This window comes from Micromonospora yasonensis (assembly GCF_026013475.1).
Lineage (GTDB): Bacteria > Actinomycetota > Actinomycetes > Mycobacteriales > Micromonosporaceae > Micromonospora > Micromonospora yasonensis.
This window is the reverse complement of sequence record NZ_JAPDPH010000001.1, coordinates 55666-104985: the sequence shown is the minus strand read 5'-3', so window position 1 is coordinate 104985 and position 49320 is coordinate 55666. Positions and strand designations below refer to the sequence as shown.

The 49320-nt window shown below is 69.5% G+C and carries 48 protein-coding genes, 3 tRNA genes, 1 pseudogene and 1 riboswitch (1 of these 53 only partly in view); of the genes and pseudogenes, 43 read left to right on the top strand and 9 right to left on the bottom strand.

Annotated elements, in window-relative coordinates; translation table 11 throughout:
* The coding region (locus ONA70_RS00580) for a tetratricopeptide repeat protein (protein ID WP_265004291.1) at positions 1 to 990 on the bottom strand (990 nt) is incomplete at its 3' end.
* A 233-nt stretch (positions 991 to 1223) separates the two neighbouring features.
* On the opposite strand from ONA70_RS00580, the gene ONA70_RS00575 reads away from it, so the two are divergent.
* From ONA70_RS00575 to ONA70_RS00545, 7 genes are all read left to right on the top strand, one after another.
* Positions 1224 to 1310: transfer RNA gene (locus tag ONA70_RS00575), tRNA-Leu, on the top strand.
* Between the two features lie 257 nt (positions 1311 to 1567).
* Positions 1568 to 2800: a tyrosine-type recombinase/integrase gene (locus ONA70_RS00570; protein ID WP_265004290.1), complete on the top strand. Its 1233-nt coding sequence runs from the start codon at positions 1568 to 1570 to the stop codon at positions 2798 to 2800.
* Positions 2801 to 2945: 145 nt separating this feature from the next.
* Complete coding sequence (locus tag ONA70_RS00565) at positions 2946 to 3638, top strand: hypothetical protein (protein ID WP_265004289.1); 693 nt, start codon at positions 2946 to 2948, stop codon at positions 3636 to 3638.
* A 47-nt stretch (positions 3639 to 3685) separates the two neighbouring features.
* Entirely contained in the window at positions 3686 to 4483 is a 798-nt protein-coding gene (locus tag ONA70_RS00560; protein ID WP_265004288.1) for an AbiV family abortive infection protein, read from the top strand.
* A gap of 38 nt (positions 4484 to 4521) precedes the next feature.
* Positions 4522 to 4592: transfer RNA gene (locus ONA70_RS00555), tRNA-Phe, on the top strand.
* 324 nt (positions 4593 to 4916) lie between these two features.
* Positions 4917 to 5675: a YcnI family protein gene (locus tag ONA70_RS00550; protein WP_265004294.1), complete on the top strand. Its 759-nt coding sequence runs from the start codon at positions 4917 to 4919 to the stop codon at positions 5673 to 5675.
* A 327-nt stretch (positions 5676 to 6002) separates the two neighbouring features.
* Positions 6003 to 6521 (top strand): SUKH-4 family immunity protein, encoded by a 519-nt coding sequence (locus ONA70_RS00545; protein WP_265004287.1) that lies wholly within the window; start codon positions 6003 to 6005, stop codon positions 6519 to 6521.
* A 182-nt stretch (positions 6522 to 6703) separates the two neighbouring features.
* Here ONA70_RS00545 and ONA70_RS00540 read toward each other — a convergent pair whose 3' ends face one another.
* Positions 6704 to 6886 carry a helix-turn-helix domain-containing protein gene (locus ONA70_RS00540; RefSeq protein ID WP_265004286.1) on the bottom strand — a complete coding sequence of 61 codons (183 nt, stop codon included), beginning with the start codon at positions 6884 to 6886 and terminating at the stop codon, positions 6704 to 6706.
* Between the two features lie 174 nt (positions 6887 to 7060).
* Between ONA70_RS00540 and ONA70_RS00535 the strand changes: the two genes are divergently transcribed.
* The 4 genes from ONA70_RS00535 (at position 7061) to ONA70_RS00520 (ending at position 9883) form a co-directional block, all read left to right on the top strand.
* Positions 7061 to 7133: transfer RNA gene (locus ONA70_RS00535), tRNA-Gly, on the top strand.
* A 25-nt stretch (positions 7134 to 7158) separates the two neighbouring features.
* Positions 7159 to 8511, top strand: a complete 1353-nt coding sequence (locus ONA70_RS00530) for a putative antirestriction adenine methyltransferase (protein WP_265004285.1) — start codon at positions 7159 to 7161, stop codon at positions 8509 to 8511.
* Entirely contained in the window at positions 8508 to 8963 is a 456-nt protein-coding gene (locus ONA70_RS00525; RefSeq protein ID WP_265004284.1) for a hypothetical protein, read from the top strand. The genes ONA70_RS00530 and ONA70_RS00525 overlap by 4 nt, the downstream gene beginning before the upstream one ends.
* Entirely contained in the window at positions 8960 to 9883 is a 924-nt protein-coding gene (locus ONA70_RS00520) for a ParB N-terminal domain-containing protein (RefSeq protein ID WP_265004283.1), read from the top strand. The genes ONA70_RS00525 and ONA70_RS00520 overlap by 4 nt, the downstream gene beginning before the upstream one ends.
* 59 nt (positions 9884 to 9942) lie before the next feature.
* Here ONA70_RS00520 and ONA70_RS00515 read toward each other — a convergent pair whose 3' ends face one another.
* Complete coding sequence (locus tag ONA70_RS00515) at positions 9943 to 10503, bottom strand: hypothetical protein (RefSeq protein WP_265004282.1); 561 nt, start codon at positions 10501 to 10503, stop codon at positions 9943 to 9945.
* Positions 10504 to 10816: 313 nt separating this feature from the next.
* Between ONA70_RS00515 and ONA70_RS00510 the strand changes: the two genes are divergently transcribed.
* From ONA70_RS00510 to ONA70_RS00465, 10 genes are all read left to right on the top strand, one after another.
* Positions 10817 to 11101 carry an Acb2/Tad1 domain-containing protein gene (locus ONA70_RS00510; protein ID WP_265004281.1) on the top strand — a complete coding sequence of 95 codons (285 nt, stop codon included), beginning with the start codon at positions 10817 to 10819 and terminating at the stop codon, positions 11099 to 11101.
* A gap of 62 nt (positions 11102 to 11163) precedes the next feature.
* Positions 11164 to 11778 carry a hypothetical protein gene (locus tag ONA70_RS00505; protein WP_265004280.1) on the top strand — a complete coding sequence of 205 codons (615 nt, stop codon included), beginning with the start codon at positions 11164 to 11166 and terminating at the stop codon, positions 11776 to 11778.
* Positions 11756 to 11911: a hypothetical protein gene (locus ONA70_RS00500; protein ID WP_265004279.1), complete on the top strand. Its 156-nt coding sequence runs from the start codon at positions 11756 to 11758 to the stop codon at positions 11909 to 11911. Before ONA70_RS00505 ends, ONA70_RS00500 begins: the two co-directional genes overlap by 23 nt.
* Positions 11908 to 12288 carry a hypothetical protein gene (locus tag ONA70_RS00495; protein WP_265004278.1) on the top strand — a complete coding sequence of 127 codons (381 nt, stop codon included), beginning with the start codon at positions 11908 to 11910 and terminating at the stop codon, positions 12286 to 12288. Before ONA70_RS00500 ends, ONA70_RS00495 begins: the two co-directional genes overlap by 4 nt.
* Positions 12289 to 12291: 3 nt before the next feature.
* Positions 12292 to 13686: a terminase large subunit domain-containing protein gene (locus tag ONA70_RS00490; RefSeq protein ID WP_265004277.1), complete on the top strand. Its 1395-nt coding sequence runs from the start codon at positions 12292 to 12294 to the stop codon at positions 13684 to 13686.
* Positions 13687 to 13774: 88 nt separating this feature from the next.
* Positions 13775 to 15373 carry a ParB/RepB/Spo0J family partition protein gene (locus ONA70_RS00485; RefSeq protein WP_265004276.1) on the top strand — a complete coding sequence of 533 codons (1599 nt, stop codon included), beginning with the start codon at positions 13775 to 13777 and terminating at the stop codon, positions 15371 to 15373.
* A complete protein-coding gene (locus ONA70_RS00480; protein ID WP_265004275.1) occupies positions 15370 to 16116 on the top strand; it encodes a recombinase family protein in 747 nt (248 codons plus the stop codon). The genes ONA70_RS00485 and ONA70_RS00480 overlap by 4 nt, the downstream gene beginning before the upstream one ends.
* Positions 16113 to 16421: a hypothetical protein gene (locus ONA70_RS00475; RefSeq protein ID WP_265004274.1), complete on the top strand. Its 309-nt coding sequence runs from the start codon at positions 16113 to 16115 to the stop codon at positions 16419 to 16421. Before ONA70_RS00480 ends, ONA70_RS00475 begins: the two co-directional genes overlap by 4 nt.
* A 117-nt stretch (positions 16422 to 16538) precedes the next feature.
* Entirely contained in the window at positions 16539 to 18158 is a 1620-nt protein-coding gene (locus ONA70_RS00470) for an IS1634 family transposase (protein ID WP_265004273.1), read from the top strand.
* Positions 18159 to 18353: 195 nt separating this feature from the next.
* The gene (locus ONA70_RS00465; protein ID WP_265004272.1) at positions 18354 to 18677 is read left to right on the top strand and encodes an STAS domain-containing protein; all 324 of its coding nucleotides are present in this window, start codon (positions 18354 to 18356) and stop codon (positions 18675 to 18677) included.
* 86 nt (positions 18678 to 18763) lie between these two features.
* Here ONA70_RS00465 and ONA70_RS00460 read toward each other — a convergent pair whose 3' ends face one another.
* The 4 genes from ONA70_RS00460 to ONA70_RS00445 form a co-directional block, all read right to left on the bottom strand.
* The gene (locus ONA70_RS00460; RefSeq protein WP_265004271.1) at positions 18764 to 19114 is read right to left on the bottom strand and encodes a hypothetical protein; all 351 of its coding nucleotides are present in this window, start codon (positions 19112 to 19114) and stop codon (positions 18764 to 18766) included.
* 114 nt (positions 19115 to 19228) lie between these two features.
* Positions 19229 to 20542, bottom strand: a complete 1314-nt coding sequence (locus tag ONA70_RS00455; RefSeq protein WP_265004270.1) for a WXG100 family type VII secretion target — start codon at positions 20540 to 20542, stop codon at positions 19229 to 19231.
* Complete coding sequence (locus tag ONA70_RS00450) at positions 20539 to 20844, bottom strand: surface-adhesin E family protein (protein ID WP_265004269.1); 306 nt, start codon at positions 20842 to 20844, stop codon at positions 20539 to 20541. The genes ONA70_RS00455 and ONA70_RS00450 overlap by 4 nt, the downstream gene beginning before the upstream one ends.
* A gap of 8 nt (positions 20845 to 20852) precedes the next feature.
* Complete coding sequence (locus tag ONA70_RS00445; RefSeq protein ID WP_265004268.1) at positions 20853 to 21410, bottom strand: hypothetical protein; 558 nt, start codon at positions 21408 to 21410, stop codon at positions 20853 to 20855.
* Between the two features lie 672 nt (positions 21411 to 22082).
* On the opposite strand from ONA70_RS00445, the gene ONA70_RS00440 reads away from it, so the two are divergent.
* From ONA70_RS00440 to ONA70_RS00420, 5 genes are all read left to right on the top strand, one after another.
* A complete protein-coding gene (locus tag ONA70_RS00440; RefSeq protein WP_265004267.1) occupies positions 22083 to 23114 on the top strand; it encodes an ATP-dependent DNA ligase in 1032 nt (343 codons plus the stop codon).
* Between the two features lie 532 nt (positions 23115 to 23646).
* Positions 23647 to 26652, top strand: coding sequence for a DUF499 domain-containing protein (locus tag ONA70_RS00435; RefSeq protein WP_265004266.1), 3006 nt, complete (start codon positions 23647 to 23649; stop codon positions 26650 to 26652).
* A complete protein-coding gene (locus ONA70_RS00430; RefSeq protein WP_265004265.1) occupies positions 26649 to 27062 on the top strand; it encodes a DUF7680 family protein in 414 nt (137 codons plus the stop codon). The genes ONA70_RS00435 and ONA70_RS00430 overlap by 4 nt, the downstream gene beginning before the upstream one ends.
* Before the next feature lie 2 nt (positions 27063 to 27064).
* Positions 27065 to 29989 carry a DUF1156 domain-containing protein gene (locus ONA70_RS00425; RefSeq protein WP_265004293.1) on the top strand — a complete coding sequence of 975 codons (2925 nt, stop codon included), beginning with the start codon at positions 27065 to 27067 and terminating at the stop codon, positions 29987 to 29989.
* A gap of 23 nt (positions 29990 to 30012) precedes the next feature.
* Positions 30013 to 33567, top strand: a complete 3555-nt coding sequence (locus tag ONA70_RS00420; protein WP_265004264.1) for a DEAD/DEAH box helicase — start codon at positions 30013 to 30015, stop codon at positions 33565 to 33567.
* A 52-nt stretch (positions 33568 to 33619) separates the two neighbouring features.
* Here ONA70_RS00420 and ONA70_RS00415 read toward each other — a convergent pair.
* Positions 33620 to 34002, bottom strand: a pseudogene (locus tag ONA70_RS00415) (GNAT family N-acetyltransferase); the annotation flags it as partial.
* Between the two features lie 210 nt (positions 34003 to 34212).
* Between ONA70_RS00415 and ONA70_RS00410 the strand changes: the two are divergent.
* The 6 genes from ONA70_RS00410 to ONA70_RS00385 all read left to right on the top strand — a co-directional run bounded on the left by ONA70_RS00410 (position 34213) and on the right by ONA70_RS00385 (position 39762).
* A complete protein-coding gene (locus ONA70_RS00410; RefSeq protein ID WP_265004263.1) occupies positions 34213 to 34416 on the top strand; it encodes a cold-shock protein in 204 nt (67 codons plus the stop codon).
* 495 nt (positions 34417 to 34911) lie between these two features.
* A complete protein-coding gene (locus ONA70_RS00405) occupies positions 34912 to 35226 on the top strand; it encodes a DUF1360 domain-containing protein (protein ID WP_265004262.1) in 315 nt (104 codons plus the stop codon).
* A 3-nt stretch (positions 35227 to 35229) separates the two neighbouring features.
* Positions 35230 to 37110: a hypothetical protein gene (locus ONA70_RS00400; protein ID WP_265004261.1), complete on the top strand. Its 1881-nt coding sequence runs from the start codon at positions 35230 to 35232 to the stop codon at positions 37108 to 37110.
* The gene (locus tag ONA70_RS00395) at positions 37107 to 37337 is read left to right on the top strand and encodes a hypothetical protein (RefSeq protein WP_265004260.1); all 231 of its coding nucleotides are present in this window, start codon (positions 37107 to 37109) and stop codon (positions 37335 to 37337) included. Before ONA70_RS00400 ends, ONA70_RS00395 begins: the two co-directional genes overlap by 4 nt.
* Positions 37330 to 37557, top strand: a complete 228-nt coding sequence (locus ONA70_RS00390) for a hypothetical protein (protein WP_265004259.1) — start codon at positions 37330 to 37332, stop codon at positions 37555 to 37557. The genes ONA70_RS00395 and ONA70_RS00390 overlap by 8 nt, the downstream gene beginning before the upstream one ends.
* A 3-nt stretch (positions 37558 to 37560) precedes the next feature.
* Positions 37561 to 39762: a phage head morphogenesis protein gene (locus ONA70_RS00385; protein WP_265004258.1), complete on the top strand. Its 2202-nt coding sequence runs from the start codon at positions 37561 to 37563 to the stop codon at positions 39760 to 39762.
* Between the two features lie 342 nt (positions 39763 to 40104).
* Here the strand turns inward: ONA70_RS00385 and ONA70_RS00380 are convergent, their stop codons facing one another.
* Positions 40105 to 41130: a hypothetical protein gene (locus ONA70_RS00380; protein WP_265004257.1), complete on the bottom strand. Its 1026-nt coding sequence runs from the start codon at positions 41128 to 41130 to the stop codon at positions 40105 to 40107.
* Positions 41131 to 41163: 33 nt separating this feature from the next.
* A riboswitch (ZMP/ZTP riboswitch) is annotated at positions 41164 to 41247 on the bottom strand.
* 276 nt (positions 41248 to 41523) lie between these two features.
* Here ONA70_RS00380 and ONA70_RS00375 point away from each other — a divergent pair.
* The 11 genes from ONA70_RS00375 to ONA70_RS00325 all read left to right on the top strand — a co-directional run.
* Positions 41524 to 42261 carry a GNAT family N-acetyltransferase gene (locus tag ONA70_RS00375; RefSeq protein WP_265004256.1) on the top strand — a complete coding sequence of 246 codons (738 nt, stop codon included), beginning with the start codon at positions 41524 to 41526 and terminating at the stop codon, positions 42259 to 42261.
* Between the two features lie 390 nt (positions 42262 to 42651).
* A complete protein-coding gene (locus ONA70_RS00370; RefSeq protein ID WP_265004255.1) occupies positions 42652 to 44346 on the top strand; it encodes a major capsid protein in 1695 nt (564 codons plus the stop codon).
* Between the two features lie 62 nt (positions 44347 to 44408).
* Positions 44409 to 45236, top strand: a complete 828-nt coding sequence (locus ONA70_RS00365) for a hypothetical protein (RefSeq protein WP_265004254.1) — start codon at positions 44409 to 44411, stop codon at positions 45234 to 45236.
* 9 nt (positions 45237 to 45245) lie between these two features.
* Positions 45246 to 45581, top strand: a complete 336-nt coding sequence (locus ONA70_RS00360; RefSeq protein ID WP_265004253.1) for a hypothetical protein — start codon at positions 45246 to 45248, stop codon at positions 45579 to 45581.
* Positions 45582 to 45762: 181 nt separating this feature from the next.
* Positions 45763 to 46089 (top strand): hypothetical protein, encoded by a 327-nt coding sequence (locus tag ONA70_RS00355; protein WP_265004252.1) that lies wholly within the window; start codon positions 45763 to 45765, stop codon positions 46087 to 46089.
* Between the two features lie 66 nt (positions 46090 to 46155).
* Positions 46156 to 46455 (top strand): hypothetical protein, encoded by a 300-nt coding sequence (locus ONA70_RS00350; RefSeq protein ID WP_265004251.1) that lies wholly within the window; start codon positions 46156 to 46158, stop codon positions 46453 to 46455.
* 165 nt (positions 46456 to 46620) lie between these two features.
* Positions 46621 to 46959 (top strand): sulfotransferase family protein, encoded by a 339-nt coding sequence (locus tag ONA70_RS00345; RefSeq protein ID WP_265004250.1) that lies wholly within the window; start codon positions 46621 to 46623, stop codon positions 46957 to 46959.
* 30 nt (positions 46960 to 46989) lie between these two features.
* Positions 46990 to 47271, top strand: a complete 282-nt coding sequence (locus ONA70_RS00340; protein WP_265004249.1) for a hypothetical protein — start codon at positions 46990 to 46992, stop codon at positions 47269 to 47271.
* Positions 47272 to 47365: 94 nt separating this feature from the next.
* Positions 47366 to 48370 (top strand): SAM-dependent methyltransferase, encoded by a 1005-nt coding sequence (locus tag ONA70_RS00335; RefSeq protein ID WP_265004248.1) that lies wholly within the window; start codon positions 47366 to 47368, stop codon positions 48368 to 48370.
* A gap of 115 nt (positions 48371 to 48485) precedes the next feature.
* Positions 48486 to 48902 carry a hypothetical protein gene (locus ONA70_RS00330; RefSeq protein ID WP_091331428.1) on the top strand — a complete coding sequence of 139 codons (417 nt, stop codon included), beginning with the start codon at positions 48486 to 48488 and terminating at the stop codon, positions 48900 to 48902.
* Between the two features lie 147 nt (positions 48903 to 49049).
* Positions 49050 to 49320, top strand: the start of a protein-coding gene (locus tag ONA70_RS00325; protein ID WP_265004247.1) for a hypothetical protein. 278 nt of this gene lie beyond the right edge of the window; the window shows 271 of its 549 coding nt (coding positions 1–271); it begins with the start codon at positions 49050 to 49052; its stop codon lies beyond the right edge, outside the window.

Genomic DNA, 49320 nt, shown 5'->3' with positions numbered 1-49320 from the left:
GACGGGTGGCACCGGCCTCGCCGACTGCGGGGGGTGGACCGGCCCGGCCTGGTACGTCGAGGCCGGCCCTGGCGCCCCGGCGGCCCGCGGCGGCATGGCGGCGGCCTGCGGCACGGCGGCCGGTGATGGGCCGGCGGCGGTGTGCGGCGCCGGAGCGGGCGGCTGCGCGACGGGCGGACCCGGAGGCACCGGGCCGGAGGCCGGCATGGCGGTGCGCGGGGCCAGGATGACCGGGGGTGGCGGCAGGGGCGCGACAGGGGCAGCCGCGCTGGGCCGGGACGGCCCGGGCCCGGTGGGCGGTGGAGGCAGCGGGTGTCCCGCAGCGGTGCCCGACGACGCCCAGGGAGACGCCTGCACCGGCGCGGGAACCGCTCCGGCCTGCGGCGTCCACTCCGCGCCGGCCACCGGCGGCCCGGCGTGCGGGGCGGGGGCAACAGGTGACGCCGGGCGGGGCGGGGCCGGGGTGGCGGGTGCCGGCGGCTGGCGTGGGTGGCCCATGACCGGCATCGAAACCGTCGGGGCGGCCAAGGCGGTCGGCGCGGGCTGCGGGGCGGGAGCGGCGGCGGAGCCGCCGAGGTACTGGCGTGCCGCGCGTACCGCAGGGTGGTCCGGACCGAGCACCGCGGGCCCGGCGGTGGCCACGCGGGTGTAGTTGCGGCGGGCCTCGTGCCGGTTGCCGAGTTCCTCCGCGACGCCCGCCAGGTCGAAGCTGAGCGCGAGCATCAGCGGGTCGGCCTCGCCGCGGCGACGCTCGCCGGCCGCGTACGCCTCCTCCAACGCCCGCCGGGCGGCGGCCGGGTCGTCGGCCTCGCGGTGCAGCCGAGCCAGCATGTGGCCGGTGGCCAGCACGTCGGGGTGGTCCTCCCCGTACGCCGGCCGGGCCGCCGCGATCGCTTCGGCGAGCAGGCGGCGGGCGGTGGCCAGGTCGCCCGCGGAACGCAGGGCGAGGGCCTGGTGTTGAGCGGCGGCCAAGGGGGAGGGGTGTGACACGGGAGCAATGCTGCCCGGAATGGGTGCCCGGACGCTACCCGGGCCGGCCTATCCCAAATCCGCTGGCTCGCGGAGCCGATGAGACATCCCTGCTGACCTGCGGATACGCCGTGCACGGGTGGCGATGTGCATGATCCATCTGGGCCGTGTACAGTAATGCCCCGTGCGGCCCACCGGGGCGGCCGAACCGGTGAAAAGATCACCTCGGCCGACAGGGTAGGCTGGACGAGTAAGTCCGGGTGGCGGAATGGCAGACGCGCTAGCTTGAGGTGCTAGTGCCCGTATAGGGCGTGGGGGTTCAAGTCCCCCCTCGGACACCAGTACGAACGACACAGGCTTTGGGCCGCTGACCTGGCAGAACTCAGGTTAGCGGCCTTGATCGTTTCTCGGGCTGTTTGCCGCCAGGGGATCACCACGGGATCACGGGCCCTGAACCGTGCCGTCCGCCGCAGCGGCTGGCGCGATCTTGTGTCCGGCGAGCGATCCGGTTACGGTCCCACCATTACGCATATAGGTGCGTCGGCGGCGGAGCCCGCAGGACACCGGGTCGAGGCCGCCGCGTTCACGTGGAGGAACGGTGGCGCAGATCGAGAAGAGGCAGTACGAGGGCGGCAAGGTCACCCGCTGGCGGGTGAAGTGGCGCATCGGCGGCACGGGCAAGTGGGACGGCCAGCAGTTCGACTACCAGGTCGACGCGAAGCGCTTCAAGGCGCTGGTCGACGCCAACGGCAACCACCGGCCGACGCCGGAGCAGCTGGCCGAGCACGGGTTCGCGCACCTGGTGCCCGCCGGCGTGGCCGCCCCGGCGCCGGAGCCGGCCGAGGGCGTGCTGACGTTCCGGGCGTACGCCGAGGAGTGGCTGGGCCAGCTGGTGAAGCCGCACCCGGAGACGGTGCGCAAGTACCGGGAGCGCCTGGAGAAGCACGTCTTCCCGCGGCTGGGCGACCGGCCGATCGCCGACATCACCCGGCGGGAGATGCGCGAGTGGCAGCAGGGCCTGCGCGACGCCGGCCTCTCGGCGAAGACGATCGCCAACATCCGGGGCGAGACGGTGGTGCCGATCTTCAAGGCGGCGTGCCGGCCAGGCGAGGACGGCGAGCCCGCCGTGCGGACGTCGAACCCGATGGACGGCCTGCCGCTGCCCGAGGGCCCGCGCGCCGAGCGGGACATCCTGGAGAGCCCGGACGAGGCCCGGCTGTTCATCGAGGCGGCGTACGCGGTCGACCCGGAGGCGGCGGACCTGCTGCTGTGCAAGCTGTCGACGGGGCTGCGCTGGGGCGAGGTGTCGGCGCTGCCGCCCCGGGCCGTCAGCGTCGCGCGGGGCACGGTGTCCATCGTGCAGGTCCTGCGGAAGGTGAACCGGCGGTGGGTGGTCGAGCCCAAGCCGAAGACGAAGCAGGGCTACCGGGAGGTGCCGCTGACCGCCGCGGTGGCGCGGATGGTCGCCGAGCGGTGCGCGGCTGCCAGCCGCGAGCCGGGCCGGCAGTTCGTGTTCGTGGCGCCGCGCGGCAACCACTGGCGGTACGAGGACTTCTACACGGACCGGTGGGTGAAGATCCGCGACCTGGCCCGCGAGAAGGGTCTGCCGCGCCGGATGACGATGCACGGGCTGCGGCACTCGCTGCTGACGCTGCTGGCCACGGAGGGCGTCGACCTGGCGGCGCTGCGGACGATGGCCGGGCACGCCAGCGTGACCACGACGATGAACGTCTACGTGCACGCGACCCGCCGGCACCACGAGCCGGTGCGCCAGATCGTCGGGGACTTCCTCGGCGTCGATGCATTGACCGCGGGCTCAGCGGTCGGGTAGCGAGGCCCACCCGACAGCGAGCGGGCGGCGGGTCACCAGCCGCCCGCTCGGGCGCCATCGGCCAGCGTGCTGCAGTGGCATCGGGCAGGCAAACGAGCGCCCACGTTCCGGCCCAAGGTTGCGGCAGTGGGGCATCATGCCCAGCGTGGAACCGTACCCCGAGGACAGCGACCGAAGGCAAGGGCTCGCAAAGTCCGCCGAGATGGCCATTTCGTTCGTGCCCGTCGCGGGCAGCGCCCTCCAGGTCGCCTTCAACGAACTCGCTGGCCGGCGCCTTGCCGACCGGCGCACCCGCTGGCTGAACGACCTTGCTGCGAAGGTGCACGAGCTCGAAGATCAGGTCGGTGACTTCGCGAAGCTCACCAGCGAGGACGCGTTCATGGACGCGCTGACCACCGCCGCGCAAATCGCTGACCGCACCTCACGCGCCGAGAAGCTCGAGGTGCTGCGCAACGCGGTCGTCAACTCTGTGATGCCCGACGCGCCGGACGTCGATACGCAGCAGCTCTTCTTCGACACGATCGACCGGTTCACCCCGACCCACGTGCGAATGCTGAAGCTACTCTCCGATCCGCCTGGCTGGTTCGACCGCCACGGAATGCCTCGGCCGGACATCTCCATGGGCCCGAAGACCGCCATCATCGAGGCCGGTATGCCTGAGCTTGCCGGCCGCCGCGATCTGATTGACCGGTACGCCGGGGCGCTTACCACCGCTGGCCTGATCAACCAGTCACTCAGCGGGATCATGTCGGCTGGCGGATTGTGGGTGCCGGCGACGACTCCGCTCGGCATCGAGTTCCTAGCGTTCATCGCGGATCCCGAGAGCAAGGTCGACTAGGGCGAGTCATGCCTGTACGGAAGCTACCGAACCTGTCACCGACCCAGGTGGTCGAACTACAGGACGCTCTCCTGGCCAACGCCGACCGGCTCCTGACGTCCGCGCTTGCTGTACTGGACCTCGGCAACGTCGGTCTCGCGCGGTCGCTGGCCATCCTCGCCATGGAGGAATCGGGGAAGGCCATCGCCCTCCACGAACGGCGCGTGGAAATGGCATACGCACCAGAGGGTGAGCCGTTCGTGAACACCCGACTGGAGAACCTGTGGGCAAGCCACCAGGAGAAGCTGGAGCTGGTCCACACCTTCCTTGCCGAGGAGCGGTACTGGTTCGGCACCGAGCCCGCAGACCCAGAGAGGAACCTCGCCTACCTGGGAACCATCAAACGGTGGACTCGGCGGCACGACAGGCTCAAGCAGCGGGGCTTCTACGTAGACATCGACCGAGCTGGGGGCGTACTTGAACCCACAGGGGTCTCCGATCGAGAGTCGCTGATCGACGTCATCAGCCATGTCCACCAGATCGGCTGGCAGCTTCGGCTAGGTGAGCACATCGAGGCCAAACGACAGCTTGAAGAAGCGCGGGGCGTTCCGCCGACGACCGAGGCCGAGATCGAGAAGATGCGTCAAATGTTCTCCCACCTTCCCGGCCTGGCTCCAGACGAGGAGCTTTACGACTCCATGCGGCAGGGGTGTGAAGGCCGAAAGTTGAACAACGACGGCTACCGCCTTCACTTGCCAGAACCCGGGACCAGCCCCTTCGAGAACCTCGGCAAGCCGGGCTACGAAGCCGAAACGCGGGAGCTGAGGCGGTTGGCCGAGGAGTTGGACCGGCGGGAGAGCCGGTGAGCACGGAAGCCCTGGCCATCACCGGAGCCCTGACTGGCGTGGTCGGCCACCGGAGCGGAGCGTCCGACTGAAAATCGGAAGGTCGGCGGTTCGACCCCGCTCTGGCACATGGCCTTTCGCCGGGCCCGTAGAGCGCCGACCAGCGGTAACGCCGGTCGGCGCTCTACGTTGCGCCCTGGGATCACGTCTGTCCGGTCTGACCGCCGTTGACCCCGGAATCCCGCTGATCGCCGGCCCTTATCGCACGCAGATCGCACGGACCACGCTTGGGTGCAACCGGCCTGGGGCACTCTCCGCTGGCGAACAGTCGCCTGACGCGCTCAATCTCCGGGAACTCGGCCGACCTGAGATACGACCAATGTGTGGTGGCCATTCGGCCACCTCGTGCGGGCGGCGCGGCCGGCTGGCGCGGATTTGTGGATCAAGGAGCCTGTTGATGCGTGCACGATCGGTGGCCAGGCTGGCCGCCGCAACCCTGGCCGGAACGCTTGCCGCTGTAACCATCGGAGTCGGCGTGTCGTCTGCGCATGTGAGCGTCAACCCGCGTGAGGCGACCCAGGGCGGCTACGCCAAGCTTGCTTTCCGGGTGCCGAACGAGCGGGACAACGCCGGCACGACCAAGGTCGAAGTTGCCTTGCCGGCCGACGCGCCGTTGGCGTCGGTGTCGGTGCGGCCGATGCCGGGATGGACGGTGCAGGTCGAGAAGACCACGCTCGCGAAGCCGATCGAGATGCACGGCAGCCAGGTGACGGAGGCTCCGTCGAAGATCACGTGGACGGCCGAGGGTGGCAACGCCAACATGATCAAGCCGGGCCAGTTCCAGGAGTTCGAAATCTCCGCCGGTCCGTTGCCCGAGGTCGACACGATGATCTTCAAGGCGCTGCAGACCTACTCCAACGGCGAGGTCGTGCGGTGGATCGAGGAACCCAGCGCTGACGGCTCCGAGCCCGAGCACCCTGCCCCGGTCCTCAAGCTCGCCAAGGCCCCGGCCAAGGATGCGGCCGCCACGCCGGCGGCCGGCTCGAACAACATCGCCACCGTGAGCGCCAGCGACACCACCAACACCGACGACGGCCGCACCGGCTGGGCGCTCACCTTCGGCATCGCCGGGCTGGTCGCCGGCCTTGCCGGCCTGGGCTTCGGCCTCCTGGCCTGGCGGCGTCGACCCGCCGCTGGCAGCGTGGCGAAGTAGCTGCGCCCGAGTGGGCCGACCGCCAGCCGCCGACGGCCGGCCCACTCGGAATGTCTCGCCCGCCGGATGAGTTGCCGCCCATGGCCTGGTGGCCCCGGACATCAACGAGGTTCGGGTGAGCCACCCGCATTCATGGAGCTTCTGACCGCTACGGGTACGCACCGCCAGTTGGAAGAGCGCGCTCAACCGGCTGTGATGCCCGAAACGCCTGCTCCCAGCGGCCCTGCCGCTCGCCTCTCGTGCCCGCTCGTGACCATTGCGCCCCGGGGCGACTGGCCCGTGGATGGCTCGTACGCCTCCGAAGGCAACGGTGTCATCATCAGCAGCATGAGTGAGGAGCTACACCGCCTGCCGGCGGTAGAGCTGGCGAGGCTCGACCTTCCGGACGCCGCCAAAGCGGTGCTCGCCCGGGGACTTCCTATCGAGGTGGCAATCAGCGACTTGATGCCGACCGTCTTCTCCTCGGCTCTGGGCGACGGCGCGGTTCGCGCCACCTCAACGGACGCCTCCGCCGGAGGCTACGTGATCGGCTCGATCAAGGACACGTTCGAACCAAGAGTCGACTTGGCCACCTTCGTGCTTGAACGTGGTACAGGGCATGTGCTCCTTCTTGATCAGAGTGCGGATAGGGAGGCGGGGTTCGTCAACTCGGACATTGGCAGTTTCTTGAGTTGCCTGGACGAGTTGCTGGACATCATGGCTGAAGCCCGTCGCTTCCCCGGCGACGATGAGGCAGGTGAACGGCTTTCGGCCGCTCTGAGGTCCCGCATTGCCTCGGTCGATCCCCTGGCCATTCAGAAGGACGGCTACTGGGGTATGTGGGTTGATGACCTGCTCGTCGGCTAAGAGCGGATCTCCTCGTCGGACAGTCGTAGACCGTCCAGCCTCCCCGGACGGGGACAGGGTGGAGCGCCCTACCGGACGAGACGATCTTGATAAGTGGGACGTGGAGCGGGCGGCGAGCCGGTTGGGCTCGCCGCCCGCTAGGCATGCACCCTCCTAGGACGCTCTAGAGGGCGTGCCTTACGTCAACGGCGCCGGGCCAGCGCTGGCGATGCCTGGTAGGCAGCTTCTAGGTCTGCGTCGGTGAAGCGGACCTTGCGGCCGAGCCGGTGGCAGGGGATGCGGCCCTTGGACACCCAGCGCCGGAGGGTGGTTTCCGCGATGCGAAGCTTCGCCGCGGCCTCGGCGTAGGTGTAGTCCCTGGCCACCTCGTCCTCCTCCTGCCCCCCGGCGCTGGATGTGGGGCCACTGTAGACCATTGCGGCCGGAGAGGTCTACGGTGGGCTACGCCAGGCCACAGCGAGATCAGAATCTGCCAGCACCTCTCGCCGGTCGTCAGATGTACGGCTACGATCTGGCACTGCGCGTGCATGGCACGCGGTGCGCTGGAAGTGCTGTTGGCTGGCACGCCGCCGTTCCACGGTGGAGGCCCAGGTTCGAGTCCTGGCCGGCGCTCGACGCCCGGCCACGGGGGAAGGTGGTGAGCGGCGTGTTCCACGGCAGCATCCCCGCTGACCTGCGCTCGATCATCTACGAGCACGCGGAGAGCTGGCCGGACACCGACCTGTACGTCGGCTGCTCGGGGAACTTCACGATCGAGCGGACGCTGCACAGCCGGCCCGGTGAGCGGCGCGCGATCCACGGCAACGACGTCCAGGCGTACAGCTCGGCGCTCGGCTGGTGGCTCGCCGGCCGGGAGCTGGACTACCGGCTGAAGGAGGAGCACCGCGAGGAGTTGGCGTGGCTGGAGCCGTACCTGGTCACATCGACGGACACTCTGGCCACGCTGATGCTCGGCACCCGGTTCCTCCAGTACGTCGGCCGGCAGGGCGTCTACTACGAGCGGATGGTCCGGGCGACCGTCGGGCAGTTCCCGACGATGCACGCCAAGACGGTGGCGAAGCTGTCGGCGCTGACGCTGCGCCTGGCCGACTACTACTGCGGGGACGTGCGGGACTACCTGCGCGACGTGGTGCCGGCCGACGCGCCGGTGGCGATGTTCCCGCCGTTCTACGCGGGCGACTACGAGGCGCAGTTCGCCGGCATTGACGAGTTCTTCGACTGGCCGGCGCCGAGCTACGAGCTGCTGGACGAGGACGGCAAGGAGGAGATCATCGGGGCGGTGCTCGACCGGCCGCACTGGATCCTCGGCCTGCACATCGCCCGTGACGAGCTGCGCCCTTGGCTGCGCGGCGTCGTGCAGACGTCCAACCGCGGCATGCCGATCTACGTGTACGCCAGTTCGGGCGCGCGGCGGGTCGTCGCCCCCGCGCAGCAGGTCGCGCCGATCCTGCTGCCGAAGATCGGCCCAGACGAGGACCTCGGCGACCGCATGGCGCTGCACGTGCTGACCGGCGGGCAGTTCTCGGCGGTGCGCAGCCAGTTCATGAGCAAGACGATCCTGCCCGGGTCGCCGCTGCTCGCCTGCGGCGTCAGCGTCGACGGGAAGCTGATCGGGGCGTTCGCGTACCTGCCGCCGAAGTTCGACCCGAGCACCGCGTACCTGATGAGCGACTTCCCGGTGTCGTGGACCCGGTACCGGCGGCTGGCGAAGCTGATCGTGATGGCGGCCGCCAGCCGCGAGGCGCAGCTGCTGTTGCAGCGGTCCCTGTCAAAGCGGCTGACCGGCTGGTCGACCACGGCGTTCACCGACCGGCCGAACAGCGCCAAGTACGGCCGGGGCATCCCCGGCGTGAAGCTGCAGAAGCGCAGCGAGCCGGCCGCCGACGGCATCCACCGCTACCAGCTCCAGTACGGCGGCCCCCTGGGTGACTGGACCTTGCAAGAGGCGCTGGCGGAGTGGAAGCGCCGCCACGGGAAGGACGAGCGATGAGCGACGAGCACCGCGGCGGCGAGCCGCCCGCCGCCGAGCAGACCGGCTGCCCGAAGACGCTGTGGGACGGGACGACGCCCTACCAGTGCGACCAGGGCGCGGAGACGGGCGTGTGCCCGACGCACGGGAAGTTCCGGCACGAGCCGGCCGACCCGGACAAGCCGTGCGGGCACCCCGACATGCACCTGGACGCCGACGTGCAGCGGCTGACCGCCTCCGACGACGACCCCACGGTGGTGGCGTACATCGTGGAGCTCTCGATCCGCTGCCTCGGGTGCCAGGAGCGGTTCCGGTGGACGGGCGTGCCCGCCGGGCTGATGCCGAACCGGCCCGCCTGCACCCCGGACGAGTTCGTGTTGCACGCGCCGATCCGGCCGGCGAGCGCCGACCCGGACTTCGGGCTCGGCATCCCCGGGTTCGCCATCCAGTACCGCGAGGGAGGCGGGCGGTGAGCGACGTCGACGAGCTGCCCCTGGACCCGCGGCTGATGACCGTCCGGCCGCAGGACCTGACGCTGCTGGAGGTCAACGCGCGGTACATGCGCAAGGAGCAGTACGACCGGCTGGTGGCGAACATCAGGCGGGACGGCTGCCTGACGAGCGTGCCGCTGGTGTGGCACGACGTCGACGGCGACCGGAAGGTGGTGCTGTCCGGCAACCACCGGGTCATGGCATCCATCGACGCGGGCCTGGCCGAGATCACGGTGATGGTGGTGCAGCAGAAGCTGTCCCGGGCTCGGCAGGTCGCATTGCAGCTGTCGCACAACGCGATCGCCGGCGAGGACGACCCGGCCACGTTGAAGCAGCTGTACGAGGAGTTGGACGACGTGGACTGGCGGGCCTACTCGGGCCTGGACGACAAGCAGCTCGACCTGCTCGCGCAGGTCGACCTGGAGGGCCTGTCCGAGGCGAACCTGGACTTTGCCACGGTGCAGCTGGTGTTCCTGCCGCACGAGCTGGACGCCGCCCGGGCCTCGTTCGAGGAGGCGCGCAAGCTGGTGCAGGCCGACAGCCGCTGGCTGGCCGGGTACGCCGACTACGAGGCGACGCTGGACGCGCTGGCGACCGCGCACGGCGCCCACAACGTCGGGAACGTGGCCACTGCCCTTGGACTGATCCTGGCGGTGTTCGAGCGGCACCTGGGCGAGCTGCGGGACGGCGTGTGGTTCGACCCAGAGTCCGGCGAGGCGATCGGCGCAGCGGGCCGTCTGGTGCCGATCGAGACAGTGCTGGAGACTCGTTCGATGCCGGCCGACGCCGCCGCTGTGCTGGCCCGTGCCGTGGACAAGCTGGTGCGCTCGGGCGAGGTGCCTGCCGACCAGCGGTGGCGGGCACTGGAGCTCCTGGCCGCTGACTGTCTCGCGGGCCTGTGATGGCGATGAGCAGGGCGTCCGCCGCGATGCGCGGCGGACGCCCGATGCCCTGCCGGTGCCTAGTTGTGCGGGTTGATCGGCACCAGCTCGGACGCGCCCGCGCGCGTCAGGTCCAGGTAGTCCACCCCAGGCCGGTAAACGACGTGCCAGTGCAGCCGCACCCGCCTGTGGAAGCTCACCTGGGCGTCACCGTCGACGTCGGGGTCAACGACCACCAGCTCGGGGTGACCCTTCACCGCGGCCAGCTTGCCGTACCCGGTGAAGGTCACCTCGGCCTCCACCTCGGCGTGGCCCACCGAATCCCCGTCGGGGAACTCCTCAGTCTGGCTCCACGTGACCGTGCCGAGATCGGGCTCGGCCTTCTCGACCTCGATGTCCGCCAGGACGTCGTAGGGCAACTCAACGTCGCCGAACGACAGCCCCGCACGCCAGTTCGCTCCGAGCCGGCGCCCGATCTCGTGACCGGCCATCGCCTCACAGTCGCTGGCGATCGCACCCGGCAGCAGCGACTCCACCGACGGGAAGGCCGGCTGGTACGCCCGGCGCACCTGGCGCAGCGCGGCGGCGTAGGAAATCCCCTGCTGAGAGGCGAGCTGCTTCGCGACCTTGTTTCTGGTCATGGCAAACGTCCATTCCTCGACGGCTCCCCACGCAGCCGCCGTTGGATAGACGTGCCGCATCGGTCGCGCGGGCGCGCGACCGTACCTGCGCGAGCTTTCGGCCCTTGTCCCTCTGTGCCAACCCTCGCCGGGCGTGGGGCCACCGGCAGTCGGCAGGAGAAACCGGTGACGCAGGGCCACCGTCGAGTCCACTTTAGCCGCCCCGAGCCACAACCGTCCACGTGACGTGACATCCCGTCACGACGTCGCTCCATCAGCGGCGACGCCCATGCGGTCGCAGTAGATAACCGCGACCGGACACTAGGAGGAAGAAATGCCCGACTCCACCCCCGGCGAAGTGTATGCCGGACTCGACGAGCGGCAGAGCTACGAGCTGGACCGGCGCTGCGACTACCACCCGCCGAAGAACCTGGAGACGGCCGAGGCGCACGCCGCGTGGCGGAAAACGATCAAGGGCGTGATGGCGGAAGCCATGCGCAGCCTGCCCGCCGGCCGCGAGACGTCAATGGTGCTGACCGCATTGGACGACGCCCTGATGTACGGCAACGCGGCGATCGCCCGGCCGCCCATGAGCGGAGGACGCAAGGTCGGGCACTGAGACGTGGGCGGCCCGGCGCAGCACCCGCCGGGCCGCCCGCCTAGCAGCACGAGGAGGTGACCATGAGCGAGCCGGAGGTACTGCCCTGGGACCGGCAGCGCAGCGAGCCCGAGCGGGCGTACGGGTACTTCGCCCTGTACCGCGACCTGGGCCGCACCCGCACCGTCGCGAAGGTCGCCGAGCAGGTCCACAAATCCCGGGACTACCTCCACAAGCTCGCGACGAAGTGGCGATGGGTGCAGCGGGCGCAGGCGTGGGACCGGGAAGAAGACCGGCTGTACGCCGAGAGCCTGGCCGAGCAGCGGCGCGACATGGCCCGCCGGCACGCCCGGGTGGCGTCGGCGCTGCAAGGGAAGATCGTCGCCCGGTTGCAGACCCTCGACGCGTCGAAGCTCACCCCCGGCGACGTAGCCCGCTGGCTGGAGGTGTCGACCCGGGTCGAGCGGCTGGCCCTGGGCCTGCCTGACTCCACGACGGCGCACACGGGCCCTGACGGCGGGCCGATCCGCGCCGAGGTCGAGCAGATGAGCGAGCAGCAGCGCGCCGACTTCTTCCGCGCGCTGATGGCCGAGGCCGCCGCCCGCGCCGGCCAGGCCAACCTGACCGCCGAGCCGGACGACCCGGGCGGCGACGACGAGGACGAGGAGGAGCCCGGTGGGGCGACGGAACAGGGATGAGGGCGAGGCGTGGATCGCGGTGGAGCTGCGGATGCCCCGGTGGGCGGCGTGGTGCGCGGCCGGCGGGCTGCTGCTAATGGGCGCGGCGGCCCTCGGCGGCGTGACCGTCGTGGCGTGGGCGGTCGCGCGGTGAGGCGCGGCCCCCGCTCGGGCAGGCTGCTGCTCGACCACCGGGCGCCGGTCGCCGCCCGGCCGGCGTACCAGCCGGGCGGGGAGGTGCGCGGATGGGCAGAGCTGGACGCGAAGCCCCCGCCGCCGGTGCGCCTCGCCCCGCCGAGGCGGCTGACCCGGGTGCAGCGGCGAACGCTGCGTTTCCGCGCCTGGACGTGGCGCCTGCTGCTCGGCGCGTGGCTGGCGCTGATCGTGCTGGCGATGTGGGCCGGGCTGCGGTGGGTCGGCCCAGCGGCCCTCGGCTGTCCGGCGCTGATGCTGGCGGCGCTGCTGGTGCTGGCCTGGGTTGCGGCCGTCGACCTGCGTCAGCGCGAAGCCGAGATGCGGGCCGGGGACTGACCGATGCTGCTGGCGTACCCGGACCCGGCGCTGATGACCGACGCCGAGCTGGCCGCGTACCTGCGCGAGGTGTCGGAGGTCCAGGGCCTCGTCCGGTACGACTGGCCGAGGCACGCGAGGCCGGAGCAGATGGAGCCCGCCTGGTACCGGATCTGGATGCTGCTGGCGGGCCGTGGCTTCGGCAAGACCCGCACCGGGGCGGAGACGGTGCGCAAGTGGGCGGGGGCCAGGCCGGGCGGGCACTACGCGGTGGTCGCCAAGACGCACCGGGAGGTGTTCAACGTCTGCTTCACGGCGCGGCGTGCCGGCCTGCTGGCGGTGATCCCGCCGAAGGAGGTGCGGACGTTCAACAAGAGCGAGCCGTACCTGGAGCTGACGAACGGGGCGATCATCCGCGGGTTCGGCGCGCAGGACCCCGACGTGCTGCGCGGCTACGACTTCGACGGCTGCTGGCTCGACGAGTACGCGGCGTGGCCGGTGCAGACGGCGCAGGGCGTGTTCGACATGCTGTGGTTCTGCATGCGCGAGGCGGCGAGCCCGCGCATGGTCATCTCGACCACCCCGAAGCCGCTGCCGCACGTGAAGAAGCTGCTGGCGCGGTCGAAGAAGCAGCGTGCCCGCTCACGCAGGCCCCGGGTGGTGGTGACCCGCGGCCGGACGCTGGACAACGCGGAGAACCTGTCGCCGGAGGCGCTGGAGGAGCTGCTGGAGCAGTACGGCGGCACCCGGCTGGGCCGGCAGGAGCTGGACGCCGAGCTGCTGTCCGACGTCGACGGCGCGCTGTGGAAGTCGGCGTGGATCGAGGCCGGCCGGGTCGACAAGGACGACGTGCCGCCGCTGGTGCGGACCGTCGTGAGCGTCGACCCGGCGGACACGGTGTCGGAGACGAGCGACGAGACGGGCATCGTCGCGGTCGGCCGGGGCGAGGACGGCGAGCACTACGTGCTGGCGGACCGGAGCATGAAGATCGCCGGCATGGCGGCGGCCCGCCGGATCTGGCAGTGCTACCTGGACGTCGACGCGGACGTGGTGGTGTACGAGGGCTCGTCGGCGTGGCTGCGGGACATCCTGGTCGACGCGTGGGTGGCCATGCAGAAGGAGGGCCTGGTCGGCGGCGGTGACCCGCCGATCGACGTGGTGCAGGCCCGCGCGAGCAAGCGGGTGCGCGCCGAGCCGGTGGCCGCCCGGTACGAGGTCGACCCGCCGCGCGTGCACCACGTGGGGACGTTCCCGGCGCTGGAGGACCAGCTGACGACGTGGACGCCGGAGTCCGGCGATTCCCCGGACCGGCTGGACGCCCTGGTGCACGGCGTGACGTACCTGCGGTCGAAGGAGTCCCGGCGGGCGGTGGTGGCGTCGCCGCTGCGCGGCAAAACAGCAGGTCAGGGCGGTTCCTGATTGGACGGTGGATGATCTTGACTGATACAATGTTTATGTACGCTACGCGGCGTATCTCCGTGTTCACGTGGAAGAGGAGAGAACGGAAGTGACAGCACCGACCAAGACGCGGCGCGCGAAGAAGAACGCGCCGTACCTCGCCCAGATCGACCCGCGGGAGCTGGTCGCGCACCCGACCAACCTCCGCACCCAGCTCGGCGACCTGACCGAGCTGCGCGCCTCCATCGCCGCCAGCGGCGTTCTGCAGGCGCTGACCGTCGTCCCCGAGGACGGCGGCATGCGGATCGTCGCCGGGCACCGCCGGGCGGCGGCGGCCGTCGAGGCGATCGAGGCCGGCGACTGGCCGGACGGCACGCCGCACACCGTGCCGTGCCTGGTGCGGCCCGACATGGAGGGGATGGCCCCCTCCCAGGTCGTCGCCATGCTGATCGAGAACGACCAGCGCGCCGACCTGACCGAGAGCGAGCGGGCCGCCGGGTACGCGCAGCTGGAGCTGTTCGGCCTGGACGTCGCCGAGATCGCGCGGCGGACCGGCCGTACGCAGAAGCACGTCAACGCGGCGTTGAAGCTGACGAAGCTCGGAGAGGTGGCGACCGGCGCGGCCGACGCCGGCAAGTTGACCCTGGAGGACGTCGCCGAGCTGGAGCAGTTCGAGGACGACCCGAAGGCGATGGAGCGCATCCTCAAGGGCGTCGAGAGCGGCTGGGGCGTCCGGCACCGCGTGCAGGAGGAGAAGCGCAAGCGGGACGACAAGGCGTCCACCGAGACGCTGACGGCCGAGCTGACCGAGGCCGGCGTCCGGGTGCTGAAGAAGCCGAAGGACTGGCCGTGGAACTGCGCGATGACCAAGGTCGAGGACCTGACCAACGCCGACGACCAGCCGATCGACGTCGAGCAGGTCAAGACGCTGGAGGGGTTCGGCGCGATCATCGAGGGCTCGTACGGGAACATGCGGGCCGTCATCGTGTGCGAGGACCCCGACGCCCACGGGTACAAGCGCACGAAGTGGACGCAGTACAAGAGCCCCGCGCAGAAGGTCGCCGAGGAGCTGGCGAAGCGGGAGGCCGAGGAGCGCAAGCAGAAGCTGCTGGACGCCGGTGAGGTGCGCCGCCGGTTCCTCGTCGAGCGGTGGGGCAGCGCGAAGGCGGCGAAGACGCTGCTGGTCGACGCGATGCGCGCCGCCGTGGTGATGCCGGGCTTCTACGACCGGGCCGAGGAGGAGATGGTCGCGGCCCTCGCCGGCGGTGACCCGCGCGACGGGCAGACCGCCGGGATCGACCGGCTGAACCGGCTGCTGGTCGCCCGGTTCATCGCCGCGCACGAGGCCAACACGTCGACCGTGGCGGCCGGGCGGTACTCCAACCGGAACCACCTGGTGCTGCCGTGGCTGAACCGCCTGGTGGCCGAGGGCTACGAGCTGTCGGAGGCCGAGAAGACCTGGCACGCCGAGCTGGTCGAGGAGGAGGAAGAGCGGCAGCGGGCGCTGGAGCAGGAAGAGGCCGAGGCCGCGGCCGAGCTGGAGTACGACGACGCCGAAGGTTCCGTGGAGGACGCCGAGGGCGTGCGGCCGATCGAGGACGTGCAGCTGCCCGAGGGCGACGCCGAGCCGCAGGCCGAGGCCGACCCGGACCCGTGCCCGGAGGCGGACTTGGACGCGGCCGAGCCGGACGCGAAGGGCGACGAGTGAGCGGGACCCCTGCGGGTTGGCCGGAGGCGCGTACCGAGCTGGTGCGCGCCTCCGGCGCAGGCCCGGCCGACAGCATGGAGGAGCTGCTGCGCGGCACCTGCCCGGCGTGCGAGGTGGCGATCGGCGACGCGCACCGCGACGACTGCGACGTGGCCGAGTGCCTGGCCACCGGCCGGAAGCGCATGTGGTGCCGGACGCAGCCCGATACCGCGGGCCACGACTGCGGCCGGGCCGACTGGACCGGCCGGTGGCCGGCGCACCGGGAGTGCCGCGAGTTCGGCTGGCACGTGCGCTGGGACGTCGAGGCGCGGAAGTTCGTGCGCTGCGGTCCCGACGTGGAGGGCTCCGGGCCTGACCTGTCACGGCTGTACGAGCACGCGCGGTGGGACCAAGCGGCGCGGCGCTGGGCGCGGCGCCGGGCGGCGCTGTTCTCCCGGGCGGTGCGCGGCGGCCGGGCCACCATCGAGGAGCTGACGAAGCTCGCGCGGCGGTACTGCGCGGAGCAGGGCTACGAGGTGGTCGGCGAGCACGTCGGCGCTCGCGGCTGGCGGGAAGCCGTCGCCGACGTCGCCGACGGCAAGGCCGACCTGGTGGTGGTGCCGTCGGTGGAGCGGCTGGGCTCCGGTAAGCAGGTGTTCGAGCGGATCGCGGCGGTGCGCCGGGTGGGTGGCGACGTCGCTGGCCCCGGCGTGCGGATCGACGCGGACGGCAACGTCGTGGCCGGGAGCCAGGAGGAGATGTGAGGGCGTTCCACGTGGAGATCGGGGACCGGGCCATCCTGGCGTGCCCGCCGACGAACATGAACGCGCTGCTCAAGGGCAGCGGCGCTCCAGAGTACGTGCCGAGCGTCGACCACGCGCTGGCGAAGTGCGCGAAGTGCGAGACGGACGTGTGGATCGGGCCGCGCCAGCGGCAGGCCCGCGCGCAGCTCGGCGACGGCGCGGTGGTGCTGTGCATGGAGTGCGCTATCCAGATCCAGCGGGAGCGCGGCGGCGGCATCGTCGGGCACCTCGGCGGCAACGACGGCCGACCGCGGAAGCTGGGCTAGTCCGCTGAGCGGACCAGCGACGCGAGGCTAGTCCCGCATTCCGCACGTCGGCGATCGTGAGTGGGTTTCGGCGCGGCGGGTTGGTGATGAGGGCAGCCGGTGGCAGCGTGCCGGGCTGTGAGAGAGCGTGCGCGGTACGGTTCGGTGCCGTCGGTGGAGAAGGCGTTGGGATCGTTGCCGGTGGTCGCGGCGTTCGCGGCCCGCCTTCGGATTCGTGACATCATCGATGGGTTGTGCCTGGTGGATGACCGGTCGGAACTGACGCATGGTCAGGTCATCGAGGCGCTGGTCGCGAACCGGTTGACCTCGCCGGAACCTCTCGTGCGGGTGCAGGACTGGGCCGGTGGGTACGCGGTGGAGGAGGTGTTCGGGGTCCGGCCGGAGCAGCTCAACGATGACCGGGTCGGCCGGGCGTTGGACGCGATCGCGTCGCAGGTGGACTCGATCGTCGGGTCGGTCGGCGCGGCCGCGATCAACGTGTTCGGCATCGACGTGTCCCGCATTCACTGGGACATGACCTCGATGTCGCTGTACGGCGAGTACGGGCAGGTCGACGAGAAGTACGCGGCGCCGAAGTTCGGGCATCCGAAAGACCGCCGGCCGGACTTGAAGCAGGTCCAGGCCGGGATCGCGGTGGCCGCTGACGGCGGGGTGCCGCTGTTCCACCGGGCATACGACGGCGGCGCGGGCGAGGTCGCCCAGGTCATCCCGATGATGAAAGCGTTACAGCAGATCGCCACGACCCGCCGACTGTTGATCGTCGGTGACTCGAAGCTGGTCTCCTACGACAACCTGACCAAGATGCACGGCGACGAAGTGAGCTTCGTGGCGCCGGCGTCGAAGGTGTACGTGCCGGCCGCGGCGCTGGCCGGTCTGGATCTGGACCGGGCTACCCGGGTCGACTACGTCGCCGCCCGGGACCAGGGCAAAGACCCCGCCAAGCGGGGAACGTGGCACGTGTACGAGGACACCATGACCTTGGCCGGCCCGCGGAAGAAGGATCCGGTGCTGACCCTGCGCCGGGTGTTCGTGCACTCCAGCGCCCGAGCCGGTGCCGCGGCAGCCGCCCGGACCAAGAAACTCGACCGGGCCACCGACGACCTGGCCCGCCTGACCCGCGGCCTCGGTTCTCGCCACTACCCCGACGCCGCCGCGGTCGAGGCACGCTTGGCCGTGATCGCGAAGACCCGCCGAGTCGCCGTCTACCTGCGCACGACGACCGACACCTGCCCGGACACCGGTAAACCCACCCTGACCTGGCACTTCGATCAACAGGTGATCGACGCCGAAGCAGCCACCGACGGCTGGTACGCGCTGCTGACCAACCTGCAGGCCGCCGAGGCCGACGCCGCCCAGGTCCTGCTGCACTACAAAGGTCAGGAAGCCGTCGAACGCCGCTACTGCGCGTTCAAGGGCCCCCTCGCCGTCGCCGCTATCTACCTGAAGAACAACCGCCGGATCACCGCCATGATCACCGTGGTCTGCCTCGCGCTGCTCATCTTCAGTCTGATCGAACGCCAGGTCAGAGGCGCTCTACGCGCACAAGGCCGCGCGACAGTCACCGGTCTCTACGCAGGCCGGCCCGCCGTCCCCACCACCCGGCTGATCTTCCAAGCTCTCACCGGCATGCGACTCATCCCCGCGACCAGCGGAAACCCGCACACCATCCCTCAACCCACACCCCTGCAACTCGAAATCCTCGACCTGCTCGACGTAAATCCGTTGGAATGGTGCTGACGATCGCCGACGTGCGGAATGCGGGGCTAGTCCGCGAGGCGGACCAACCGGGGCGGGTCACTGAGACGTGGCCCGCCCCTTCGTGTCGCAGTCGCCGCCGATCACCGGTGGAGTGCACCTTCAGCGCGACCCCTGGTAGCGACACCTCGACCTGGCCGAACCGCAGCAGACGCTCGCGCAGGATACGATCCGCCCATGCAGGCACCGCTCTGGCAGCACGCGGTCGACCGGGGCGGAGACTTCAGCACTGTCACGCTGTTTGGGGAGCTGGACCTGTCTGCCGACCGAGACGTGAAGACGCTGCTGGCCAGCGAGCTGGGCCGGCCCGGACTCACCCGGCTGCTCGTCGACATGTCAGCCGTGACCTTCATCGACTCGACCGTGCTCGGCACGCTCGTCTACGCCCACAACGTCGCTCACGAGGCGGGTCGCCAGTTCACCGTCTCGCCCAGCGAACGTGTGCGGCGAATTGTGGAGATCACCGGACTGTCGTACCTGTTCAACACGCCGGACCGATAAGCATCGAGGCTGTGCCGAGACGTTCCACTGGTAGCGCTTGTACTCGGTAGACGTGGCGTCACTGACGTTGCGGCCTGATGTTGCGTCTACTGCACTTCCGCGCAGAGGATCGGGTCGACCCGCACGTCCGGGCACAGGCGGCAGCGCAGCACCAGGTGCCCGCCACACGAGCAGGGCAGCCAGTCGCGCACCGGTCGGGTCGCGGACCCGCCGGCGTAGGCGTGCCCGGCCCGGCAGCGCTGCGGCTCGTCGCCGACCAACTCGCGGACCTGGCGGTACGGGAAGGCGACCACGTGCGGGTCGGCGCGGGCCCACGCGAGCAAGCGCCGCAGCTGGCCAGGGCTGTCCACGACGCGTTCGACAACGGTCACACCGGCGGGCGAATTATCCGCCCGGTCCCAGCGGATAGTGATGTGCCAGCGCGTCCGCCACTCCATGCTCGCAGGCTAGTCGAACAAGTGTGCCAATAGGCGCGAGGCTGGAGATGATGGCCGGGACGGCGACCGGTTGCTGTACGGCCTGCAGGAGTCGGCGTAGGTCTGCGGTTCGGATCAGGCAGCCGGTCGCTCTGATCGAGGACCCCAGTTGCTGCGGTCGGCCCAAGCGTCAGCACCTACCTCGGCCTGAGGAAAAGGAGTCGTGTCGTGGCCGCGAGTGCCGAGGTCGGGGCGCTCCTTCCGCTCCTGCTCATCGATCTTGATTAGGTCCGACATCGCTTCGACGTGCAGTCGCTCCGCGTCGAGCAGGTAGGAGATGAAGGTATGCACCGTGTCGAGCAGGGCCTTCTCCGGGTTGCTGCACGAGGAGAACAGGCCGTTGACGGCTTCGATGTAGCTCTTGAGGGCGCCGATAAGCGTGCCGATGTGCTGGTAGCCGAGGCCGGCGTAGGCGTTGCGCAGGCCCTCAAGCATGCTCGCGGCCTTCTTGCCCTCCTCGGCCAGCCAGCGTGTCTGGGCTTCGAGCTGTGTGAGGTAGGCCGACGCGCGGTCGGCGTACTGGCTGAAAGCTTGGGAGGCGCTGCCTTCCCAGTAGAGCTTGAGGTTCTTCAGCTCGCCGTCCATCTCGGCGCGGAGTTCCGCGTAGGTGTTGGCGGCGGAGTGGACCAGGTCCGCGCGGTTGCGGATGATCTTGGGTGAGGACCGCCAGGCGTGGACCATAAGGTTGGTCAGGGGAAGGCGCTCGCCCGTGCCCAGCTCGATCAGAATCGCTTCGAGCTGGAGCAGCGTGTCCCGGTACTTGTGGATGAACGTGTCGAGCTGGTCGCCTTCGCCGTTCTCGTAGTAGGTGGTGCGGCCACCGCTGAACCCGAGGTTGTTGCCGTCAGTGCTACCGATGGTGATCGGTTCCTCGACCTCGCGGGTTCGTGGCAGCTTCTCGTTGCGGGTGGCACCCAAGCGATCGTTGCCGTCTGGGATCACCACCACAGGCTGGTCGTCCGGAAGCCTCCTGTCGTGCGGCTGAGAGACGATTCCGGCTCCGCCGGGGCGGACCCGTACGCTGCTGCCGTAGCCGTTGCCGAGCGGCAGATACGGCAGCAGATCGCGGTTCATCACGTCGAAGTTGGTGGCGACGTCCAGTTCCGTGCCCTCGTAGTCTGCTGCGATCTGCATGAGCCCGTCGGCCATACGTTCCATCTCGTCACGGGCGGTGTTCGCCTCGGTGATCCTGCTGCCCAGTGCGGTTGCCCAGTCCCGGTTCAGCTTCTCGGAGATGCCTTCGAGGGTGCCCCACGCCGCAGCGGGGATAGACCCGACATCGCCGAGGTAGCGGCCGACGGCGCTGTAGGTCACAGCGTCCTCGTACCGCTCTACGCCAAAGGCCACCAGGGCCCGCGACTCGACCCGAAGGGCGGAGGTATCGGTCATGACTCTTGCCACTCCCCGTGCTGCAACTCGACGGGCGTGAACGGCTCAGCTCCGACGGGCGAGCCGAAGTAGTCGATGCGAAGCTGGCGATACTGCCGCCGGTGATCGGCGACGACGGCAAGGAGCGCCGTACGGATCTCGGAAGCCACCTCGTCCGGGCTGCATTGACGCACCATGCCGCGGATGATGACGACGTTGATCTCCCCATCGTGGTGCCGGATCACCCGCACCCACCGATTGACGGAGACACCTTTGGCCGTGATCCGGGCGACGTCCTCGAAGTAGCGCTCAAGCTTGCCCACGCATGCTCCTAGTCGCTGGCCTTGAGTGCCATCGCGCGGTCGATGATGCGCTGCGCGCTGCTGTTCGCGTACGCGACGACCTGCTCCGGGGGCAGGCTGGAGCTGCTGAACTCTGCGAGAGTGTGCGCATAGCGCTCGTCGGAGGCCACGAACACGCCGGCGAATGCCTTGTCGCTGATCTTCTGCGAACAGGCGCGAGCCACCTTGTACTTGGCGCCGCTCGGATTCGGAACTGCCTCGCCGTAGCATGGGCCATCCGTCGCCTTCTTGCGCAGAGCGGCTTCGTCGTCACCTGCGCTGAGATCCAGGACGACCTTGCCCCAGTACGACTGATCCGCGGACCGAAAACCGAACTCGCACCGGACCACGGATCTGCTCACCGCACGCGTCGGCTCGGTACGGGTGAGGGTCCAGGACCCCTCCACGGCGCTCGGCAGGGCTTCGGCCAAGTCACCGCAGGAGGGCACGACCTGGTCATCAGCCAGCGGTCCCCACCGCCACAGTCCCAAAGAGCCGAGGCTCACAAGGACAACGCCAGCCAGGATGGCCAGCGGCTTCTTGCTCATCCGGATGGTCACCACTCGGGGTGCCGTTCGCCGCGAGGGACTTCGGCTTCTCGCCTCGGCTGTTGCAAGGATGCTAGTGCCAGCCTGGCCGCTGCCCGCACCTGTCGGGCCAGCGAATCGTCGCTGTGGCGATGCAAGCCCTGAACATGCACCTCCACATCACCATGCGAGGAGGCGATGATCCGGACTGTCCGGTCGGGCGAGTGGACGTCCGCATGCGGGCCGGCAGTTGCTTCGCCGGAATCTGAAGGCCGCGGTCCAGGGATCATTGACCGAGGACCTCCCTGGCCTGTCCGGCACCTGCCATCCGGGCTCGCGACCGCCACACACGGCTGTCGATCCGTCGCACCGCGCTCATGGCCGCGACCCTACCAACGACGGTCATCGCCTCGCTGCCCTGAGTGACCGCCAGACGTGGGTCCGCTGCACCCTCGAACGAAGCCGGGTGGGCATGTAGCCACCGAGCCGAGAAGCCAGCGGCGCCGGCAATCAGGAAGCGGGAGAGGCCTCGGCCCCCCCATGCATTCGTTGTGCCTGATCTGCGCCCGAGGCCAGACCCGCTGCCCGACGATGGCAGGGGAGGACGCGTATGAGTGGCGCTCGCGGTGTGGGCGGACAGGGCTGGCGGGGGTGAGTCCGGCCTGGCGGTGGGAGACGTCGCCGGGTGGGCCGGTGCTGGGCCGGCCTGTCGCCCCGATGCTGGCCGCGCCGGTCGACTCAGTGCCTGAGGGCCCGAACCTGGTCTATGAGCCGAAGTGGGATGGGTGGCGGGCGCTGGCCTTCCGGGGCGCCTCGGACGTCTACTTGCAGTCGCGTGCCGGAAGGAATCTGACGCCGTACTTCCCGGACATCACGCGCGCCGTGCGGGCCTTCGTGCCGCCAGGCGCGGTGGTAGACGGGGAACTGGTCGTCTGGGAGCGCGGGCGGACAAACTTCGCCCTGCTGCAGCGGCGGGTCACCGCCGGCCGGCAGCTGCTCCGCGAAGCCCGGGAGCACCCCGCCTACTACGTCACCTTCGACCTTCTCGTCGACGCCGGCGGGGAGCCGGTGCTCGACGCGCCGCTGGCCGAGCGTCGGGCGCGGCTGGTGCGGCTGCTCGCCGGCGCCCCGCCGCAGCTGGCGATCACCCCGCAGAGCGCCGACGTCTCCGAGGTGAGCGGGTGGCTGACCACCTGGACCGCGGCCGGCGTCGAAGGGGTTGTGATCAAACGGCTGGACACCCGGTATGAGCCTGGCCGGCGAGGGTGGGCGAAGTTCCGGGCACGTGCCACGACCGAGGCGATCGTGGGCGGCGTCATCGGCAGCATCCGCGACCCCGAGACGCTTCTCCTCGGCCGGTTCGACCGACGCGGCCGGCTCCGGTACACCGGCCGCACGCACCCGCTGGCCACGCCGCAGCGCCAGGAGCTGGCGGAACTGCTGTCCCCGCCACGTCCGACCGAACGGCGTACGGTCATCCACCCCTGGCCAGATCCGCTACCGGCTGGGTGGTCCGGCCAGTTCGAGCGGCCGGAGCCGTTGCGCTACGCCCAGGTCGAGCCGACCGTCGTGGCTGAGATTCAGGTGGACACGGCCTACGAGCACCATCGCTGGCGTCACCGGGTGCGGTACACGCGGCCCAGGCCAGACCTGTCCGTGTACGACGTGCCGATGATACTCGGCGAAGGAGAAGATCCTTTCTCCGACTACGCCAGAAGCGCCTGATTGACCTCACCCCTTTTCCCACTACAGAAGGGCGCCGTCGCCTTTTCGCGGTGCGCTCCGGCGTCGAGGGCTCGGGGCCGGACGTGACCCGGCTCTACCAGCACGCGCGGTGGGACGCGGGCGCGCGGCGCTGGGCGCGGCGGCGGGCGGTGCGGTTCTCCCGTGCGATGCGCTTCGGCCGGGGCCACAAATCGAATAGCTGACGAAGGTGGCGCAGGGCTGGTGCGCCGAGGCGGGCTCGTCGCGACGCGACCGCCGAGCAGACGTGAGAGATATTCACGTGGAGGCCGGTAACCGGAGGATCCTGGCGTGCCAACCGACGAACCTGAACGAGGGTAACCGTGCATGCGCGGAGAGTGCCGTCGCTGTTTGATGGGCCTCCGCGGGCCCGCCCCAGTTCTCGCCGAATGCCCTACGATGCTGGCATCGCTGCTCGCCGTAATGGGGGCGCAACCAGTGGCGCTGGGCTCCAGCGACAACCTGCAAGAGCGAGCCGAAGCGGCGCGCGGGACACGACCAGGAGATCGCCGAGATGACGTTGCTGACCGCGATCAAGCCTCGACAGGACGTGCTCGCCGGAGAGCTCAGCGAGGCGCGTTTTGCAGCCGGGTTGGAAGACGTGGTCGTCGGAAGCGCCGCGGATACGTATGGCAAGCCGGATGTCTTCTTTGCCCAGACCTATCCCAGCAATGGACTGCGGAGCCTGCTGAACGAGGCCCTCGGTCGGCTGCTCGGGACTCGCCCAGACGCAGCCAGCGTGCTCCGGCTGGAAACGAGCTTCGGCGGCGGCAAGACACACAACCTAATCGCCCTATATCACGCGGCCAAGGGCCACTTGGAAAGCAGCGCGGCGCGCTCGTTCATGGATCCGGCAGTGCTAGCGGCTCCTGCGGGCACCCCGACACCGACCGTCGCGGTGTTCGTCGGCACGAGCGCGGGCGCGACGACCTTCCCCGTTGTAGACGGGATCAGCGCCGCTACGCCGTGGGGATACCTGGCGCTTCAGATCGGCGGCGCAGACGCGTACAACATCGTCCGCAAGGACGACGAGGGGCTTAGCGCCCCGGGCAGCGACCAACTTAAGCAGATATTCGGTGGCAAGCCCGTTCTCATCCTCATCGACGAGATCGCCCGCTACCTGGCCGCCGCAGGCGCCCGCACCGTCGGTGAATCAACCCTCGCCAAACAGGTGCTCTCGTTCTTGATGGCCCTGCTTGAGGCCGCCGATAGCAGCGAGCGGGTAGTGGTCGTCATCACTACCGCTGGCGAGAACGACGCCTTCGCCGGAGACACGGAGACGCTCGCGGCCACGCTAAAGCAGGCGGCGAGCCTGCTCGCCCGCAAGGAGTTGGTCCTGCCGGCCAGCGGAGAAGCCGACCTCCCGAGGATCCTTGCACGCAGGCTGTTTGAAACGGACATGGCCGGAGTGGCCGAGAGGAAGAGCGTTGCGGCGCGATACGCGCAGGCGGCAGCCGAGGCGCACGCTGCCGGCCTCGACCTGCCACTAGATGTGGTCAGCGGCACCCACGCCCGCAACATCGAGACCAGCTATCCGTTTCACCCCGACCTGATTCGGGTCTTGGACAAGCGGCTGTCGACGATTCCGAACTTCCAGCGAACCCGCGGAGCGCTGCGCCTACTCGCAAGGGCGGTACGCGGCATCTGGACCGCTGGCGCGGACCTCGACTTGATCCACCTGCACCACTTGGACCTTTCCGATCAGATCCTCGCCGAAGAGCTATCCAGCCGCATCGATCGGCCGCTGTATGAGCCGGTGATCCGCACCGATATCGCCCAGCAGCCCGGTGGTGCCCCGAGCCACGCCGACGACGTTGACGCTCGAATGGGCGCCCCCTATGGGAGGCGTCTCGCCACAGCCGCGTACCTGTTTAGCCTCACCCGGAACGTACCTGGGGTCGCAGCCAGCGATCTGTACGCGGCTGTTCTCACCCCGAGTGACGACCCCAACCTGCTCGTCAGGGCCCTCGACAACCTGGAAAACACGTGCTGGTACCTGCATGCCGATGTCCGCGGCTACCGGTTCTCAACAGAGGCCAGTCTGGTCCGCTTGGTGCAAGAGGCGGAGGAGAAGATCCTCGGCAGCAAGGTGCGCGAGCGCGCCACGAAGATTCTCTCTGAGCAGTACAAGGATTCCGCGCTCAAGGTCCGCCGGGCGTGGGAAGACGCGAAAGTGCCGGACAACAGCGAGGATGCCTACCTCGTCGCCTTCCACTGGGACGACTTCGGTGACGTCAAGGGCGTCGACCCGGCAGTTGACCCAGTACCGCAGAAGGTGCTTGACACCTACGAGAAGGCCCCGAGTGGAGGCGTCCGCGAATACCGCAACCGGCTGGTCTTTCTGGTGCCCAACCGGGACGGGCATGAGCCGATGCTTAGAGCCGTGCGGCGACTGCTAGCTCTCGAGCAGCTGCGTGCCACCCCAGAGCTGCTACAGAACCTAGGGGAGGGCAGGCCCGCTGACGTCGCACGGCAGGCGTCGGAGGCCGGCCTGCTGGCCCGTGTAGCGGTATGCAATCACGTGAACGTGCTTTACGTGCCGGGCAAGGGCGGGTTGGAGACGGTGGTCCTCGACACGGTTACGACTGGTAGCGTCCGCAGCAACCAGACCGATGCGATCCTCGACTTGCTCGCTGCCATGGACAAGACCCTGGCTGCTGGAAGCAAGCCACTGGACCCGGCCTATGTGCGGAGCAAGCTTGGTGCGCAGTTTGACACTCCGCAGCCCGCCAACGAACTGGTCCGGGTCTTTGCTCGCCGCCCAGATCTCCGGTTGGTGCTTGACCGAGCGCAGCTCGTTAACTTGATCGTCGCTGGTGTCCGCAACGGCGTATGGGAGTACCAAGCACCTGATGGGGGAGCGGCGGGCTGGTCCACCCAGGTTCGGCCGGGTCCGGCGCCACGCCTAGGAGAGGACACTCTGCTACACCCGCCTGGCTCATTCAAGGACGACGGGCCTGAGGCGTGCCCACTGTGCGGAAAGGTCCATACGGGAGGCTGTGGTAGCTCAGGTGGCGGCGGTAACGGTGGTACCGGTGGTGGCGGTACAAGCACTGTCACCGTCACCGAGTTCACCAGATCAGGTGCGGCAGGACCGGCAATGGTCGGTGCGCGCCAGTTGGCGGTAGACGCCGGGCGCACACATGCCCGCCGACTGCGGGTGAGCGTCAACCATCTCGGCGCAGGTGCCGACAAGGAGCTGCAACGTTTGCTCACCGTGGCGAACGCAGCCACCACCGGGGTAAGCAGCACCTACACCATCAGCGCCAGGGTGCAGCTCGACGATCCAGAGCACGAGATCCACATCCAGTTCCGCGGGCCCGGGGCCGAATACGCGCCGCTGCGGGAGGTACTGCGCGCCGTACTTCGCCGGCCGGCCGACTTGAAGGCCGAGATCGACGCAACATGGACCGAACCTGTCGAACTGCAAGGCGAGGACTTCGCCATGGTCGTCAACGCCGCACAGGCGACCGGCCCCAGCAAATGCGATGTATGCATCACGTCTGAGGGGTCGTCATGACCCGAACGGAAACCTATCGGTGCACTGTCGAGCGCGACGATGAGGGCCGTGTCATCGCGCTCAATGTCCACGCCACCGACCTTGAAGGCGGCGAGAGGGCCGTTCGAGTTAACGGATACCGCGCGCTCCACGTGGCCGCCGGGCTGCACGAAATCCTGCGGGACGCCCGCCTGCGTGGCCAGGACTGGACGAGCGGTCAGCCCCTCACAGTCGACCCGCAGCTCGGAGCTCACGCCGAGCTGCTCCTACGCGCGGTCAAACCACTACAGCGCCTCGACCGGATCACCACGGTCGCGACAGGGGTCGCCGCGATGAGCCGCGAAGAAGCGGCCTACTGGCATGCCCAAGTCACCCGACGCAACGGGCTGCGCGCCCTTCGCCTTCTTCTCGCCGAAAGCAGCAAACGTTGACAGTGCCCAGCCTTATTGACCAGTGGTTTCCCGCGCAGCAGATCGGAGCCGAAAGCCTCCGCGAACGCGGCAGCGCGACGGCGCTTCCACCGGTGAACGTGGTTCATGTCTGGTGGGCCCGACGGCCCCTGTCCGCCAGCCGGGCCGCCGTCCTCGGATCCGTTCTCCCGGCGTGGCCAACCGAGAGTGAAGCTGCCGCCGATGAGGACGCGCGACGTGTGCGGGAAGGCCTCTTTGCCGAGTTCCCTGGCGAGGCCGCCTACCACCAGTGGTTCCTCGAAGTTGTGGGGATCCCGAAGGGTAAGGACCCAGTTCGGGCACGAGCGGCGATCGCAGCTGCGAATGCCAACGGAATCAAGCTGCAGGGCAACGGTTATGGCTATGACCGTGCATTCACCCGCTCACCCCAGCCGGACGAGATCGCGCGCATCCGACGGTTGTACGCCCTGCGGACCGGCGCTCCGGCAAAGGCACCAATCGTCCTAGACCCGTTCGCGGGCGGCGGCAGTATTCCGTTCGAAGCGATGCGGCTCGGCTGCAACACCATCGCCAATGAACTGAACCCAGTCGCCTCTGCGGTCTTGCAGGGCACCCTCGGCGTCGTTCATGACTTTGGGCCCGACCTCGCCGAGGATATCCGTCACTGGGGAAAGCGCTGGGCTGCTGCGACGCGAATCCGACTAGACGAGTTCTTCCCGCGCGCCGCAGATCATGCCATCGCTGGCTACATTTGGGCGTTCGCCGTTCCCTGTCCCACCACTGGGCGTCCAACGCCCTTGGCCCCGAACCTGTGGCTCGCCCGGCCGAACAATGCCGACAAGCATGTCGCCGTTCGCCTCGACGTCGACCGGGACGCCGGAAACGTCGTGCCAGTCATCGTCGAAGGGAAGCAGGCGGCTCAGTACGGCGAGCGGGCCACGTATAAGCAGGGGGTCGGGGAGAGTGTATGGGCCCCTGACACCACCTTCTCTGGCGAGTACGTCCAACAGCAAGCGAAGGCAGGACACGGCACCTACGTGCTGTTGGCCGTTTGCTACGAGCCAGCCGGAAGCAAGGGGCGCCGCTTTCGCGCACCAACGGACACCGATCTGGCGGCGGCAGCGGCGGCAGAGAAGGAACTAGGCCGCCTGCGCCCCGGCTGGGAAATCGACGGTCTGGTATGTGATGAACCCATCGAGTCCGGGCACAAGACGGATGAACCGCTGCGTCTGGGTATCGCACGATGGTCCGACATGTTCCTGCCGCGCCAACTGCTGGCCCATCTGGTCATCCTTGAGGAACTCATCCGGTTGCAGCCCGAGATGCTCAAAGAAATCGGTGACGCCAGAGGTAGGGCAGTCGCTCTTCAGCTAGCATTCGCCCTCGATCGAGGCTTGAACTACAACTCGCGTCTCTGCGGCTGGCACCCCACTCGGTCGATGATCGGCAACACGTTCGATAGGCACGACTTCGCCTTCAAGTGGACCTGCGGCGAGATGGACGCTGCTCGCGTCTTGGTTCCCTGGGTCGCGGAGAAAGCGGCGAGTATCCACCGCCAGCTCAGCAAGCTGGTTCATGGTGTGCAGTCCGGGACGGAAGAGGAGGCTCTTGGCCGTCCTGACGTGCTACGCGGCAGCGCAGCCTCGGTTAGCCTCCCCGCTGGGACCGTCGATGTAGTAGTGACGGACCCGCCGTACTACGACAATGTGATGTACGCAGAGCTCAGCGACTTCTTCTACGTCTGGCTGAAGCGGTCACTGGCACTGGTGTGGCCACAGTTCTGTGATCTGCCAATTACCGACAAGCACGCCGAGGCTGTTGCGAACCCGTCCCTGTTCAAAGATGTTGCCACGCACGGCGGCCGGGGTAAGCGGGTCGCTGGCGCCAAGACAGCAGACGAACTAGCGAACGCGCACTACGAGGACTTGCTGACCCGCTCGTTCCGTGAGGCGTATCGAGTTTTGGGCCCCGCCGGGGTGTTGAACGTGATGTTCACCCACAAGCGGGTCGATGCGTGGGACACCCTCGGTGCGGCTCTGCTCAACGCCGGGTTCGCGATCACATCCTCATGGCCCGTCGCCACAGAAGCAGACTCGCTGAACCAGGCCAAGAAGAACTCGGCGCAGTCGACAATCCTGCTCAACTGCCACAAGCGCGGTGACACCACACCGGCGTATTGGAACGACATCCGTCAGGACGTCGAGCAGGCGGCCGTCGACGCAGTCGAGCGCTTCGCTGGCCACGGCTTGCGAGGCATCGACCTCACCTTGGCGACCTACGGGCCAGTACTCGCGGTGTTGTCTCGTAACTGGCCCGTGTACACAGGGCAGCTGGACCCTGACGGCGTACCGGAAGTGCTACGCCCCGACGTGGCCCTCGACCTGGCGCGGGTGAAGGTCGCCGCTTTGAAGAAGCGGGGTCTCCTCGGTGGCAAGGACGTGGACTTTGACCGTGTCACGGACTGGTGGCTGCTGGCATGGTCGGACTTCCAGGCCGCGGAGTTTCCGGCTCCGGAAGCCCTCAAACTGTCCCTGGCGACGCATCTGGACCTGGAGACGGTGGTCAAGACGCACAAGCTGATGAAGGCTAGCTCCGGGAAGGCGACCCTGCTCACGCCCGCGCAACGGCGAACCGCGAAGGGCCTCGACGTCGATGCCGCCAGCTATGACGCTCTCATCGACGCGCTGCACGCTCTCATGCTCGTCTATGAGGAAGACGGAACGCGAGCCGCACAAGCCTGGCTGAATCGCCACAACCTTGTCGACGACACCCGCTTCGCCGCGCTCGTTAGGGCGGCTCTTTATGCCGTGCCGCGCCATAAGCAGAAGGGCGTATTTGTGCGGCCCGAGGCCCGCGTCCTGGACTCGTTGCGTGTCGCCTTCTTCGACAACCTGCCGTTACCACCAGACCCGGACGCTGTCACCGCTGCGGCACCAACTCTGTTCTGATGCCGCCAACTGATACACCGCCCGTGACGGACAGTGAGCCGCTTCCGAGCCTGCGCGGGCTCGACCTGCCGCCCGGTTACGATAGCGGCGACGATGTCCTGAATCACTTTTACGTGCCTGCTCTTAGGCGAGCGACAAGTTATGCGCGCTCTGTCGGTTACTTCCGCTCCTCATCGTTGTCAGTCGCCGCCCGCGGCCTGTCCCGATTCCTCAATCACGGCGGCACGGTGCGGTTGCTGTGCGGCGCCGCGATCACGGAGGAGGACCGTGAAGCCCTGCAGGGGAAGGCCACGCTCGACGGCGCGTTCGCAGAGCGGCTCGCGGCGGGTCTCGTAACCAGCAACGAGGTGGATCGCCGCCGCTTGGAGGTTCTCGCCTGGCTAATCCGCAACGAGCGCCTGCAGGTTCGGGTGGCCATTGCCGTCGACGAGACCGGCGACCCAATCGCAACCGACGGGCAACTCGGTTACTTCCACGAGAAGGTCGGCGTGCTCCGTGACGGCAACGGTGACGCCGTCGTCTTCCAAGGGTCGATCAACGAGTCCGCCACCGCATGGACGAAGAACTTCGAGTCGTTCAGCGTCTATCGCAGTTGGGACGGCACCGCCGACCACTTCACCTTCTGGGCCAGCCGCTTTGAACAGCGCTGGAACGGGCACGTTCCTGGCTTCCGGGTTTACCCGCTGCCCGAGGCTGCGGCGAAGGCACTGCTCGAGCAAGCCCCTGCGAAGATGCCCGGTGAGCGAGACGTTGAAGAACCGCCGCCGGTCGGTGATGACGCGACGGTCGCCCGATACATGCAGATCGCTCCGCGCCTGCCCTGGGCTGGTGATCTCGCGGAGGCCACCAGCGGCGTCCGCCTGTTCCCGCACCAGCGGCAGAACGTCGCTCGGCTCGCAGGTATGTACCCACGCTCATGGCTCATCGGTGACGAGGTGGGCCTCGGGAAGACCATCAGCGCCGGAATGAGCCTGCGCCGGCTCGTACTAAACGGCGAGGTCGCCAAGGCGTTGATCCTGGCCCCGGCAAACGTCTGCAGGCAGTGGCAGGATGAACTGTTCGAAAAATTTGCGCTGTGGGTGCCCCGACTCGACCAAGGCAAGATCCACGGGGCGCACCCGGAAGATATTCGTCCAGCCGGAGCCAACCCGTACGCCGACCATCCGTTGCTGCTCGCTTCCAGCCACCTGGCCCGCCGTCCCGACCAGCAGCGCCTGCTGCTGGCAGCCGCCCCATACGACCTCCTGGTCGTAGACGAGGCGCACCACGCGCGGCGACAACACGGCGCCGAGGATCGTTACCGCCCAAGCCGACTCCTCGAACTACTCGACGCCATCCGTCGGCAGGGCGCGGCGCGGGCAACCTGGCTGCTCACCGCCACACCGCTACAGACCAGCGCAGTAGAAATGGTCGATTTGCTGAGGCAGACCGGACTAACCGGGCCGCTCACCAACGAGGACGCCTTCGTCCGGTTCTATGCGGAGCTAGCCAAGACCGACGACCGAGCGACCGCTTGGGCCTGGCTTGCCGAGCAGGTGCGCCGCACGCCAGCTTTGCCCCGCACCGGCGCTGAGGACGAACTCGCCGCCGACATCGCACGCCGAGTCGGTGTCGTTAAGGCCGAGATGGTGACCCGATTCGGACGCGACGGCGCCGACGTCAAACACCGGATCGCTGAACTCGGCCCCGACGGCTGCCAAGCGCTACGTGACTGGCTACGAGCCCTCAGTCCCGTCCGGCAGTATGTCGCTCGGCACAGCCGCTCGACACTCAAGGCTTACCGCCGGCAGGGTCTTATTAGCGAAAACCTTGCTGAGCGTGACGTGCGCCCGTACGTCGTCGACTTCGGAACCGAGGAACAGCAGCTCTACCACGACCTCGAACGCCTCATTGACAGGCTGCTGGAGGCCCATGGTAAGCGCCGGGGGGCTGGATTCGTTCTAACCGTCTACCGCCGACGCCTCACGAGCAGCTGGGCAGCTATTCAAAAGACCCTGCTCAGGCGGCTCGCGAGTGAGGAAACGTTCCTCGAACAAGGACTGCTCGACGAGGCCGACGATGAAGGTCTGGACACAGACGAAGCCGGCCATATCAAAGACAGCGAGGCGGTGCCGCTCACCAAGCAGGACCTGGAGGAGATGCGCGGTTACGCCGAGCGCATCGGCCGAGTTCCCGACCGCAAGTTTGAGGCCCTCGAACAGCACGTCGAGGAGGCAAGGGGCACCGGGCATAGCACGATCGTCTTTACCCAGTTCACCGATACCCTTGACGCGCTGCGAGATCGGCTGCACCACCGCTACCGGAGCCAGCTGGCCACGTTCACGGGCGACGGCGGACGTGTCTTTCGCGAGAATGAGGGCTGGATCGACATCAGCAAACGTGACCTCATCGAAGCCATCAAGGCACGCGCCGTCACCGTACTGCTCGCCACGGACGCCGCCAGCGAAGGCCTGAACCTCCAAAGTTGCAGCTACCTCATCAACTACGACATGCCATGGAATCCAATGCGCGTAGAACAGCGTATTGGACGCATCGACCGGCTCGGTCAGGCCCGCAACACAATTGTCGTACGCAACTTCTTCATCGCCGGCACCGTCGAGGAGGAGGTGTACCGGGCACTGGCCTCCCGCATCGACATGTTCAGCGGTATCGTGGGCGGACTGCAACCGATCCTCGGCGCGGTGGAAGGTGCCTTCCACGGCGTATTCAGAGCGCCGGCCAGCGAACGAGCTCGGGCTCGTCGTCATGGAGTCGAGACCCTCATCGACCTCATCGACTCCAACCCCGGCAGAGGCCTGCCACTCGAAGTTGAGGACGATCCATTGCCCATCCCGGCCGCCGAGCCGGGCCCCATCACGCTCACCGATCTACGCGAGGTCGTTATCGAACGCTTCGGCGTAGTCCTGGACCAGCCGGACCAACCCATCACCACTGATCCGAGCAGGGCCAGCCGTGACCCGGCCTCGTGGGTAGCCCTCGCCACATATGGCCACCCACGGCTCGCCATCGCCCTCGACAAGATCGCGAACCGTGGCGTCGATCGGTCGCTGGTCCTGCTCGACGACGCGCCCCGCGGACCTGCTGTGGCAGTCCGCGCCGACACAGTGCCTCCCCGGCCAGCGCACCGACTCACTGACATTGACGAACTCGGACCCGCCGTCAGCCGCGCCGAAGCCGAGTCCGTTGCCGTTGACCTGCTCGAGCGGTCTCGCCGTGCGCGCCAAAACCGCTACGACGACATCGAAAGACGCAACCGGGAAGACTCCTTCGACAAATTGCGCAAGCGGTACACCGAACTGGTTGCCCAGATCATGACTGACGCCGTTGCCGCCGCCCGTGGAGCCGGCACCACGACCGAACCAGCCCTCTTGTGGCTCGACCTTAAAGACGAGGCTGGAATGATCAGGTACCTTGATGCGCTGCGGGAGGCGTTACGGCTGGACAAGGGTCCTCTGCTCCGCCCGCCCACCGACGACGGAACCCGCGTCCTTTCTGATATCGAGTGGTCCAGGGCCAAGCACCTGTATGGCGAACAAGTCCGAGCACTGGCCATCGAAATCAAGACGGCGACGAACTGAGTAGCCCCCACGCCTGACGTTGTCCCCAGCCGCGCCATCCCGATGCTCCTACCAGCGTCAGCTCCGGCCGGCCGCAGGCCCGAGCCAGGCGGCCACTTCCTCGACCAGGTCGGCGGGCAGCCCGCTGCGCCGCCAGGTTGGGGTGAGGTAGACGGCGTAGATCACGGTGAGTCCCGGCTCGCCCGGGATCCCGGTGCCGCCGGCGTGCCCGACAAACGGGCCGCCGAGGTCGCGACGAGCTGGGCTGCGTCCGGGCCGGTCGGCGTGCGTGCGTGCGGGCGGGCGGGCTGCGGCCTCCGCGACGGTCTTCAGGAAGGCCAGCGGCGCGTCGGCGAGTATCGCCAGTCGGAAAGCCCGCATCCGGGCGGCGTCCTCGGAGCGGACCCGGCGGACCGTGGCCGTCTGCGAGGCTGGCATCGTCGGCACCGTCGTCATGTCTCATCGATACCCGACTGGCGGCGAGGTGCCGCCGCGGGAACCGGATCCTGGCGGGATTGTGCCCGATTTGTGGTAGTGCGCTGTCGTCACGCCTCGTGTAGCCTGCGATTTCGGTCACCGATTCAGCGGTCGTCGTCGCCGATCGCCGAATCGGTGGTCCGCCGGTCTCCGGATTGTGGAACGCCGCGCAGAGTGAGGAAGTGCACCGTGGCACAGGGCACCGTCAAGTGGTTCAACTCCGAAAAGGGCTACGGCTTCATCGCCGTCGACGGCGGGCAGGACGTCTTCGTCCACTTCTCCGCGATCGAGATGGACGGCTACAAGGCGCTGGACGACGGCCAGCGGGTCGAGTTCGAGATTGCCCAGGGCCAGAAGGGCCCGCAGGCGGAGCGGGTCCACGTCATCGCCTGACTTCCACTTTTCCTCGCCGTCCTCCCCCCGGCGTCACCACCCGATTCGGGGCTGCGGTTGAAGCCTAGAATGCGGCGGGCCGGGACCGCGTCCCCTGTGGAACCCGGATGTCTCCAGGACCGGCATGACCTGTGGGCACGGGCGGACGGTCGGCGCCGACGTCGGGACTGTTCGCCTCGCTGGACCGCCTGTCGGCGGTCCTCGGCTGCGGGGCGGCCGCTCTGGTCACCGGCCGGCGGAGTGCGTCCACGCGCCTGCGATGGGTCGGTTCCTCGACGTCGCGGATGGCCTGCCCGCCACCGACGTGTGATGCCCCGCGATGACGTCCTCGCGGTCGCCGTGGCGCTGGCCAAGAGGCTGCGGCGACTTTTTCCAGGGGGCGCGTACGACTGCTGCTTCTCGGTGACGGCGGGACAAGATGCTTCGAGGTGAACTGGCCCAGCCGCCGAGCCATCAAACTATCCGGCCGCAATGCCGTTGCCTATGCTCATAGCTGTGGTGCGGCTAATCGAGATTGTGGTGGTGCTTCTCTTCGTTGCGCGGGTGACCCGGCTGATCGTCGCCGACGAGATCACACGGCAACCCCGAGAGGCAATCGTGAGGCGGCTCCCCGAGGGCAGCGAGTTCGCGTACCTGCTGTTCTGCCGCTGGTGCCTGTCGGTGTGGATCGCCACGCTGGCCGCCGCCGGCTGGTGGCACCTGTCCGAGGTCTCCCGCTGGTCCGGGCTGTGGTGGGTCGACGTGCCCACCGTCGCGCTGGCTCTGTCGTACGCGACCGGCCTGCTGGTGCGCGGCGAGCCCGAGGAGTAGCGCATGGGTTGGTGGGGCACGAAGCCAAACGTCGACAGCGCGGTCGGCCAGGCGACCGCTGTCGTGGCGTCGGCGGCGAAGATGCGCTACGACTCCAGCGGCAGCCTGCGCAAGGTCACCAAGCAGCAGTGGCAGGACGAGGCGTGGCGGCACTACGAGGAGTGCGGCGAGTTCGCGTTCCTGGTCGACCTGATCGCCAAGGCGATGGGCCGGGCCCGGCTGTACATCACGCAGGTCGACGACGAGGGCCGTCCAATGGAGACGCCCGACCAGGCGCCGGCCGGCGTCAACGAGACGTTCCTCGGCGGCCCCAGCACCCAGGCCGAGCTGCTGCGCGACGCTGGCATTCAGCTCGGTGTGCCCGGCGAGTGCTACCTGATCGGCGAGCCGGAACGCGACGCCGAAGGCAAGGCCACCGACCGGGAGCGGTGGTTCATCGCGTCGGTGGAGGAGCTGACGGAGCGGGCCGGGAAGTACGTGCTCGACCAGGGCGACGGGGCGCGCGAGCTGGAGTCCGACGAGACGGTCATCGTGCGGATCTGGGTGCCGAGCCCCCGCAAGCACGCGCTGCCATCCAGCCAGGTGCAGTCCAACCGGCGTGTGCTGCGGCTGATCGAGCGGCTGACGCAGTACGTGCAGTCGCAGATCGACTCCCGGCTGGCCGGGGCGGGCATTCTGCTGCTACCCAACGAGCTGAGCTTCGTCGCGCCCGAGCAGGAGGAGGACGCCGAAGACGGGGTGTCGTCGTTCCTGTCGACGCTGACGGAGGCGATGACCACCGCGGTGAAGGACCGCGACAGCGTGGCCGCCCTCGTCCCGATCGTGGTGCAGGGCCCCGCCGAGCATCTGGAGAAGGCGCGGCTGCTGAGCTTCGCTACGGAGCTGAGCAGCGCGGTGCCGGCGATGCTGGACGGCGCGATTCGGCGGCTCGCGCTGGGCTTGGACGCCCCGCCGGAGATGCTGCTGGGCATGACCCAAGCGAACCATTGGGGCGCCTGGATGACCGACGAGGCGACGATCAAGTACCACGTCGAGTCGAAGCTGGAGTTGTTCTGCGCGGCGCTGACCGAGCAGATGTTGTGGCCGGCGCTGGAAGGCGCGCAGGGTGTGGCCGACCCGCGCCGGTGGATCGTCTGGTACGACACCAGCGAGCTGACGCAGACGCCGGACAAGGGCGCCGACGCGAAGGACCTGTACGGCCTGGGCGAGCTGTCGGGGGATGCGCTGCGCCGGGAGACCGGGTTCGGCGACGGCGACAAGCCGACTGACGAGGAGCGGGAGCTGCGGCGGCTGCTGGAGATCATCCGCACGGTGCCGGCGGCCGGGCCGCTGCTAGTGACCCGGCTGCTGGAGGTCGCCGGGGTGAGCGTGCAGCTCGACCCGGAGGCGTTGAAGCCGCAGCCGGCCCCCGCCGAGCTGCCCGGCGGCGGCGAGCCGCCCGCCGACGAGGAGCCGACGACGGAGCCGCCGCCGCCCGGCGACACCGAGGACCGCGGCCCGCCCGAGCAGAACGCGATCGCCGCCGAGGCGGCCGGGCTGATGAGCGCGCCGTTCGTCGCCGCGTGCGAGGTCCTGGCGCTGCGGGCGCTGGAGATCGCCGGCAAGCGCGCGCTGGGCCGGGAGAGGTACCGGCATCAGGGGTTGAAGGCGTGGGAGTACCACACGGTGCGCCCATCCACGCCGGCGTCGGTGCCCCGGTTACTCGAGGGAGCGTGGACGGCCGTGCCGGCCGTCGCGGCGAAGCTCGACGTCGACGACCAGAAGCTGACGGCGGCGCTGACCGCGTACGTCGGTGGGCTGCTCGTCACGGGCGCGCGGCACGACGTCGACGAGCTGCGCGAGCACCTGGCCGCCACCGTCGCCGGGGAGCTGGTGCCGGCATGAGCGTGACGATCCTCGCGCCGGACCTGGTGCCCGCCCACGGGTACGCCTGCCAGCGGTCCGGGCGCGGGAAGGGCTGCGAGCGGCTGCGGTGGACGATCTGCCGCACCTGCGGATGGTGGGGCGACCTGTGGGAGGGCGACCAGCCGCCGCTGACCGACGCCGGCCACGTGTGCGACCCGGACACGGTGGCGCGGCGCAACGAGGCGAGGAGGAGAACCGATGGCTGACCCGGAGAGCGTGACCTTGACCCAGCTGCGCGAGTGTTTCGCGTCGGTGGGCATCGACCTCGGCGGCGACTTCGTGAAGCTGGAGCTGCACGACGACGTGCTGATCGTCCAGCGGCTCATCCGCAGCCCGGCCGGCCTGCCGGTGTCCCGCCCCGACGGCGGTGTGCAGGTCCAGGGCGTGCAGGTCGCCGTGGTCCCCGAGCCGGCGGCGGGAGGCTGAGCCGTGGCCGAGCCGGACCCGTGGCTGCCGCTGCGCCTCGACCACGAGGCGCGGGTGGTGGCCGCCGAGCGGCGGATGCTGCTAGCCGCCCGCGCGGCGCTGCGCGCCTGGCTGCGCGACGCGCGGGCGGTGACCCTCCCGGTCACCGCCGCGGCCCTGCCGCCGGACCCGAGCGCCCTCGCCGGCGCCGGGCAGGCGTGGTTCGAGGCGGTGACGGTGCACCTGCTGCCGGCCGCCGAGAAGACGTTCCTGGCGGGCGTGCGCGACGCGGGCGGCGACCTGGAGCTGCTACGGGTCGCGCAGATGAAGGACGAGTACCTGGCGGCGCTGCCGAACCGGCTGGTCGGTGTGCCCGACAGCGCGTGGCAGCAGGTTACGGCCGCCGTCGCCGAGCTGACCGCGGAAGGCGCGAGCGTGCCGCGCATCCGCGACGCGATCGAGGCGATCCTGGGCGAGCGGTCGTGGGAGGACCGGGCGGTGGCGATCGCCCGGACGGAGACGATCGGCGCGTACAACGCGGGGACGCTGACCGCGTGGCTGACCGCCGAGGACGTCCTCGACGAGAAGCTGGACAAGGTGTGGGTGGCCACGCACGACGAGCGGACCCGGCACGACCACCGGGACGCGGACGGGCAGCGGGTCGCCCTGGACGGCGTGTTCATGGTCGGCGGGGTGCCGATGCGGTACCCGGGCGACCCGGCGGCGCCGCCCGGGCAGACGGTGAACTGCCGCTGCACGATGATCGAGGTGGAGGCCGACGAGCCCCTGCCTGTGGTCCCGAAGCACCCGTGGCGCCGGCGTGACCGGGCCACCGGGCTGGATATCACGGTGACGGCGGCGGCAGCCGCGAAGGGTGGCAAGCAGATGGCGACGTGGAAGGGTGTGCTGGCGCCGCTGGGTGCCAAGTCGGGCGACCGGCGGATCTTCGTGGCGGACGGGGACTGGTCGTTCCGTGACCTGCCGCTGCCGCTGAGGTGGGCGCGGGAGGACGCCCCCGGGCACGAGGGCGCGGTGACGATCGGCCGGATCACGGCCGGCGAGGTGCAGAAGAGCCGGCTGAGCGGGGCGGGCGACTTCATCGACGCGGTGCCGGAGCTGGGCGAGGCGCTGGAGCTGCTGCGCGCCGGGGTGCTGTTCCCGAGCGTGGACCTGGACGACTTTGAGTTCATGTTCACCGACGAGAAGGGCACCCCGATCGAGGAGATGTCCGACGAGGAGTGGGAAGCCTTCATGGAGTCCGGCGAGGAGCCGTATATCACGGTGACCAAGGGCCGGGTCATGGCGGTGACGCTCGTCGGCACGCAGGCGTTCCCCGACGCGAAGCTGGAGCTGGTCGACGACGAGGAGCCGGCCGACGACGCGCCCTCCGATGAGGAGGAAAAGGAGGAAGAGCCGGTCACCGCGGCCGGCGCGGCGGCGGCGAAGAAGCAGGTCGCGCCGCTGTACCCGCCGCGCGCCTGGTTCGACGACCCGGGCCTGACCGAGCTGACGCCGATCACGGTGACCGCCGACGGGCGGGTGTTCGGGCACCTCGCCGACCGGGACTGCCACCTGTCGTTCCTGACCGGCGGGCAGTGCGTGCTGCCGCCGGACGAGGGCGGCTTCGACTGGTTCCACCGGCCGGAGATCAAGACCGCCGAGGGGGACCTCGTGGCGGTCGGGCACATCACGGCCGGCACCGGGCACGCCGACCTCTCCGCCAGCGCGGCGGCCGCCGTGGAGCACTACGACGACACCGGCACGCAGGTCGCCGTGGTGCGCGCCGGGCGGGACGCCCACGGCACATGGGTCGCCGGGTCGCTGGTGCCGGAGGCCACCGAGGAGCAGGTGCAGCTGCTGCGCCGGTCGCCGCTGTCCGGGGACTGGCGGTGGATTGGCGGGGCGCGACAGCTCGTCGCGGCGCTGTGCGTCAACGTCGGCGGCTTCCCCGTCGTGCGGGGCCGCTCGTCGGGCGGCCGGGCGTACGCGATGGTCGCTTCGGGTTGGGCGGGCTGGAAGCCGTCCGACTCGGAAGGCCGGCGGCCGGATGCGCCGCTGTCGCCGGCCGCCTTCGAGGCGGCGGTGCGGCGGGCGGTGGCCGCCGGGTTCGCCGCCGAGCGACAGCGTGCCGTGAACGCGGCGGCGGCCGAGCGGATTGCCGCGTCGATCGGCCGGGACCGCAGGACGCTGGTGGCGGCGCTGTCCGCCGAGGTGCATGGGGAGTAGGGGAGGAAGCAGTGGGCTGCAACTGCGGCGCGCGGCGCCGGAGCGCGACGGTGTGGGTGCTGTCCTACGGGGACGGCCGGCAGGGCGGCGAGTACGGGTCGAAGACGGACGCGGAGATCGCCGACGTGCGCAAGGGCGGCGGCGGCACGATCCGCCAGGCGCAGAAGTAGGGGACGAGACCGGCAGGCTTTGTTGATCGGAGTAGTCGGAATTCTCTCATCAATGCCGTCAGCGTGACGCTCTGTTACGGGCCGAGATCTGAGCCGCCCGTGCCGAGCATGCGCATCTAGCCGATGACAGTGCGTCTACTGCCCGTTCAAACTGAGCACTGCGATGCAGGGGTTAGTGGCGGAACAGCCGCAGCCCGGTGCGGGTCATGCTGATGCCGTGCCTGCGTGCTGCCTCGGCCACCGCATTCGAGCGGGTCGAGCCGCCCGGCTCGGCGATGTGGCGCACGCCAAACTGGGCCGCTTCGGTGATGTTGTCCTCGAACGGCAGTGCCCCGTCGGAGGCCAGGCTCACCCGCTGCAGCGGTAGCGGAGATTCGATCGCCTCGGCGAGCCGAAGCTGCGTGTTGACACGGTCCTGAACCGACGCGAAGCGGAAGACGTCGTCGGGCCGGACGAATCGGCGTTGGTGCCACAGGCGTGTTTTGGTGCCGGCGAGGCGGATGCAGTCCACCCGCGACTGCTGGCCGGCGCCGACGCCGAGCGTCGCCCCATCGCGGACCAGGACGACCGAGTTCGACTGGGCATAGCGCACCGTGGTCAGCGCGAGCCGCAGGTCGGCGGACAGCCCGTCCGGCAGCGGGGCGTCGTCGCGGCGCTGAACGAACCGCAGCCCGTACAGTTCGCGCACCTCCTCGTTCGGTGGCTCGAACGTCGCGTCCGCCTCCAGGACCAGATACGTCCCGTTCTTCTTCGCCGACAGCACCGCAACCGCACCCGGCTCGTATCCGGGTGCGATGATCCCGTCGCTGACCACCCGGCGGAGCAAATCGGCGAGCTCGGCGGTGACCGGTGCGGAGACCGCGACCATGTCGCCGTACGAGCTCTTCGGGTCGGTGTCCCGGGCCCGGGTGTAGGCCCGGGTCACCGCGTCGGCTCGCGGGTCAACCCCGAACACGCCCGCGGTCACCGAATCGATCGGCCCGGCCAGCGCCGCCCCGGCCGGCGACACGTGTTTGAACGACGCTGCCGCCGCGGTCCCGGAACCGGCGGAGGCTTCCCGGACAAGCTGCCACGCGCTGATCGCGTCGAGCAGGTTGAGGTACGAGGGACGACCGTGCACCACGGTGAACGGTGCCGCACCGATTGGCTCGACCGACGCCGGACTCTGTTGAGGGTTCATGCCATAACGCAGCTGCACCAGGGGCCTCCGGACGCGAATGACTGAAAGCGTCGCGGATGCCCAGGCGGTCGGCGGCCGACGTCACAGCGACCGATCCCCGGTGGTGCTCCACCCTCGCCAGTCACGGCCGCGCTCACAGCATATCCACCGCTACCGTCACCAGCCGCCGCCGGCCACAACCCCCTCGCCGTCGCCAACGCTCAACTGCTGGCCTCGACCCTGGATCCGGCAGGGCGACCCTCGGCCGTCCACCACCGCGAGCAGTGCCGTACGGCAGCAGCACGAGCGCTCATGCCGCCGAACGAACATCACGGTCCGTCACGAGTGGTTGGGCAGCGAACACCCGACTCTGCCGATGAGCGCGCATCTGTGCAGGCCGCGGCGTAGCCGCAGTTGTGCTTCGATCGTGGGATGCAGACAGTCAATGACCTTGGACAGCCGATCGGTGTTGCTGTTCCGAACTGGCAGTCTCGGCCGGAACCCGAAGCCGTCTGCCTGACCGGGCGTTTGTGCCGCATCGAGCCGTTGAACGTCGACGAGCACGCGGCGGATCTGTACCGCGCGCTGCATCACGATTCCAGTGGCCGGCAATGGACTTATATGGCCTACGGCCCATTCCGCGACCGGGAGAGCTTCGAAGGTTTCCTAACCGCTGCCACGGCCGATCCGTCCCTCATCGTCTTCACGATCGTGTCCGGCGAGTCCGGCCGGGCTGAGGGCATGGCAAGCCTCTCCCGTATCGATCCCCAGATCGGCTCCGTCGAGATCGGCGGCATCATGTTCGGACCGGTCCTGCGACGAACCGCAACGGCCACCGAGGCGATGTACCTTCTTGCCGAATACGTGTTCGACGGCCTCGGGTACCGACGCTACGAGTGGAAATGCGACTCCCTCAACAGCGCCTCCATCGCTGCGGCGACCCGGCTCGGGTTCTGCTATGAGGGCACCTGGCGCAACGCCACTATCTACAAAGGCAGAAACCGCGACACCGCATGGCTGGCGATGACCGACGGCGATTGGACAGTGGCGCGGCCGATTATTCGTGCCTGGCTGGACCCGTCCAACTTCGTCGATGGCAAGCAGCGCATGTCCCTGTCACAGGCCATACAGACCCACCGGTCGGCCGAGGCAAAAGACAGCGGCGGGTGACGGCCAGGAGAGCGACAGGAATAGCCGAATCGTCCAGTATCGCGGCGCAGGCGTCGAGTACGTGCCGAGCGTCCGCGTTCTTCACCCAGCGCCAGTGGTAGGTATCCGGATTTGCCATTGACAAAGCGCGCCGGCCATCGGCGTGCCCATCACTGTCCGTGCCTTTGTTGGCTGTTGAGACTGGTCGGCTCCGTTGACCAAGTAGTCGGTCCTCGCTGCCCCGGGGACCCGGCAGCCGCCGGCCGTCCTCAGGTACTGGTCTCTCACCATCGTGCAACCCGAGCTGCTTGATCGGAACCAGCTCGCCGCTGCGTTACGCTGTGCCGGTACTGCCGATGCTGGCTGCGGGCCGGTCGGGGATGAGATCCCTACCGTGCTGAGGAGCCGACGGTGGACTTTCAGATCCCTCCGAGCCTGGACGGGCTCGACCTCGATGCGCTGACCGAGCTGGAGAGTCAGGCCGTCGCAGCGTTCGACGCCCTGCGAGATGACCCGGCCCTGGACGCCGATGGCCTCGCCCGGCTGCGTGAGCTGGCCGCGTTCGTCCAGTCGGTGCGTACCGAGCAGGCGCGGATCGAGCAGGCGGCCGAGCAGGTCGCCTCCGAGCTGGACGACCTGACCGCGACGGTGCACGGCGCTCCGGAGGGCGGCGATGGCGACGGTGACGAGGGCGACGGCGGCGAAGCCGAGGAGGAGCCGGCTGAGGAGACGCCTGCCGAGGAGCCGGCGGCCGAGGAGCCGGCGCCGCAGCAGCCGACGCCGGTCGTCGCGTCGCTGGCCCGCCGGGCGGCCCGACGTCAGTCGAAGCCGAAGGTGACCAGTGCCGGCAAGTCGGCGGTTATCAAGGCGGCGGCCGACGTTCCGAATGTGCCGCATGGTCATGTGTTCTCCTCGGTGTCGGAGGTCGCGTCGGCGTTCGACGACAAGTTCGCGGGCTTCCCCCGTGGGGTGGGGGTCGCGACCCGCATCAAGCAGAACGTGGCCCGGGTGGAGCTGCCCGTCGACCAGGCGCTCGTCGCCGGGGGCAGGGGCCTGACCGACATGGAGCTGGTGGATCTGGCTGCGTCGGAGTCGCGGCTGTCGGGCGGTAACCTCGTCGCGGCCGGCGGCTGGGGTGCCCCGTCGGAGACGCTGTGGGAGCTGTGCGAGGGCCTGGAGACGACCGAGGGGCTGCTGGACCTTCCGGGCATCACGATCCCGCGCGGCGGCGGTATCAAGGTCCCCGCCAACCTGGACTTCCGCGACCTGTACTCGGGGATCGGCTTCGTGCAGACCGAGGCCGACAGCACCGCGGGCGTGGAGAAGTCCTCGTACCGGGTGCCGACGGTGAACTGGGCCGAGACGCGCCTCGAGGTGGACGGGGTGCAGATCGAGCAGGACATCGTGCAGAACGCGGTGTGGCCGGAGCTGACCCGGGACGTGGTACGGCGGACGCTGACCGCCCACGAGCACAAGATCAACGCCCGGCTGATCCAGCGGATGGCCGACGCCCCGGGGCAGTCGACGCAGTTCGCGCTGACTCTCGGCGGCGACGTCGACGGCGACGAGACGACGACCGCGCTGCTGGGCGCGATCTCCCTCGCCGCGACGGACTACCGGTACCGGTACCGGCTGAGCCGGCGACAGCTGCTGGAGTGCGTGGTGCCGCTGTGGCTGATCGACTGGATCCGGGCGGACATGTCGCGGCGGGCCGGGGTGAACTACCTCGACGTGACCGACGAGCAGATCACGGCGTGGTTCACCCGGAGGCACCTGCGGCCGCAGTTCGTCTACGACTGGCAGGACGGGTACGCCGACGCGGCGGGCAACGGCTTCGGCGGCACCGCGGCTCCGGGCCAGTGGCCGGGCACGGTGGACCTGCTGATCTACGCGCCGGGCACGTGGGTGAAGGGATCCAAGCCGATCATCGACCTGTCGGCGGTCTACGACTCGACGAAGCTGAAGGACAACGAGTACATCGCCTTGTTCACCGAGCAGGCGACGCTGCTGGTGAAGCGGTGCTTCGTGTCCTACAAGGTCAGCGTGCCGCTGTGCCCGACGGGCGTCACCGGCAGCACCGTGCCGTTCGACTGCTCGGCGGTCTGAGCTACCCGTTTGACGGGGCCGCGCCCAGCTCGGGCGGGTCCCCAGCCGTGAGGAGATGACGCGTGGCGCAGCCCCTGGTGTATGTGGACGCCCCGGCGACGACGCCGTACCGCTTCGGGCTGTTCGCGGCGGCGGTCGTGGTCGACCCGGCCGACCAGCGCGAGTTCCAGGCCGGGGTGGAGTGGGAGCCGCAATGCGTCGACGCGCCCGCGCCGACGAACGCGGCGGCGGCCTCGGACGCGAACCGCGCGGCGATGGCCCTGCCGGACGGGGTGCCGAGCGTGAAGTCCGGGGTGATCCGGCTGTACGCCGGCCTGACCGGCCGGTCGGTGGCCCGGCCGGACCTGATCGACCGGGCGCGGCGGGCGATGGGCCAGGTCGAGCAGCAGTCGCTGGAGCACTACGTGTGGACCGGTGAGGCCGGCACCGAGGAGTTCCTGGCGGCGGCCGACACGGAGGTCCTGGCGGGGTCGGACGTGGCGCCGGTGCCGCTGGAGGAGGGCGTCGGCCGGCTGGAGGCGCACATCGCCGACCGGGCCGGCATGCTCGGCGCGGTATGGGCTCCACGGTGGACGGCCGGGTGGTTCGTCGGCAAGGGCCTGACGCGGATCGAGGGTCCGCGCATGGTGGCGCCGCTGGGCGACCCGATCGTGTTCGCGCAGACCAGCGGCGTCGGGCCGGGCGGGGCTGCGCCGGGCGACGACGAGGCGTGGCTGTACGCGACGGGGCCGCTGATGGTGCGGCGGTCGGCGGTGTTCCTGCCGAAGCTGCCGGAGGCCCTGGACCGCAAGGACAACGAGGTGTTCGCCGTCGCGGAGCGGTTCTACACGGTGGGGTGGAGCTGCGCGACGGCGGCGGTGAAGGTCAAGCTGCCGGCCGTGCCGGCGTAGGAGGGTGACATGGCGCTGATCTACCCGAAGGACCGCGCGGACGCGCAGGTCCTCGCGAAGCAGCTGCTGGAGGCGGCCGGCGAGGAGCGCCGCTTCGAGGTGCAGACGACGACGGACGGCCCGGTGGGGCTGGCGTTCGACGTGCCCGACGACCTGGCGGACAAGGTGCTGAGCTCCGGCGACGGCCGGCAGCGTGTGGAGGCTCCCGCGGAGGCCGCGGCCACCGCGCAGGGCACGTCGGCTGGCGCCGGGGCCGACGGGTCCGGGGCGGACGCCGAGTCGACGGACGGTTCCTCCCAGCCGCCGGCCAAGGCGTCCCGGTCGTCGCGCAGCTCGCGGAGCTGACCGGTACCCCTCGCCCTGGGCCGCGCCGCCCCACCTGGTCTCTTCCCCGTGCCAGGTGGGGCGGCGCTTGTTGTGTGACTCGCTCCACGGCCCTGAGGCGTACATAAAACTTGTACGCGAGACTGAAATTCGAATACAATGAATATGTACGCAACGCGCTACCCCTACAGGAGGGTTTGAGATGGAGAAGCGGGTCAACGAGCTGGTCGCCGAGTTCGGTGTCGAGGCCGAGGGTGCCGACCGGTACGGGCTGGTCGCCCAGCTGGCGGCGCGGATCGTGGAGGCCGAGCGGGAGCTGGAGCGGGCGGGCGCCGAGCTCACCGGGGCGACCGAGGACGCGATGGTCAACGCGAAGGCGGGCGACCTGCGCACCGCGGTGCGCGGCGACCTGCTGGCCGCCGTGAGCGACAAGGCGGCGGCGTTCGACGCGGCGCTGATGAAGGTGGCCGAGCGGCGGACCGCCCTGGCGTACGTCGCCGAGAGCGTGAAGGCCGGCCGGGGCAACTGAGCAAGCCGATGCGCGCCGGCCGGGGGGCCCCGGCCGGCGCGCCCGTTTGAGACGAGGGAGATTCACGTGGAGATCATCGAGCAGGTCGCAGAGGTTGCCGCAGCGCCGGAGCTGGCCGAGAAGGACCGGGTGCGCTGGGAGGCCCCGTGGGAGCCGGCCGAGCGGACCGGCACCGTGATCCAGGTCCGCGACGGCATGGTGCGGATCCAGCAGGACGACGCCGACAGCACGTGGGTGACGGGCGTCGAGTGCGTGACCAAGATCGAGCCGGAGAAGGCGGTCGACCACCTCGACTGCCGGGGGTTCGACAACCAGGAGTTCTACTGGCACTGCTACACGCACGAGGTGTACCGCCAGGAGTTCTGAGCTGAGCGGCCCGACGCCCCTCGCGCCCCACGTGGGTGCGGGGGCGTCGCCGTTTGTGTGGCCCGCTCCACAGCCCAAGGCGTACATAAAACTTGTATGCAGGCCTGGCGTCTACCTACAATGAATATGTACAGCAAGCCACCCCGACTGCGTGAGGAGAGCCCGATGAACCCGATGGACCTGAACGTGACCGACGAGCACGGCCGGCGGGTGCTGAGCTGGGCCGACACCGTGACCATCAACCGGCTGAACGCGATCACGGAGGCCCTTCAGGAGGCGATGCGGGTGCCCCGCCGCCGCCCCACCCAGGAGGAGGACCGGGCGCTGCTGGCCCACAACCGGCGGGTGCGGGAGCACAACGCGCGGGCGCTGGCCGAGCGGGAGCGGGTGGCGCGGGAGCGGCAGGCGCGCGAGAACGCGCGGGAGGTGGCGGCGGTGCGCAAGCGGCTGTGCGACAGCTGCTTCTGCGAGCTGCCGGCGTCGGGCGTGTGCGGCAACTGCTGACCGAGCGAAACGAGAGAGAGGGAGCTGACCGTGAGCATCGAGCTGATGGAGACCGAGCCGACCGCCGACCAGTGGGAGGTCATCGCGCTGTCCGAGGTGGAGGACGGCGACGTCCTGTCGTTCGACCTGGCGGCGCTGGCCGAGCGGCGGCACGAGAGCGTGCCGCGCGTCGACTGGACGCGGGTGATGGAGGAGGCCGCCGCCGTGGCGCTGAAGGACGAGCTGGGCGAGAGCGTGCGGCTGGACTTCTACGACCTGGCCTACCCGACGGTGGTGGGCGTGCCCGAGATGCAGGTGCTGCGGCTGGTCTGAGCCGCACCGAGCGCCCCCGCAGCCGTGCTGGCTGCGGGGGCGCTGCCGTTCCCGCCGGCGGGCAGGCCGCCGGCAGTTCACGTGGAGGAAGAGCATGACGACAACGATGGTGGCGCGGCGCGCGAACGCCGTGCCGGCCGACCCGCGCGAGCACGCTCGGGCGATCGCGGAGGCGGTCGACCAGGCGTGGCACAGCCGGTACGGCGGCTCGCGGATCGAGGTGCCGATGAGCGTGGTGGCCGCCCTGGCGGTGCTGGCGCGGGAGGCGCCGGACCCCGACCAGCTCGACCGGGTGGGCGAGATGGCGGAGCGCCTGGACCACGAGGGGTTCTGGCTGCTGATCCAGCGGCTGTGGTGCGAGTTCGCGGCGCTGCGGCCCGACCTGAACCCGCGGACGAAGCACCTGTGGTCGTGGATCGACGACGAGCCGGACGAGACGACGCAGCGGGCGATCCACGCGGTCGGCCAGGCGGCGTTGCGGCGCGGGGTGCTCGGCCGGTTCGGGCCGGACGGGTGGGGCGACTACGACCTGCTGGGGGTGCTGCTCCAGACGATGAAGTCCCACGGCGGGCGGAAGGGCATCGGGCAGTTTCTGACGCCGGTGGACGTGACGGAGCTGATGGGCCGGATGGCGGGGCCGAAGGAGGGCGACAGGATCCTGGAGCCGTGCGCCGGCACGGGCACGATGCTGCTCGGCGCGGCCCGGTCCATGCGGGAGAAGGGCCTCGACCCGACGGCGTGCGAGTGGTGGGCGAACGACCTGGACCCCCTCGCTGCGGCGCTGTGCGCGGTGAACTTCCACCTGTGGGGGCTGGGCTGGCGGGTGGTCGTCGGCTGCGGTGACGGGCTGCTGGACCAGTGGATGCACGAGGCCCTGCGGGACCGGCAGATCGCGATCGACGAGATGCGGCGGGCGTGGCAGGTGGCCATTCAGATCCGCGCGGTGCGGACGGTGCTGGAGCTGCCGTGGCCGGAGAGCGACCTGGAGCGGCACATGCGGAATGCGCGGCCGAAGCCGCCGCCCCCGCCGCCGCCGCCCGCGCCGGACTCGTCCACGTTCGACGCGGACGCGGTGTTCCGGCAGGGCCGGCTGTTCTGACCGGCCGGTTGTGTGACGCGCTACACGGCCCCCCGCGTACATAAAACGTGTACGCGGGGGAGTCGGTCGCATACAATGAATATGTACGTCCTGCCTTGTTCACGTGGAGGTTGAGATGGCAGAGAGCACGGTGCAGCCCGGCAAGAGCGCCGCGAGCGGCGACGACTGCGGGTGGTTCAGCTGCCGCGACGAGAACGACTGCTGCACGCACTGCGGCGCGCACATCGCGGACCCGTGCGACCCGACCTGCAAGCACTACGACGGCGGGCCTGCCGACGAGTGCGACGCCAGGCCGGACGAGGAGGAGCCGCCGGTGATGGTCGTCGTCACGAGCTGGAGCGGCGGAAGCGTGCGGATGCTGGGGACGCGCGAGGCCCTGGAGGAGTACGCGGCGGCGAGGATCCCCGAGCGGTACCGGGAGCAGGTCGTGGCGAAGATGCTGCGCTGGCTGGCCGACGGCGCGAAGTCGCCGTACGCCGTGCCGGCGTGGCACGGCGAGACGGAGTTCTGGTCGGTGGACGCGACCGCCTAGCGGCTGCGTAGGCGGGGCTGGGCCGGCGGTCCGGCCCCGGTGCGGAGCCCCTAGCCGGGGTTCTGCTGTCCGGTCGCTATTGACGATTGCGGCCGGACAGCGCAAGGTAACTGTCCGAAGCAAGACCCGGTTCACGTGGAGGTAAACATGGGTCTACGCGCGCTGGTCGGCACCGAAGGTGCCGGCGGTGTGTACGTGGCGCGGGGCGTGCAGCACGACGGCTGCCCGACGATGGTCGTCCCGGCCCTGTCGGTGCTGCTGCACGAGCTGTGCGGCCACAGCCCGGAGCGGGCGGCGGCGGTGCTGCTGCAAACCGACTGGTCGCGGCTGTACGCCGTGCCGGGCACCGGGCCGACCGGTCACGCGGTCGGCGTGCCGTCCGAGGGCTACCCGGTGCAGACCGGCCGGATCGCCGAGG

What these genes read in the sequence shown, in the direction of transcription:
- ONA70_RS00545 (WP_265004287.1), top strand. Translation starts at nt 6,003, where the DNA reads ATGAGTGAGGAGCTACACCGCCTGCCGGCGGTAGAGCTGGCGAGGCTC.
- ONA70_RS00525 (WP_265004284.1), top strand. Translation starts at nt 8,508, where the DNA reads ATGAGCGACGAGCACCGCGGCGGCGAGCCGCCCGCCGCCGAGCAGACC.
- ONA70_RS00515 (WP_265004282.1), bottom strand. Translation starts at nt 10,503, where the DNA reads ATGACCAGAAACAAGGTCGCGAAGCAGCTCGCCTCTCAGCAGGGGATT.
- ONA70_RS00510 (WP_265004281.1), top strand. Translation starts at nt 10,817, where the DNA reads ATGCCCGACTCCACCCCCGGCGAAGTGTATGCCGGACTCGACGAGCGG.
- ONA70_RS00505 (WP_265004280.1), top strand. Translation starts at nt 11,164, where the DNA reads ATGAGCGAGCCGGAGGTACTGCCCTGGGACCGGCAGCGCAGCGAGCCC.
- ONA70_RS00490 (WP_265004277.1), top strand. Translation starts at nt 12,292, where the DNA reads ATGCTGCTGGCGTACCCGGACCCGGCGCTGATGACCGACGCCGAGCTG.
- ONA70_RS00465 (WP_265004272.1), top strand. Translation starts at nt 18,354, where the DNA reads ATGCAGGCACCGCTCTGGCAGCACGCGGTCGACCGGGGCGGAGACTTC.
- ONA70_RS00460 (WP_265004271.1), bottom strand. Translation starts at nt 19,114, where the DNA reads ATGGAGTGGCGGACGCGCTGGCACATCACTATCCGCTGGGACCGGGCG.
- ONA70_RS00455 (WP_265004270.1), bottom strand. Translation starts at nt 20,542, where the DNA reads ATGACCGATACCTCCGCCCTTCGGGTCGAGTCGCGGGCCCTGGTGGCC.
- ONA70_RS00445 (WP_265004268.1), bottom strand. Translation starts at nt 21,410, where the DNA reads ATGAGCAAGAAGCCGCTGGCCATCCTGGCTGGCGTTGTCCTTGTGAGC.
- ONA70_RS00435 (WP_265004266.1), top strand. Translation starts at nt 23,647, where the DNA reads ATGACGTTGCTGACCGCGATCAAGCCTCGACAGGACGTGCTCGCCGGA.
- ONA70_RS00430 (WP_265004265.1), top strand. Translation starts at nt 26,649, where the DNA reads ATGACCCGAACGGAAACCTATCGGTGCACTGTCGAGCGCGACGATGAG.
- ONA70_RS00400 (WP_265004261.1), top strand. Translation starts at nt 35,230, where the DNA reads ATGGGTTGGTGGGGCACGAAGCCAAACGTCGACAGCGCGGTCGGCCAG.
- ONA70_RS00395 (WP_265004260.1), top strand. Translation starts at nt 37,107, where the DNA reads ATGAGCGTGACGATCCTCGCGCCGGACCTGGTGCCCGCCCACGGGTAC.
- ONA70_RS00390 (WP_265004259.1), top strand. Translation starts at nt 37,330, where the DNA reads ATGGCTGACCCGGAGAGCGTGACCTTGACCCAGCTGCGCGAGTGTTTC.
- ONA70_RS00375 (WP_265004256.1), top strand. Translation starts at nt 41,524, where the DNA reads ATGCAGACAGTCAATGACCTTGGACAGCCGATCGGTGTTGCTGTTCCG.
- ONA70_RS00360 (WP_265004253.1), top strand. Translation starts at nt 45,246, where the DNA reads ATGGCGCTGATCTACCCGAAGGACCGCGCGGACGCGCAGGTCCTCGCG.
- ONA70_RS00355 (WP_265004252.1), top strand. Translation starts at nt 45,763, where the DNA reads ATGGAGAAGCGGGTCAACGAGCTGGTCGCCGAGTTCGGTGTCGAGGCC.
- ONA70_RS00345 (WP_265004250.1), top strand. Translation starts at nt 46,621, where the DNA reads ATGAACCCGATGGACCTGAACGTGACCGACGAGCACGGCCGGCGGGTG.
- ONA70_RS00335 (WP_265004248.1), top strand. Translation starts at nt 47,366, where the DNA reads ATGACGACAACGATGGTGGCGCGGCGCGCGAACGCCGTGCCGGCCGAC.
- ONA70_RS00330 (WP_091331428.1), top strand. Translation starts at nt 48,486, where the DNA reads ATGGCAGAGAGCACGGTGCAGCCCGGCAAGAGCGCCGCGAGCGGCGAC.